The organism is Deltaproteobacteria bacterium, from assembly GCA_026388415.1.
Taxonomy (GTDB): Bacteria; Desulfobacterota; Syntrophia; order Syntrophales; family JACQWR01; genus JAPLJV01.
On the sequence record JAPLJV010000055.1, the window covers coordinates 1 to 53,966 of the forward strand.

General features: G+C 53.0%; 54 protein-coding genes, 1 other RNA gene and 1 pseudogene. 21 read left to right on the plus strand and 35 right to left on the minus strand.

The genetic code is table 11. The features are described from left to right. Window positions 1–83 precede the first annotated feature (83 nt). The 8 genes from rfbA to NT140_11300 all read right to left on the minus strand — a co-directional run bounded on the left by rfbA (window position 84) and on the right by NT140_11300 (window position 10,714). Window positions 84–947, minus strand: a complete 864-nt coding sequence (gene rfbA / locus NT140_11265; GenBank protein ID MCX5832443.1) for a glucose-1-phosphate thymidylyltransferase RfbA — start codon at window positions 945–947, stop codon at window positions 84–86. Window positions 948–993: 46 nt separating this feature from the next. Further along, entirely contained in the window at window positions 994–3,135 is a 2,142-nt protein-coding gene (locus tag NT140_11270; protein ID MCX5832444.1) for a YjbH domain-containing protein, read from the minus strand. 206 nt (window positions 3,136–3,341) lie between these two features. Next, window positions 3,342–4,364 (minus strand): GDP-mannose 4,6-dehydratase, encoded by a 1,023-nt coding sequence (gene gmd, locus NT140_11275; GenBank protein MCX5832445.1) that lies wholly within the window; start codon window positions 4,362–4,364, stop codon window positions 3,342–3,344. 156 nt (window positions 4,365–4,520) lie between these two features. After that, on the minus strand, window positions 4,521–5,003 hold the full coding sequence (locus NT140_11280; GenBank protein MCX5832446.1) for a hypothetical protein: 483 nt from the start codon (window positions 5,001–5,003) through the stop codon (window positions 4,521–4,523). Window positions 5,004–5,045: 42 nt separating this feature from the next. Then, entirely contained in the window at window positions 5,046–5,315 is a 270-nt protein-coding gene (locus NT140_11285; protein ID MCX5832447.1) for a hypothetical protein, read from the minus strand. Window positions 5,316–5,476: 161 nt separating this feature from the next. Beyond that, entirely contained in the window at window positions 5,477–8,959 is a 3,483-nt protein-coding gene (locus NT140_11290; protein MCX5832448.1) for an SLBB domain-containing protein, read from the minus strand. Then, entirely contained in the window at window positions 8,956–10,068 is a 1,113-nt protein-coding gene (locus NT140_11295; protein ID MCX5832449.1) for a Wzz/FepE/Etk N-terminal domain-containing protein, read from the minus strand. The genes NT140_11290 and NT140_11295 overlap by 4 nt, the downstream gene beginning before the upstream one ends. A gap of 142 nt (window positions 10,069–10,210) precedes the next feature. Further along, complete coding sequence (locus NT140_11300; GenBank protein ID MCX5832450.1) at window positions 10,211–10,714, minus strand: UpxY family transcription antiterminator; 504 nt, start codon at window positions 10,712–10,714, stop codon at window positions 10,211–10,213. A 252-nt stretch (window positions 10,715–10,966) separates the two neighbouring features. Between NT140_11300 and ndk the strand changes: the two genes are divergently transcribed. The 9 genes from ndk to NT140_11345 all read left to right on the plus strand — a co-directional run bounded on the left by ndk (window position 10,967) and on the right by NT140_11345 (window position 18,806). After that, window positions 10,967–11,386: a nucleoside-diphosphate kinase gene (ndk, locus tag NT140_11305; protein MCX5832451.1), complete on the plus strand. Its 420-nt coding sequence runs from the start codon at window positions 10,967–10,969 to the stop codon at window positions 11,384–11,386. A gap of 198 nt (window positions 11,387–11,584) precedes the next feature. After that, entirely contained in the window at window positions 11,585–12,409 is an 825-nt protein-coding gene (gene larE / locus NT140_11310; GenBank protein ID MCX5832452.1) for an ATP-dependent sacrificial sulfur transferase LarE, read from the plus strand. Window positions 12,410–12,547: 138 nt separating this feature from the next. Then, window positions 12,548–13,318, plus strand: a complete 771-nt coding sequence (larB, locus tag NT140_11315; protein ID MCX5832453.1) for a nickel pincer cofactor biosynthesis protein LarB — start codon at window positions 12,548–12,550, stop codon at window positions 13,316–13,318. A gap of 87 nt (window positions 13,319–13,405) precedes the next feature. Beyond that, complete coding sequence (larC, locus tag NT140_11320) at window positions 13,406–14,614, plus strand: nickel pincer cofactor biosynthesis protein LarC (protein ID MCX5832454.1); 1,209 nt, start codon at window positions 13,406–13,408, stop codon at window positions 14,612–14,614. A gap of 82 nt (window positions 14,615–14,696) precedes the next feature. After that, window positions 14,697–15,254, plus strand: coding sequence for a hypothetical protein (locus tag NT140_11325; GenBank protein MCX5832455.1), 558 nt, complete (start codon window positions 14,697–14,699; stop codon window positions 15,252–15,254). A 6-nt stretch (window positions 15,255–15,260) separates the two neighbouring features. After that, window positions 15,261–16,067 (plus strand): tRNA pseudouridine(38-40) synthase TruA, encoded by an 807-nt coding sequence (gene truA, locus NT140_11330; GenBank protein ID MCX5832456.1) that lies wholly within the window; start codon window positions 15,261–15,263, stop codon window positions 16,065–16,067. Between the two features lie 17 nt (window positions 16,068–16,084). Then, on the plus strand, window positions 16,085–16,840 hold the full coding sequence (locus NT140_11335) for a (Fe-S)-binding protein (protein MCX5832457.1): 756 nt from the start codon (window positions 16,085–16,087) through the stop codon (window positions 16,838–16,840). Continuing rightward, a complete protein-coding gene (locus tag NT140_11340; protein ID MCX5832458.1) occupies window positions 16,837–18,231 on the plus strand; it encodes a lactate utilization protein B in 1,395 nt (464 codons plus the stop codon). Before NT140_11335 ends, NT140_11340 begins: the two co-directional genes overlap by 4 nt. Further along, window positions 18,228–18,806: an LUD domain-containing protein gene (locus NT140_11345; GenBank protein ID MCX5832459.1), complete on the plus strand. Its 579-nt coding sequence runs from the start codon at window positions 18,228–18,230 to the stop codon at window positions 18,804–18,806. The genes NT140_11340 and NT140_11345 overlap by 4 nt, the downstream gene beginning before the upstream one ends. A gap of 33 nt (window positions 18,807–18,839) precedes the next feature. Here NT140_11345 and NT140_11350 read toward each other — a convergent pair whose 3' ends face one another. The 6 genes from NT140_11350 to NT140_11375 all read right to left on the minus strand — a co-directional run bounded on the left by NT140_11350 (window position 18,840) and on the right by NT140_11375 (window position 24,433). Next, complete coding sequence (locus tag NT140_11350) at window positions 18,840–20,120, minus strand: TRAP transporter large permease subunit (protein MCX5832460.1); 1,281 nt, start codon at window positions 20,118–20,120, stop codon at window positions 18,840–18,842. A 3-nt stretch (window positions 20,121–20,123) separates the two neighbouring features. Further along, on the minus strand, window positions 20,124–20,630 hold the full coding sequence (locus tag NT140_11355) for a TRAP transporter small permease (protein ID MCX5832461.1): 507 nt from the start codon (window positions 20,628–20,630) through the stop codon (window positions 20,124–20,126). Between the two features lie 6 nt (window positions 20,631–20,636). Beyond that, the gene (locus tag NT140_11360) at window positions 20,637–21,641 is read right to left on the minus strand and encodes a DctP family TRAP transporter solute-binding subunit (GenBank protein ID MCX5832462.1); all 1,005 of its coding nucleotides are present in this window, start codon (window positions 21,639–21,641) and stop codon (window positions 20,637–20,639) included. Window positions 21,642–21,725: 84 nt separating this feature from the next. Then, window positions 21,726–22,532, minus strand: coding sequence for an ABC transporter ATP-binding protein (locus NT140_11365; GenBank protein MCX5832463.1), 807 nt, complete (start codon window positions 22,530–22,532; stop codon window positions 21,726–21,728). Then, a complete protein-coding gene (locus NT140_11370; GenBank protein ID MCX5832464.1) occupies window positions 22,513–23,277 on the minus strand; it encodes an ABC transporter ATP-binding protein in 765 nt (254 codons plus the stop codon). Before NT140_11370 ends, NT140_11365 begins: the two co-directional genes overlap by 20 nt. Further along, complete coding sequence (locus NT140_11375) at window positions 23,261–24,433, minus strand: efflux RND transporter periplasmic adaptor subunit (GenBank protein MCX5832465.1); 1,173 nt, start codon at window positions 24,431–24,433, stop codon at window positions 23,261–23,263. The genes NT140_11370 and NT140_11375 overlap by 17 nt, the downstream gene beginning before the upstream one ends. Before the next feature lie 184 nt (window positions 24,434–24,617). On the opposite strand from NT140_11375, the gene NT140_11380 reads away from it, so the two are divergent. The 8 genes from NT140_11380 to NT140_11415 all read left to right on the plus strand — a co-directional run bounded on the left by NT140_11380 (window position 24,618) and on the right by NT140_11415 (window position 31,920). Then, window positions 24,618–26,837: a DNA translocase FtsK 4TM domain-containing protein gene (locus NT140_11380; protein ID MCX5832466.1), complete on the plus strand. Its 2,220-nt coding sequence runs from the start codon at window positions 24,618–24,620 to the stop codon at window positions 26,835–26,837. Between the two features lie 153 nt (window positions 26,838–26,990). Next, window positions 26,991–28,325: a 30S ribosomal protein S12 methylthiotransferase RimO gene (gene rimO / locus NT140_11385; GenBank protein MCX5832467.1), complete on the plus strand. Its 1,335-nt coding sequence runs from the start codon at window positions 26,991–26,993 to the stop codon at window positions 28,323–28,325. Beyond that, window positions 28,312–28,602, plus strand: coding sequence for a hypothetical protein (locus NT140_11390; protein MCX5832468.1), 291 nt, complete (start codon window positions 28,312–28,314; stop codon window positions 28,600–28,602). Before rimO ends, NT140_11390 begins: the two co-directional genes overlap by 14 nt. A gap of 279 nt (window positions 28,603–28,881) precedes the next feature. Next, window positions 28,882–29,796, plus strand: a complete 915-nt coding sequence (locus tag NT140_11395; protein MCX5832469.1) for a curli production assembly protein CsgG — start codon at window positions 28,882–28,884, stop codon at window positions 29,794–29,796. A 16-nt stretch (window positions 29,797–29,812) separates the two neighbouring features. Then, complete coding sequence (locus NT140_11400; GenBank protein ID MCX5832470.1) at window positions 29,813–30,103, plus strand: hypothetical protein; 291 nt, start codon at window positions 29,813–29,815, stop codon at window positions 30,101–30,103. Further along, entirely contained in the window at window positions 30,100–30,462 is a 363-nt protein-coding gene (locus tag NT140_11405; protein ID MCX5832471.1) for a DUF4810 domain-containing protein, read from the plus strand. Before NT140_11400 ends, NT140_11405 begins: the two co-directional genes overlap by 4 nt. Further along, complete coding sequence (locus NT140_11410; GenBank protein MCX5832472.1) at window positions 30,459–31,160, plus strand: DUF799 family lipoprotein; 702 nt, start codon at window positions 30,459–30,461, stop codon at window positions 31,158–31,160. Before NT140_11405 ends, NT140_11410 begins: the two co-directional genes overlap by 4 nt. Window positions 31,161–31,386: 226 nt before the next feature. Continuing rightward, a complete protein-coding gene (locus NT140_11415; GenBank protein ID MCX5832473.1) occupies window positions 31,387–31,920 on the plus strand; it encodes an NYN domain-containing protein in 534 nt (177 codons plus the stop codon). Between the two features lie 123 nt (window positions 31,921–32,043). Here the strand turns inward: NT140_11415 and NT140_11420 are convergent, their stop codons facing one another. The 9 genes from NT140_11420 to NT140_11460 form a co-directional block, all read right to left on the minus strand. Then, the gene (locus tag NT140_11420) at window positions 32,044–32,490 is read right to left on the minus strand and encodes a carbon monoxide dehydrogenase subunit G (GenBank protein ID MCX5832474.1); all 447 of its coding nucleotides are present in this window, start codon (window positions 32,488–32,490) and stop codon (window positions 32,044–32,046) included. A gap of 35 nt (window positions 32,491–32,525) precedes the next feature. Continuing rightward, the gene (locus tag NT140_11425) at window positions 32,526–32,738 is read right to left on the minus strand and encodes a hypothetical protein (protein ID MCX5832475.1); all 213 of its coding nucleotides are present in this window, start codon (window positions 32,736–32,738) and stop codon (window positions 32,526–32,528) included. Beyond that, window positions 32,735–35,020: a xanthine dehydrogenase family protein molybdopterin-binding subunit gene (locus NT140_11430; protein MCX5832476.1), complete on the minus strand. Its 2,286-nt coding sequence runs from the start codon at window positions 35,018–35,020 to the stop codon at window positions 32,735–32,737. The genes NT140_11425 and NT140_11430 overlap by 4 nt, the downstream gene beginning before the upstream one ends. Continuing rightward, window positions 35,020–35,505, minus strand: coding sequence for a (2Fe-2S)-binding protein (locus NT140_11435; GenBank protein ID MCX5832477.1), 486 nt, complete (start codon window positions 35,503–35,505; stop codon window positions 35,020–35,022). Before NT140_11435 ends, NT140_11430 begins: the two co-directional genes overlap by 1 nt. 16 nt (window positions 35,506–35,521) lie before the next feature. Beyond that, window positions 35,522–36,394 carry a xanthine dehydrogenase family protein subunit M gene (locus tag NT140_11440; protein ID MCX5832478.1) on the minus strand — a complete coding sequence of 291 codons (873 nt, stop codon included), beginning with the start codon at window positions 36,392–36,394 and terminating at the stop codon, window positions 35,522–35,524. Further along, complete coding sequence (locus NT140_11445) at window positions 36,391–36,654, minus strand: hypothetical protein (protein ID MCX5832479.1); 264 nt, start codon at window positions 36,652–36,654, stop codon at window positions 36,391–36,393. The genes NT140_11440 and NT140_11445 overlap by 4 nt, the downstream gene beginning before the upstream one ends. 303 nt (window positions 36,655–36,957) lie before the next feature. After that, on the minus strand, window positions 36,958–37,422 hold the full coding sequence (locus NT140_11450) for a ferritin family protein (GenBank protein MCX5832480.1): 465 nt from the start codon (window positions 37,420–37,422) through the stop codon (window positions 36,958–36,960). 75 nt (window positions 37,423–37,497) lie between these two features. Continuing rightward, entirely contained in the window at window positions 37,498–37,704 is a 207-nt protein-coding gene (locus NT140_11455) for a UXX-star (seleno)protein family 1 (GenBank protein ID MCX5832481.1), read from the minus strand. 173 nt (window positions 37,705–37,877) lie between these two features. Continuing rightward, on the minus strand, window positions 37,878–38,354 hold the full coding sequence (locus NT140_11460) for a GNAT family N-acetyltransferase (protein ID MCX5832482.1): 477 nt from the start codon (window positions 38,352–38,354) through the stop codon (window positions 37,878–37,880). A 170-nt stretch (window positions 38,355–38,524) separates the two neighbouring features. On the opposite strand from NT140_11460, the gene ssrA reads away from it, so the two are divergent. Beyond that, window positions 38,525–38,879, plus strand: a transfer-messenger RNA (tmRNA) gene (ssrA, locus tag NT140_11465). Between the two features lie 2 nt (window positions 38,880–38,881). On the opposite strand, the gene NT140_11470 is transcribed toward ssrA, so the two are convergent. The 6 genes from NT140_11470 to dcm all read right to left on the minus strand — a co-directional run bounded on the left by NT140_11470 (window position 38,882) and on the right by dcm (window position 43,902). Continuing rightward, the gene (locus tag NT140_11470; protein ID MCX5832483.1) at window positions 38,882–40,054 is read right to left on the minus strand and encodes a hypothetical protein; all 1,173 of its coding nucleotides are present in this window, start codon (window positions 40,052–40,054) and stop codon (window positions 38,882–38,884) included. Window positions 40,055–40,152: 98 nt separating this feature from the next. Continuing rightward, window positions 40,153–41,172 carry a hypothetical protein gene (locus NT140_11475; protein MCX5832484.1) on the minus strand — a complete coding sequence of 340 codons (1,020 nt, stop codon included), beginning with the start codon at window positions 41,170–41,172 and terminating at the stop codon, window positions 40,153–40,155. 76 nt (window positions 41,173–41,248) lie between these two features. Continuing rightward, the gene (locus NT140_11480; GenBank protein MCX5832485.1) at window positions 41,249–41,629 is read right to left on the minus strand and encodes a hypothetical protein; all 381 of its coding nucleotides are present in this window, start codon (window positions 41,627–41,629) and stop codon (window positions 41,249–41,251) included. 312 nt (window positions 41,630–41,941) lie between these two features. Continuing rightward, window positions 41,942–42,358, minus strand: a complete 417-nt coding sequence (locus NT140_11485) for a very short patch repair endonuclease (GenBank protein MCX5832486.1) — start codon at window positions 42,356–42,358, stop codon at window positions 41,942–41,944. Continuing rightward, window positions 42,355–42,927, minus strand: coding sequence for an HNH endonuclease (locus NT140_11490; protein MCX5832487.1), 573 nt, complete (start codon window positions 42,925–42,927; stop codon window positions 42,355–42,357). Before NT140_11490 ends, NT140_11485 begins: the two co-directional genes overlap by 4 nt. A 9-nt stretch (window positions 42,928–42,936) precedes the next feature. Beyond that, window positions 42,937–43,902 carry a DNA (cytosine-5-)-methyltransferase gene (gene dcm / locus NT140_11495; GenBank protein MCX5832488.1) on the minus strand — a complete coding sequence of 322 codons (966 nt, stop codon included), beginning with the start codon at window positions 43,900–43,902 and terminating at the stop codon, window positions 42,937–42,939. 401 nt (window positions 43,903–44,303) lie between these two features. On the opposite strand from dcm, the pseudogene NT140_11500 reads away from it, so the two are divergent. Continuing rightward, window positions 44,304–45,553, plus strand: a pseudogene (locus tag NT140_11500) (integrase arm-type DNA-binding domain-containing protein). A gap of 395 nt (window positions 45,554–45,948) precedes the next feature. Then, a complete protein-coding gene (locus NT140_11505; protein MCX5832489.1) occupies window positions 45,949–47,136 on the plus strand; it encodes an IS110 family transposase in 1,188 nt (395 codons plus the stop codon). Window positions 47,137–47,338: 202 nt separating this feature from the next. Here the strand turns inward: NT140_11505 and NT140_11510 are convergent, their stop codons facing one another. Genes NT140_11510 through NT140_11535 form a run of 6 tightly spaced genes read right to left on the minus strand, consistent with a single transcriptional unit; the run spans window position 47,339 to window position 53,093 of the window. Then, on the minus strand, window positions 47,339–49,189 hold the full coding sequence (locus NT140_11510; protein MCX5832490.1) for an ASKHA domain-containing protein: 1,851 nt from the start codon (window positions 49,187–49,189) through the stop codon (window positions 47,339–47,341). Further along, window positions 49,152–49,904: a hypothetical protein gene (locus tag NT140_11515; protein ID MCX5832491.1), complete on the minus strand. Its 753-nt coding sequence runs from the start codon at window positions 49,902–49,904 to the stop codon at window positions 49,152–49,154. Before NT140_11515 ends, NT140_11510 begins: the two co-directional genes overlap by 38 nt. Continuing rightward, a complete protein-coding gene (locus tag NT140_11520) occupies window positions 49,901–50,314 on the minus strand; it encodes a hypothetical protein (GenBank protein ID MCX5832492.1) in 414 nt (137 codons plus the stop codon). The genes NT140_11515 and NT140_11520 overlap by 4 nt, the downstream gene beginning before the upstream one ends. 44 nt (window positions 50,315–50,358) lie before the next feature. Next, entirely contained in the window at window positions 50,359–51,204 is an 846-nt protein-coding gene (locus NT140_11525) for a dihydropteroate synthase (GenBank protein MCX5832493.1), read from the minus strand. A 6-nt stretch (window positions 51,205–51,210) separates the two neighbouring features. Then, window positions 51,211–52,479 (minus strand): hypothetical protein, encoded by a 1,269-nt coding sequence (locus tag NT140_11530; protein MCX5832494.1) that lies wholly within the window; start codon window positions 52,477–52,479, stop codon window positions 51,211–51,213. Then, the gene (locus NT140_11535) at window positions 52,458–53,093 is read right to left on the minus strand and encodes a cobalamin-dependent protein (protein MCX5832495.1); all 636 of its coding nucleotides are present in this window, start codon (window positions 53,091–53,093) and stop codon (window positions 52,458–52,460) included. Before NT140_11535 ends, NT140_11530 begins: the two co-directional genes overlap by 22 nt. Window positions 53,094–53,310: 217 nt before the next feature. Between NT140_11535 and NT140_11540 the strand changes: the two genes are divergently transcribed. Beyond that, a partial coding sequence (locus NT140_11540; protein MCX5832496.1) for a class I adenylate-forming enzyme family protein occupies window positions 53,311–53,966 on the plus strand: 656 nt, incomplete at its 3' end.

Sequence of the window (53,966 nt, forward strand, 5' to 3'; positions counted from 1 at the left end):
CACCTCAACAGTTCCCCTCTTTAGAAAAGAGGGGTTAGGGGAGATTTGGTTAGTGTTGGGGAAGGTTTCGGGGCATGAAGAGGTCACTTCAGGAGCGAAAGGAGGTATTCCCCGTAGTGATTGTTGCTGACGGGGCTGGCCAGGGCGATTAGCTGGTCGGCCGTGATGTAGCCCTTGTTGTAGGCGATTTCTTCGAGGCAGGCGACCTTCAAACCCTGGCGATGTTCGATCGTGGCGATGAAGTTGCTGGCCTCGAGCAGGCTCTCGTGGGTGCCCGTATCGAGCCAGGCGATGCCCCGACCCAGCACTTCCACCTGGAGTTGGCCGCGCTGCAGGTATTCCCGGATGACGTCCGTGATTTCCAGCTCTCCACGGGCCGAGGGCTTCAGCTTCCCGGCAATTTCTACTACGTCATTATCGTAGAAATACAGGCCCGTGACGGCATAGTTCGATTGCGGCTGCGCTGGTTTTTCCTCAATGCTGACCGCCCGGCCCTGCCCATCGAAGGCCACGACGCCGTACCGGTTGGGGTCTTTCACCCAGTAGACGAATACCAGGGCGCCTTTAGTCATCCGGCCTGCCTTTTCGAGGATCCCCGAGAGCCCCTGGCCGAAGAAGATATTGTCTCCCAAAATCAGGCAGACATTGTCCCGCCCGATGAAAGGGGCGCCGATGGTGAAGGCCTGGGCGAGGCCGCCGGGGTGGGGTTGCTCGGCATAGGAGAGTGACAAGCCTAACCGGGAGCCGTCGCCGAAGAGCTCCCGGTACAGCGGCAGATCGCGCGGTGTCGAAATGAGGAGGATTTCCCGAATCCCGGACAGCATCAGGATCGAAAGCGGATAATAGATCATCGGCTTGTCAAAGATCGGCAGCAGTTGCTTGGAGACGGTGGTTGTCACCGGGTAGAGCCGCGTGCCGGAACCGCCGGCGAGGATGATGCCTTTCATAAAAATACCGCCTGTATCAGGTTTTTCTGCATGGCCTTATTCCAATTTAATTAAACCCCGCCTTTCGTCCATCCCTCGCCAACGCATCTTTCTTCAGATAAATTTGCGTGTTTCGGCGCATGTAGTCGAAAAGGTTGTTGAAATGGTCAATGTCCTGGGCTACATCGCGGGTCCAAGCGGAGACAGCGAAGTCGTAGGCGGTTTTTGAATCCGTGCCTTCGAAGAGGCGCATGGGAATCGTCACCGCAATCCCCTTGTCGTGGTAGCCCCTGTTAAAAGGGTCGGTAAAGACGTCCGTATTCGTTATGCTGTACCAGGCCGACAGGATCACACCGTTGAAGAATTTTGACAACGTCACCACCGTCCCCCGATCGCCCGCCAGAAACTGACCAGTCTTGAAGTCGAGCGCCGCCTCGATCTCGGGAAAATTTATGCGCGTGTTTAAGAAGGCCGTCTGATAGACATCCTTGTAATCATTCTCCTTGAAACCAAAGGCCATATCAGGGTCCCGTTTCTTCACGAGACTGCCCGCCAGCCCCACCATCACCCGCCCGCCAAAAAGGGGTGTGGCCAATTCTGCATCCAGCCCGCCGTACTGAACCTCCAGAAGCCCCACATCCAGTCGGCCATAGATCTCATAGGGGAACTTTCTGATCTGCTCGGCCATCAAAATCCCCAACACGGCCTTATTCTGCTGGTAAGGCACAATATCCGTCCGCACTGCCTCCGCCGAGGGAGTATTCAAAGAGGACACCGTATTGAAGGGATAATATTCCAGACCCGTGATCAGGGATGCCCCCGACCAGGGATAGACGCCCACCCAGGCCCGCGCGCCGAAGCGGTACTTGAAAAACCCCGAGGGATCGTTGAGGAATGTCCGAAAGGACGGCAGTATCCCGTAATCCCACCACTTCCGGTAAAGCTTCTTCCCGGGCAGACCATCGGTAATGTCCGTATTGAATACATCTGCCATACCGGACCTGATCCGGTATCCATTATTAGCACTGGATTCCGGCTTTCGCCGGAATGACGACGAGAGAAACTCCGCCGCCGTAATCTTCTCCGCCAGGAAGAGCGCCGCATCCTCGCGCAGGCAGGTAAGCGACACGATGGGAAGCCCGTTGTTCGCGATAATCAGGCGGAGCTCCCGAATCTCGATGGGCGCAAACTCCGTTACGACCCGCAGCATCACCGCGACGGCCCGCGGCGTGTAGTAATACTTGTCGTTCCGGGCCTCTACCGCCAGCTTATCTCCGTCCCGCAGCACGATAATATCGCTGAAGCCGGAAGCATCCAGCCCGCGGGCGATCCGTTGCTCCCAGGGATGCAGAAGACGGTACTCAGGTTTTTCCTTGTAGGGATGATCATAAATTGGAATCAGGGGCACGCCCATATCGAAGGCCACAGAAATATTCGCCCCGATCTGCTGCCCCCGCTGCCAGCTCAGATCTGTCTCTACCCAATCCAGAGGCCGCCAGCGGATACCGAAGTTATATTGGGAGGGGACGGGTTCGGTAAAATACTTTGCCTGCGCCGGATCGCCGGTCTGCTCGTCGTAGCGGATCGGGTTGTACTCCGCCATCAGCATCAGCCGCTCCGACAGAGCAAACTGTACTCCCCAGAAGAATTGTCCATCCTGCCGGAAGGAGGCGTTGTCGGTGAACATCTCGACTGCGATTCCTTCCCCCTGTCCGGGCAGCGGCTGTTTCCCGTAGCGCCCGTTCCCGAAACCGATCGTGAAATCGAAGGGATAGATCTGCTTGCTCGCCACCAGGTACTGGGCGGGATAAACCCGCGTCCCGTGTGGATCCATGATCCCGACGGCGATGGCCGGCCACCACTTTCCTTCGGCGAGAAACTGATACTTGAAATCTATAGCCTTGTCCCTGGTATTGCCATAGTCCGCCGTAAGTGCTCCCACACCCATGACTTCCGTCACCCGCCCACCGATCTCCAACCCCGAAAGCAGCGCAACCGCAAAATAATAGTTTCGATACGGATCAACCTGGCTCGCGCCGAAGCGATACCGCCCCGCCCGCATCACCCGCGCCGTAGGAATCTCCATGATCCCCGTCCCGCCCCAGTTCGCCGGTCCGTCAAAGGGTTCATCCGCCGCTACCGCAGTCCCAATCAACGCCGCAACCAAAAACCAGACAAAAAAAAGGGCTAACGCCCTTTGCTTCAGCATCCTGATATTCCTTTACGTTTTAAGAGACTTTGCACAACTCCCTTATTCGTCATTCCGGTGCTCTTTTCAGTCCTCGCTTGACGGGGAAAAACCGGAATCCAGGAAGTGGCTGATAATACTGGATACCGGCCTTCGCCGGTATGACATAATTGATGGTTTTCTGTAATTGTGCAAGGTTTCTTAAAGTGTTAGAGCGTAAAACATAATTACATCCTGTTGCCGCAGGTATAGCCGGCGTTGAGCAGGGTCTTTTCTTTGGCGGCGATTTCGAGGTCGGCGGCGACCATCATGTCAATAAGCTGATCGAAGCTGACTTTCGGCTGCCAGTTGAGGTCGTGGCGGGCCCGGGAGGCATCGCCCAGCAGAACGTCCACCTCGGTGGGGCGGAAATAACGGGGGTCTACGGCCACATACTGCTTATAATCAAGATCCAGCCGGGCAAATACCTTCTCCGTAAATTCACGGACCGAATAGGTCTCGCCCGTGGCGATGACATAATCTTCAGGCCGCTCCTGCTGGAGCATGAGCCACATGGCCTCGACATAATCCCCGGCATAGCCCCAGTCGCGCTTGGCCTCAAGATTGCCGAGGTAGAGCTTGTCCTGGAGACACAGTTTGATCCGCGTCGCCGCCCGGGTGATCTTGCGCGTAACGAATGTCTCGCCGCGGCGGGGCGATTCGTGATTGAAGAGGATGCCGTTGGCCGCAAATATCTTATAAGCATCCCGGTAATTGCGGACGACATAGTAGGCGTAAACCTTGGCGGCGGCGTACGGACTCCGGGGTTGGAAGGGCGTCGTCTCGCTCTGCGGGGGCAGCGCGGCGCCGAACATCTCGCTCGAAGATGCCTGATAGAAACGGGCCTTGATCCCCGTCCTCCGGATGGCCTCCAAAAGGCGAATGGTCCCGAGGCCCGTCACGTCCCCCGTGTACTCGGGCATATCGAAGCTCACGCGCACATGGCTCTGGGCGCCGAGATTATATATTTCATCCGGTCTTATTTCATTAATCAGATCGGTCAGATGACCAGAAACCGAGAGGTCGCCGTAGTGGAGATAGACCCGCGCCTGGGGGTCATGGAAATCCTTGTAAAGGTGATCAATGCGGTTTGTGTTGAAGGTGCTGGCCCGGCGGATAAGGCCATGGATCTCATAGCCCTTGTTGAGCAACAGCTCCGCCAGATAGGAACCATCCTGACCCGTGATGCCCGTGATGAGCGCTTTTTTCATAAATTATCAAACCAGACTATTGCGGGTTTCCAAATCCCCCTTTACTAAAGGGGGAGATTATAGTTCCCCTCTTGGGAAAAGAGGCAACCCTCTGCTTCCCCTCTTTAGTAAAGAGGGGTCAGGGGAGATTTGATCAACACTCCGATAATGTTTCAATTACTTGCGGGTGGAGAAGGTCTCTTCGAGGCCGACCTTCCAGGCGCCTTCTTCCCGGAACATCTTCAGAATGGCGTCGCGGTCGGATTTTCTGTAGCGAATGATAATCTCGGCGGTATCTTTTTTTATCTCGCCCATGGTCCACTTGCTTTCTTCGAGAACCAGCCTCGGCTCGAACTGCAAGACATAATTTGTCCAGTAATCACGGGCAAGATCGCCGCCGGCAGCGAAATCCGCCCCGATGCGCTCGTCCGCATAGTCGAACCCGCCCTTACCGATGGCCTTGCGCACATTTTTTATGATGCTTCGCCGCGACTGGACGGACAGACCGCGCCACAGGGCCGGATAAGCCGCCTGCGACATATTCTGGAATACTGCTTCCGCCGCGCTCAGAACACTGCCAACGTCCCGGGCGTCTCCTGCTGCCTGCGGCTTCGCAGGAAGCAACAGGCAGCAGATGAGGAACATCCCTACTAAAAACAATATGTTACTTTTATTTTTGCCCAATACACCAAGTGATGACTATCAATGGTGATGGGTTGACGTGGTCGAACCTGAACCAGCCGATACACCGGCCGCTACCGCTGCCGCTGCTACTGCTGCTCCTACGGCAATCGTTCCGGTCGTTAACCCGGCTGCCGCTCCGGCCCCTGCAGATGCCCCGGCACCGCCGGCGCCAGAACCGGCCGCCGCCGTGCCTGCCTCAGCAGCAGCCGCAAATGCCTGAAACGGAACGGCCATCACCAAAACGAATAAAATTGCCACGACACTAACAAATTTTCCGAACTTCCGCATGATCAACCTCCTCCTTGAAAAAGTAGTCTAACAATCTGTCGGAGAGATTTCTCTCCACCTCGGGACTAAAAAGCAACCAATGTTTTGCGACAATCTAAACTCTCATCCTCCCCATGTCAAGAAAAATTTCACAATTTGTGAAAAATATTTTACCTGCCGGCTTAGAAGAGAGTTATGAGCACACCGGCAGACACTGCCGTATTCATCAATATCTGCGTGATATCGCGGACGTTCCTCATCCAGGCGATCCGTTCGACCTTCTCCGGCACGACGATGGTGTCGCCCGGTTCGATTTCCTTGATCTCTTCGCCGGCGCCGGCAAGTTCCCAGCGATTCTGCGATGAGCTCCAGTTGAAGAACCCGCGGGCTATCTTCCGGGCAGAACCGTCCACCTTCAGAACAAAAACGTTGCCCGTGTCGGCGAAACCGGCATAGCCGCCGGTCTGTTCGATGTAGTCCTTATAGTCCAGCCGGTCGGCATAGACATAACTGCCCTGGATCATCACAGCGCCAACAACATTGACGACGCTGTTCTTCTGGGGAAGAAAAAGGTTATCGTGGTCCTCAAGCTCAATGTCATATTCACTGCCCTTGAGCAGGCGCAGGTGAGCCATGTAAATCGTCATCCGGCCCGTGGCCTTGAGTTTCCTTAGTGACTCGACGAACTTTTGCTTCTGCTCCATTTCGGCCTTCTTACCGGCAATCTCTTCAGCCGATATCGCCGTGGATAAACTTTGGCCGCCGGAAAGAAGTTCCCGCTCCAAACGGTCCGCCATCTCCAGGATGCTCTTCTGCTGGAGATCGCGCACCCGCTCCCGCGTGAACATGGTCCCTCGCAGATAGGCCGTTTCCTTGTAACCGCCCGCCCGTTCGATGAGCGACGAGAGCTTCTCCCCCCTGCGGATCGCGTAGGTACCGGGGAAGCGCACTTCACCCTCGATCTTGACGAATTTCTCCTGCCGCCAATCCGGGATCTGCTTCACCAACAGGCGATCGTAGGGCCGCAGAGGGGCATTCTGGCCGGTATCGCCGGCGAAAGCCTTCCGTAAGTTCAGGTTGCGATTTTCATATTTCGTATTTTGGCCGCCATCAACAATCATGGATGTCAATTCGGCTTCATCGAGGTAGGCCGATTCCTTGATGTTACCGGCTGCAAACAGCAGATCCCGAACGGTCATCCCCTCGGTTAGCGGGTACTGCCCGGTCCGGCTGACCTCCCCTTCGATGGTCACGAATTTTTCCGGTATGGACTCCTGAATATGGTGAATAACCAGACGATCCTTGTCCTGCAAGACGATATTGTCCTGGTCGCGCTCGGCCAGAGCACGGGCAATATCCACGATCATCATGGTCACGCCCCTGCTCTCCGGATTGGTTCGGAAGATGTGGGCAGAATCCAGAGAGGCGTACGCATTCGGTCCGCCGGCCATAAAGAGAGCGTCTTTGACGCGCATATTCTTCTGCAGGGGGTATTTCCCCGGGTTGCGCACCTCACCGCTGACTGTTATGTCGGGCCTGTTATGGAAATCCCACTGGCGGAAGATATAAATCTCATCGTAGGGCTGCAACGCCAGGTCCTCGCCGGGCGCTTTCTGCAGGACAGCCTCGCCTAACTTGAAAGGTACAATCGTCGGCTCCATCGTCGGTTTTTTGTAACGCTTGACAAAGGCATAGGATAGATTCGTATCGGGCTGCAGGTCCCTCTCCATAATCATCATGGAAACGGTGCTTCCCGGCTGAAACTGATACTTTCCCGGCCGCTTCACGTTGCCATACAGATAAACGACGTTCACATCCTCGTCCACCACGCGAAATATCTTAACCCGGTCGCCATCCTGCAGAGCGAAAGAATCCTTCCTGTCCTTCATGGCTGCCAGAGAAGTATCCAGGACGACTCGTTCCTGGTTGTTGGCATAACGCTGAACCTGGATCTGCCCGCCAAAAGCGGATGTCTTGAGGCCCCCCGCCAAATCCAGTATCTTAAGCAGGGACTGTTCCTGCTTAAGTTCGTACAGGGCGGGTACCTTCACATCGCCGTAGATGGCCACGGTGGCCTCCGGCTTGGGGACAAAGATGACATCCCCCTGTTGGAGCCGTAAGTCTTTCGACTTGTCGCCGTTTAAAATCAGGTCATAGAGGTCAAAGACGCTTACCACCTTATCGTTGCGTTTTAGCTGGATATTCCGCATGGAACCAAGTTGCACAGGCAGCAGTGTCTCCTTTTCCGTCAGCGCTTCCTTGTACCGCTTCTCGGGGAAGACATGCTGCTTCAGGGTGTAGTCCCGCTCCACCATGTCCCTGCTGCTATCCAGTTTCCGTAATTCATCTTCCAGGTAGCGGACGTCAAGTTTCGTGTAATCCTTCATCTTTTCTGTAAGTTCCTTGTCCGACTTTATTTTTTCAACGAGCTGCCGGAGGCTCGTGTATTTATCCCGATTCTTCTCGACCGTCTCCAAGTCCTCCAGTTCTTTCTGCAGCTGTTCCCCATCCAGTTCCCGGACGCGCTTGATCACATCCTCGGACTGGCGTTCCTCCTGGAAGATGGTCAGAAGTTTCTTGAGCACTGAACCTTGATCTTTCCCGGTAGCGCCACCGGGAAGTTGCGCCGCACTGGGAAATTGGGTAGCGCCATCGGGGAATTGGACAGTACCACCGGGGAATTGGGCAGCGCCACTGGGGAATTGGGCGGCGCTACCGGGGAATTGGGCAGCGCCACCGGGGAATTGGATAGCGCTACCGGGGAATTGGGCAGCGCTACCGGGAAGTTGGGGGCTCTTCGCTCTAATATCCGCCCCCGTGAGTTCCCGGTCAGAGATACGATCCCTTTCCTTTCTTAACCGCTCCACAAGCTGGAGGGCATCGTCATTCTCCTTTTTGATTTTTTCCCGGTACCAATCGTTGAGAAGGGATTTCGTCTCCGGCCCGCCCGCGTAAATCAGGGCGTTCAGGATCGTGTCGAAGGCGCTGACCGTGTAGGCGCCGGGCTGCTTCACCGCCCCGACAACGAACACGGTGATGCTGCGCAGCTCTCCCATTGTCACGCTGGCGCTCACGCCGAGGACGGATTCCACTTCCTTGCGGATGGCGGCCACGACCTGCTTGTAGGTCTGGCCGGCCACATTGATGCTGCCGACCTGGGGGATGTAAACGCTGCCGTTGCGCTGCACCGTCAGGGTATAGGTCTCATTCAGCCGCCCCCAGACATTCACTACTATGTCATCATCGGGTCCGACGACATAGTCGAGGGTAACGGGCATGTTTGTCGGTGGAGAGAAGGAAGTTGGACCGGCGGAAAAGAGCTGCTGCCCGAAAACCTTCAGCTCCTCGGGGGGCAGAATACCCTTTTCCTGAATAAGTGTTTCCAGCATCGGATAGGTGAGGTCGGCCTTTTCTGGTACGGCCGCCGTTGTATCTCCCGTGGAGCCGGCCGGTTTTTTCGCCTCGGTGCCAAGTCTTTTGGCTTCGCCGTTCTTCTTCGTCGCCGGAGTTTTGCCGCGCAGATCCGGGAGGCTCTGCAGGTATTTACCGAGGTCCGGCAGCGCCGCATCCAGTGCGAAAACGTTAAGGGATGTGGCCAGAAGAAGAGCCACCGACAGAATCCATATCCAATTTCTAAGAGATTTATTCATTTTTCTCACTTTCATGCTCGCCTCCGGAAGCGGAGGGCGTTCCGCAGATTTGCCAGGCGCTCCGGGTCCTCATTTCTCTTCATATTATTCAGATATTCCAGAAAAAAGGCCAGGAAGATCGCGATAAAGAAGGCCACGACCACCGACAGGAGGCAGATCTGCGCCCGCTTGGGCTTGAATTTCTTCTCCGGCACAAAGGCCGGATCAATAATATTAAAGCTGTAATATCTCTGGACCGTGGCTAAAGCCTCTTTCTCGATCTGCTTGGCAATCACCTCGTAGAGACGGTTTTTGAGCATCGGGTCCGTCGTCTTGGCTAATTGCGTGCCGAGCTGCGCCTGTTGGGCAGCGGCATCGGTGAGCGTCTGCTGCCGCAGGAATTCGCTCAGGCCCACCACGTAGTAATTGAGGATGGTTTGGGCCAGTACGGGGTCTTTATGCTCGATGCTCAGTTGCATGACGTTTTGTTTCTTGTTGGGCGTTATTTTCAACAGGCCCTGCATGGCCAGGCGTGCATCCTCCAAAGTGAAGGGATCTTTGCCACCGGGTTTTTTCTCCGGCGTTACTCCAAGCATCCCCCGTACGAACTCGATCAGATTCTGAAGGGCCGAGGGCTTCCCGACCTTCCAGCGCTTGTTTTCGGCATCCCAGGACTTCTCGAAGAGGATTGGCAACAGATCATATTTTATGACGATGCCGTTGGTGAGATCGCGGCTTTTGAGGACAACTTCGAACTGATCGAGGGAGCCGGTACCGCCGATCCCCATATCCGAGGCAATCATGGAGGCGAAACCGCCTAAGGCGGAAAGGGCGCCGCCGGTTTTTTCCTGCGTCGTGGGAGAGATGGTGATCTCCGATCGGTAGATGTTCGGCATCTGAATGCTGATGACGACCGCCATGATCCCTGCCAGCAGGACGACGGAAAAGATCATGACCTTGTGCTTGAGGAGCACGATAAAAAGGTCGAGGAGATTTATCTCGTCCTCCTCCTCGGGCAAATCGGAATAAGCCCCATGTCCGGGCGACCAGGGCGGCGACTGCCCCGGAGTCCCCTGGGCAATGACAGGCGACGGACATGCCGACGCGGTTTCTTCAGTCTTCGATCTGGTAGGCTCTTCCTTCATACAGCTCCGCCCCCTCAATTACATGAGACCGTAATTTTATTAACAAATATCCCCTCACGAATTTGAAGGGAAGGAAAATAGAATGCGACAGATAGCGTCTCCCGCCTGGATTGTCAATAATTTTCTTCAAGATATGCGTATTTTATACCTTTTCTATCTGGAAGCCTTCCAGTTTGATGGCTATGGAGCGATGGAGCAGATCAATCGTGATAACGAAAAGCTCTTTTTTGAAATCAGTAGTAACTACGGTGCCTTCCACGCCCTTGAAGGGGCCGTCGGTGATGCGCGCCCGCCCTCCTGCGTCGGGATACTGGAAGTGCTGGATTTCCACTTTGGAATTGATGATTTTCTGAATGGCGGCGATCTTGTCATCCGGGACGGCCACAGGTTCACAGCTCGAAGGATTGCCGAGGATTTTCACTACTCCAAAGGTCTTCAGTACCTCTACCCGCGTCTCCGGGTTCACGTCCATAAGTTCGATAAAGAGATACCCGGAAAACATCGGCAGCAGGATCTTCTTTTTTCTGTCCTGTCTCTTGCTCCATACTTCGATCTTCGGCAGAAAGGCATTGAATTCCTTAACGATCAGACCGGCATAGGCCTTGTCTTCATGTCGGCTGCGGGTGTGTACAGCATACCAGGGCATACGAACTCCTCTTAAACAGGGACAGAGCCCTATTTATGAATCACTTCTCTGCTTTTCCTATCATTCCAGCCCCCTGTCAAGCATTTTTTCGGGACATCCTTCTATTAATTCCTCCTTTAGAAAAGGGGGATTCAGAGGGATTTGCCAAAGAGGAGAGAATGAGATTGGAACGGTGGTTGACTTGCGTCCGTCCTTTTGGTAAGGCAGGAGACCACAAATAAACAGCAGCTCAGAAAGGACGGGGAGTAATTTATGGAAAAGACATTATCCATCATCAAGCCGGACGGCGTGGCGCGGGGACATATAGGCGACGTGATCAAACGGTTGGAGCAGAACAACCTGAAAATTGTCGCCCTGAAGATGATCCACATGACGAAGGCCCAGGCCGAAGGTTTTTATGCCGTACACAGGGAAAGGCCCTTTTTCGCCAGTTTGACGGAATTCATGTCCTCCGGACCGGCCGTGGTCATGGTACTGGCAGGAGACAACGTGATTGCCCGCTACCGCGAACTTATGGGGGCAACCGACTGCCGGCTGGCCGCCGCGGGCACCATCAGAAAAGATTTTGCCACAGACATCGAGAGAAATGTCGTCCACGGTTCCGATGCACCCGAGACGGCGGCCTTTGAGATTGGCTATTTCTTCAACAGTTTTGAGATGATAGCAGGATGATTTAATAATACCCCATGACGGCACACATCGTCACGGGAGATAATCCAAATCTCCCCTAACCCCTCTTTACTAAAGAGGGGAAGTAGGGGTTTTCCTCTTTGGTAAAGAGGGGAACAATAAACGTCCCCCTTTAGTAAAGGGGGATTCAGGGGGATTTGAATCGTATTTTCAGTTAAATAACGGCTATTTAGGAACAGCATGACACCTGGCAGAGAAGAAAAATTGAGCAGGCTGAGAGAAATCCTCGGGGAGATGGAAAGCGTAGTTGTGGCCTTTTCCGGGGGGGTGGACAGCACCTTTCTTTTGAAGATGGCCCTGGAGGCGCTGGGGACGGCCAAGGTACTGGCCGTCACGGGTCAGTCGCCCACCTATCCCGCCTGGGAGTTTAAGGAAGCCCGGGAGCTGGCCCACACCCTGGGGGTCAGGCAGTTGATCATCGCCACCGAGGAACTGGCAAAGGACAATTTCGCCGCCAACCCGCCCGAGCGCTGCTATTTCTGCAAGCAGGAATTGTTCACCCGCCTCGGGCAGATTGCGGCGCAGGAAAAGGCAAATTATATCCTCGATGGGACCAATCTTGATGATCTGGGCGACTTCCGTCCCGGCCGGAGGGCGGCACAGGAATTGGGCGTCCGGAGTCCGCTGCTGGAGGCGGGCCTGACCAAGGATGATATCCGCTTCTTTTCCCGGCAACTGGGGCTGACCACCTGGGACAAGCAAGCCTGCGCCTGCCTGAGCTCCCGTTTCCCCTACGGGACCAGAATCACTAAAGACAAGCTCAGCCAGGTGGAGCGCGGCGAGGATTACCTGCGCTCCCTGGGTTTCCGGCAATTCCGCCTGCGTCACCACGGCGATGTGGTCCGCATCGAGATCGGCAGCGAAGAATTCCCCCGGCTGCTGGCCCAGGCGCCAGAGGTGGCAAAGGAACTCAAGGCGGCCGGCTTCACCTACGTAGCGCTGGATCTGGAAGGGTACCGAACCGGCAGCATGAATGAGGTGCTGAAAACCGGGACACGATCCTAAATTCTTTCGAATTTAGGTCATGTCCCTTCAGCCGGCTTCACCTACGTAGCGCTGGATCTGGAAGGCTATCGGACCGGCAGCATGAATGAAACCCTGGCAGGCCGGGAGAAGGTGATATAGCATCATGGCGAGGTTTTTATGAACGAAGAGAGATTACGGGAGCTCCTCCTGGGTGTCCGGGACCGGAGGCTGGATGTGGAGCAAGCGGTGCAGGAATTGAAGCAGTTGCCCTTTGACGATCTGGGCTTTGCCAAGATTGATTCCCATCGCGAGCTGAGGCGCGGTTTCCCGGAGGTGGTCTATTGCGCGGGCAAAACAACGGAGCAAGTCGTGGCCATCGTGGCGCGGCTGGCCCGGCAGGCCGATAACAACATCCTGGCTACGCGGGCGGATCGCGATGTTTATCTGGCCATCGCGGCGGAGGTTGAGGGCGCCGAATATCACGATCTGGCCCGGCTGATTATTATCCGGCGCGGCAGGCAGGAAAAAAAGGGCTGCATAGCGGTATTGAGCGCTGGCACCTCGGATATGCCCGTGGCGGAAGAGGCGGCCCTGACGGCCGAGGCGATGGGCAACCGCGTGGAGCGCATCTATGATGTCGGCGTGACGGGCATCCATCGGCTCCTTAATTACCGCGACCAACTGCTGGCGGCGCGGGTCCTCATCGTGGTAGCTGGAATGGAAGGCGCCCTGCCCAGTGTGGTCGGCGGTCTCGTGGATAAACCCGTGATTGCCGTGCCGACGAGCGTCGGTTACAGCGCCAGCTTCGGCGGCCTGGCGGCCTTGCTGGCCATGCTGAACAGTTGCGCGAGCGGCATCTCCGTAGTCAATATAGATAACGGCTTCGGGGCAGGTTATCAGGCCGGATTGATCAATCGGCTGGGGGCGGCTGAGAGAATGTGCAACTGAAACGTAAGTTCCCTCCCCCTCCCCTTAATCCCCTCCCGCCGGGGGAGGGGAAATTTTCTTTTGCGAGACCGTCAAGGATGCAACCTTATGAAAACCGCCTACTTTAACTGCTTTGCCGGCGCGGCCGGCGATATGATCCTGGGGGCGCTGCTCGATGCGGGTCTGCCTTTGGATGAACTTAAGGCAGATTTAGCCAAGCTTCCCCTTGAGGGTTTCCGTCTCGACGTGAGCAGGGTCCTCAAGCACGGGATCGTGGCAACAAAGGTGGATGTCTGCGTTGACGATACCAAGACCCATCGCCGCTTGAAGGATATAAGGGCTCTCATTGGTCAAAGCGGTTTGCCGGCAGTTGTGCAGGAACAAAGCAGCAAGATCTTTACCCGTCTGGCCGAGGCGGAGGCTAAGGTACACGGCGTAAAGATCGCCGCGGTTGTCTTCCACGAGGTGGGGGCGCTCGATGCCATTGTGGATGTGGTGGGCGCTGTCAGCGGGCTGTGGCGTCTCGGCATCGAAGCGGTTTACGCCTCACCGATCAATGTGGGCGGTGGATTCGCCCGCTCCGCTCACGGGGTGATACCTGTCCCCGCTCCTGCCACTCTGGAACTGCTCAAGGGCGTGCCGATCTACTCGCGCGGCGCGGAAAAGGAACTCCTTACTCCTACGGGAGCGGCGATCCTTACCGCCTGCTGCCGCTCCTTTGGGGAGATGCCTCTTTTGCGGGTCGAAAAAAGTGGTTACGGCGCCGGCCACCATGACCTCGACATCCCCAACCTGCTTGGCATCACCATCGGCGAGTCAGTGGCGACAATGGACGAAAGCAGAACCGACGACGTCGCCCGCAGCTATCATCAAGCGCCGGCCTTGATGATGGAGGCCAATATTGATGACATGAACCCGGAGTTTTATGATTATCTCATGACGGGTCTTCTGGAAGCGGGGGCGATGGACGTCTTCCTCCAGACCATCCAGATGAAGAAAGGCCGCCCCGCCTTAACATTATGCGTCCTCATGCGTCCCGAAGACGAGGACAAGTTCCGCCGGCGGATATTTGCCGAAACTACCACCCTGGGACTCCGGGTCTATCCCGTCACGAAGCACATGCTGCCCCGTGAAGTAATCACCATCGCAACCCGTTTGGGCAATGCACGCGTGAAGATCGCCCGCCAGGAGGGGAAAATTAGCAACGTGGCCCCGGAATACGAGGATTGCCGCCGTCTGGCCCAGGAAAACAAGTTGCCTCTGAAGGCAGTTTACGATATTGTCAAAGCGGTGGCGGGGAGAAAGTGCTTTCAATAATCAACTTGACATGTTAGAGTATACCGCGGTTTGCTTTAGAGGGGGCAGCAACAAGAATAACGGAAAAATGAGGGGAATAATCATGAAAAAGAAAAATTTCATTCTTTTTAGCGGCGGGGCGAAGGGGGCGGAAGCGGAATTTGGCGCGAATGCGGAGCGCATGGGCATTGAGGAAGTGAACTTCACCTTTGAGGGCCACTGCATCGTTCGGCAGCGGGGCTTGCGCATCCTGAATCACGAAGAGCTGAAAAATGGCGACGTGAGTCTGGAATACGTCTCGAAATTGATGAATCGCCGCTACACGGAGAGTCCGACCCTGCGCAAGGTCTTGCAGAGCATCTGGTATCAGATCAACAGCGCCCAGGGAATTTTCGTGGTCGGAGAGATTATGCCGGACAATACTGTCAAGGGGGGGACGGGATGGGCCGCCGAGTTTACGAAGATATGCAACAAATCGTTGTACGTGTTCGATCAGAAGCGCGACGCGTGGTTCCGCTGGAATCAGGTAGAGTGGGAGGAACGTGAGAAGGGAGAGGAACCCGTCATTACGAACAATCATTTCGCCGGGACGGGGACGCGCTTTCTCGAAGAAAACGGCCGGAAAGCGATCGCCGACCTGTTCGAGCGGACTTTTGCATAATTAATAATGCTGCACAAATATAAAATCACGCTCGAATACGACGGCACGGGTTATCGGGGCTGGCAAACCCAGAAAAATGCCCGCAGCGTCCAGGGAACGCTGATCGAGGCGGCAGCCAAAATCATCGGCAACAATATCGAGCTGCAAGGCGCCGGGCGCACCGATGCGGGCGTCCATGCCCTGGCCCAGGTTGCTCATCTTGCTTCCGACCGTAAAATAAATCCCGGACGTCTCCTCGCAGAATTAAACGATCTGCTCCCCGCGAGCATCAATGTGCGGAACGTCGAGACGGCGCCGCGTGACTTCCACGCCCGCCACCACGCAAAAATGAGGAGTTATCTTTATATCGTGGCGAAGCGGCGGACTGCTTTCGGCAAGCGGTATGTCTGGTGGGTAAAGGAAAAACTCGATATGAAGCGGATGCTGACCGTCATCGGGCTGTTCCGCGGTTTCCATGATTTTGCCTCTTTCGCCGACATAAGGCGGGAGAAGGATGTGTCAACCATGGTGAATCTTTACTCTACGGAACTGCATGAATGCGGTGATCTGCTGGTCTTCCGGATCGTGGGCTCACATTTTTTATGGAAGATGGTGCGCCGCCTGGTGGGGATAACGGTGGAAGCGGGCAAGGGCAACCTCGCCGCCGCCGAGGTGAAACAGATGTTAACCAGTTTTTCCGAGCTGCCGGCCCAATTGACGGCGCCGGGTTCGGGCCTCTTTCTCGAACGGGTCATGTATGAGGGAGATCCACAGCCTCCCGAGGGACTGCTCACCCTGCCACTGTTTTTCTCGGCCCGAATCCCATCATCTTAAGGCAACAGGTCATAAAAATGCCGACAACACGCCGAATCTCTCTTTTCCTTACTTGCAGCGCCGACGCCCTCTACCCCAGTGTGGGCCGGACCACGGTGCGCCTGCTTTCAAGTTATGGCGTGGACGTCGCTTTTCCGGCCGAACAGACCTGTTGCGGCCAGCCCTGGCTGAATACCGGCGACACCAAAAGCGCTAAAAGTATGGCGCTTAATTTCCTGAAAGTTTTCGAGCGGGCGGAGGCCATTGTCGCTCCCAGTTCTTCCTGCGTGGACACGGTCCGGAACCGTTATTGGCCTCTGTTCCAGGGGGAGCCCGGGCTGCAGGACCGTTTCCGCGAGCTGGCCGCCAAAACCTACGAACTTTGCGAATATCTGCACGGCGTACTGGCTATTCCGGCACTCCCGCCCCATCCGGAGCCCACCCGCACCACCTATCATTCCAGTTGCCGCACCCTGCGCGGTATTGGACTCACCGGCGTGGCCGAGAACTACCTGCAGCAGATGCTGGGCGATAATTTCGTCCCGCTGCCCGCTGCGGATACCTGTTGCGGGTTCGGCGGCAGTTTCAGCGTCAAATTTCCCGAAGTTTCGGGTAAAATGATGGCCGACAAACTGGGGAATATTGTTCTTACGGGCGCTTCCACAGTTGCCGCCTTAGATATGAGCTGCCTCACCCATCTGGCGGCGGGCGCGAAGAGGCAAAATCTGGGCCGGCTGCGCTTTGTCCACCTTGCCGAACTGATACTGGAAGCACGGGAGGGCAAGACGCGATGAGTCATGTTGCCCCCAATTTCCGCCAGGCATCGCGCGAGGCAGTGCTGAACGCCCAAGTCATCGCCGCCGTGCGAAAAACCGCCGATCTCCTTATCGAAAAGAGGGCGCTGGCTGTCGCTGACACACCTGATTTTGAAGCGCTGCGCGACTATGGCCGCGTCCACAAGCTCGAAATCTCGGGCAATCTGGAGAAATACGCGCAATTGTTTACCGCCCATGCCAAGGCCGCCGGTGCGTTCGTCCATCGGGCCAAAGACGCCGCCGCAGTGGCCCGCCTCGCCATCAAGATAGCCGCCGACAACAGCGCCAAAACCGCCGTCAAAGGCAAATCCATGACCGCCGAGGAAGTGGAATTAAACGAGGCGCTGGCGGCAGCCGGCATCACCATCACCGAAACCGATTTGGGCGAGTTCATCATCCAACTGGCTAATGAGAAGCCCTCGCACATCATGGCCCCGGCCATTCACCGGAGCCGTGCCCAGGTAGCGGAACTGTTCAGCGAAAAGCTCGGCACGCCGCCGGACCTGGGCACGGAGGCGCTGGTCGCCGCCGCACGAAAATACCTGCGCACCAAGTTTTTGACCGCTGATATGGGGATCACGGGGGGCAATTTCGTTATCGCCGATACGGGCTCCTTAGTGCTGGTGAGCAACGAGGGCAACATCCGCATGGCCGCCAACCTGCCGCGCATTATGCTGGCGGTGGTGGGTATTGATAAGATCATCCCGGCAATGGCCGACCTGCCCAACTTTCTGGCTCTGCTGACCCGTTCCGCCGCCGGCCAGACGATTTCCTCCTATGTATCAATCATTACAGGCCCGCACCGCCCCGGTGAGGACGAGGGGCCGGAACAATTACACATCATCCTTCTGGACAACGGCCGCTCCCGCATCGCCTCCGGCCCTTACCGCGAGATATTGCACTGTCTGCACTGCGGAGCCTGCATCTCCCACTGTCCCGTCTATCGTGCCGTGGGGGGCCATGCCTATGAGGCCACCTATCCCGGCCCGATGGGTTCGGTTCTTTCACCGCTCATCTCGGGATTGACAGTTTACGCCGATCTGCCCAATGCTTGCACATTGTGCGGCCGCTGCGCCGAGGTGTGTCCCATACGCGTGCCGCTGCCCGATTATCTGCGGGGACTGCGCTCCGACGTCAATAAACCGCCTTTGACGATGAAGGTGGCTGCCTGGGGTGCGGGTAACCCTCTGCTCTACCGGCTCGGGATGACCGTTCTGCGCCGGCTGCTGAAAAAGGGCTCTTCGGGCTTGATGCGGCCGCTGCTGAAAGAATGGCTGGTGTGCCGCGAGGCGCCCGAACCGCAAGCGGGAGAGAGTTTCCGCCACTGGTGGATAGCAAGGAGTAAGAAAACAGGGGGCACCGACCAATGATCCTCGATCAATACCTGGCCAGGGCCCGGGGCGTAGGCGTCACCGTTGAATTGTTGATTGTTTCCGATCTCGAGTTGCGCCTCGCGGCGTTGATCGACGAACTTCAGGCCACATCCATCGCGCTGCCGCTGAACGGCTGGCCCGAGCCGCTGCTTTGCACCGTGCAGGCCGCAGTTGAGAAGTGCGGTTCTGCTGCGGTCTCGCCCCGGCGAAGAACTGACGGCGGCTACGAGTGGAACCGCCCGGCCCTTGCTTCTGCCAACCTCGGCATCACCTTTTGCGGCGCCTTTATCGCGGCAACGGGCAGCCTCGCCTTCCCCTCCGGCCCCGGCTTCGGAACCCTGGCCTCCCTTTTGCCGGAAACACAACTGGCGCTCAGCTACGCCAAAGATTGCCGACCCGATCTGGCCAGCTATCTGGCGGAATTCGGCGCTGCCCTTCCCTCGCGCCTCACCTTCGTAACCGGCCCCAGCCGCACCGGAGACATTGAAGCCTCGATGACCACCTGCGTCCATGGACCCGGCAGAGTGCTGCACTGGATTATTGGGGAGGGGTCTGCCACTAATAATAAGTAATCAGTGGCAGCCTCCTCCCCAATAACAATAACGCTACCTCAAGAGAAGTTCGGGCAGCAGGGTAGAGAGCTTCGGCACATAGGTTATCACGAGCAAACAGAAAATAAAGAGCAGGATAAAGGGCAAGACCGCCTTGCCGATCTCGACGAGCGATCTCCGCATGATGGCCATGGAGACAAAGAGATTGAGCCCGAAAGGGGGCGTCAGGAAGCCGCACTCGATGTTTACGATCATGATGATTCCGTAATGGATATAGTCAATGTTGTACCTGCTCAGCGTCTCCGCCAGGATGGGCGAGATGACGATGATGGCGGTCACGATGTCCATGAGGGCGCCGACCAGCAGGAGCACTCCGTTGATGGCGAGCAGGAAGAGCCATTTGCTGTGGATATTGGCCACGATTACCTCGGCCAGCTTGACCGGGATCTGCTCCACCGTCAGGAGCCAGATAAAGCTCATGGCGCAGGACATGATGAAGAGGAGACAGCCCGAGAGGACCGCCGAGTCCCGGCAGATAGTAAAGAGTTTGTCATATTTCAGCTCTTTGTAGATGCAAAGCTCGACAAAAAGCGCATAGACGACCGATACGGCCGCCGCCTCCGTGGGCGTAAAGATGCCGCCGTATATCCCGCCCAGGACCAGTACCGGCAGGAACAGCGCCCATATCCCGTCTTTGATGATTTTCAGTCCGTCTTTAACGCTGTAACGAACTTCGGAACGCCAGCCGTGTTTGCTGGACATGAAGTAGGAGTAGCCCATGAGGCAGCAGCCGATGAAGATGCCCGGCAGGAAACCGGCCATAAAGATCTCCGCGACCGAGACATTCATCACCAGGGCATAGAGGATCATGGGAATGCTGGGCGGAATCAGGATCCCAAGCGAACCGGCGGAGGTCAGCAGGCCGATGGAAAACCTTTCGCCGTAGCCTTCCTTGATCAGCGCCGGCATCATGATGCTTCCGATCGCGATCACTGTGGCCGGGGAAGATCCCGATATGGCGGCAAAGAACATGCAGGCCATGATGGAGGCCATGGCGAGCCCGCCCGTGAACCGGCCCACAAAAAGCTTCATCACCCCTACCAGCCGGTCCGATATGGCGCCCTCGGCCATGATGTTCCCTGCCAGGATGAAAAAAGGCACCCCCAGGAGAACGAAATTGTCGAGCCCGTTAAAGAGCTGCTGGATAAGGGATGTTACGGGCGTATTGGCGATAAAGATCAGGTAAACAGCGGTAGTAGCGGCCAGGAGCAGGGAGATGGGCATACTGAGCGTAAGGAGGGCAAAAAAACAGATAAGGACGATGGTCAGAGTCATCGGTTATTTGCTCCTGATTCTCTCGAAGGGCTCACCCTTCCGGAAGCTGTTGAAATGCCGGTACGACAGGGCAAAAAATCTAAAGGCGATGGAAATGGAAAATAGCGGTATCGGTATGTAGGGGATGTACATGGGGATCTGCATGGCGGAGCTCTTAACGCCGAAGGATTTTAAACTGAAGAGATGTTTGGTGCCGTAATAAATAAACAGGACGGCCATGACTCCGGAGAGAAAATAGGCCAAGGTTTTCAGGAGATGGCTGACCTTGTCGGGACAGTATTCGGTCAGGGCCTCCATGGAAAAATGCGTGCCATATTTGACGCCGACTGATGCCCCGAGATAGGTGCAAAAGATGATCGTATAATTGGCGACTTCGTTAAACCAGGTAAAGGTATAGGAGATGCTGTAGCGCAGCACGGTTTCAACGAAGGTAAAGACGGCAATGCCGAGGAGGGAGTAAGCGAGCACGCCCTCCTCGAATTTATTGAGCTTTGTTAACAGATCATTCATGCGCGGTTATTTGGAGTATGAGTCCACCTTCTTCAGGAAGTAATCGTACCACTCGGCGCCGAAGACTCCCCGGTATTTATCGTAAACGGGTTTAACCGCTGCCTTGAAGACCGCCCGGTCCTGGGCCGTCAACACATATACTTCCACCTTCAGCGCCCTGGCCTTTTCCACGGCATCAGCGCTGCCCTTGGCATTGCCTTCGCGGTTCACTTTAATCTGAACGTCCGCAGCTTCCCGGAAAATCTGCTGCTGTTCCGGGGTCAGGGTACTCCAGAATTTCTTGTTCACCACAACGGGGCATTCCGTGAGGATATGGTTGGTGACGGTGGCGAATTTGTTTACTTCCAAGAATTTCATGAGGTTTGAGGTATAGAGGGGATTATCCTGCCCGTCTATCACCTTCTGCTGCAGGGCATTGTAGATTTCCGGGAACGGCAGGGGGGTAGGGTTGGCGCCAAGCGTTTTAAAGGTATCAATGAAGATGGGGCTTTCCACGACCCGGAGCTTCAATCCTTTTAAATCATCGGGTTTTTTGATCGGTCGTTTGGAGTTCGTCATGTCCCGGAATTCATTCTCCGTGTAGCCGATGAACACAAACCCTTTGGGATCGCAAAATTTGGCAAACCGCTCCTTGACGTCTTTGTCGTCGAGAACTTTATAGGCCGTTTCCCGGTTAGGATAGACAAAAGGCAATTCAATGATCCCCATCTCGGGAACGAAATTGGCAAGCACGCCTGATGTGACAGCCGTCATATGCAGGGTTCCGGCCTGAACCTGTTCCGTCATGGACCGCTCACCACCGAGCTGACCCAGCGGGAAGACCTGCACCTCGATCTCGCCTTTTGTCTTCTCCGTAACATATTTGGCAAATGCCACTGCGCCAAGGTGCTGCGGGTGAATCGGCGGCCCTACATGACCATATTTAACAACCGTTTTTGCCTCGACAACGGCCAAGGACGAAAAAGCAAAGACAACCGACACAAAGATGATAAAAAGCGATTTTTTTAACATAACTCCTCCTTTTATGGTGCTGTTTTCACGCCGGTCGAAGTATAGGGGGGCTGCTTTTGCTTGTCAAGGGATATTTCCAAACTATTATCGCTCCGTGGTGCCGGTCATCAAGGCTACGAAGGCGTCATTCAGGTTCGCCTGGGGGCGCCCCGGGCAGGTCTGGGCGATAATCTCACCGGGGCTGCCCACCGCCACGATGCGTCCTTCATTGATCATCACGATTCGCCCGCAATGGCGCGCTTCATCCATGTAGTGGGTCGTGACAAAAACCGTTATCCCCTCCCCGGCCAGCCGGCCGATAAAATCCCAAAAGTGCTGTCTTGTGATGGGATCCACGCCGGCAGTCGGTTCATCCAGAAAAAGGATGCGCGGCCGGTGCAGCAGCGCACAGCCGAGGGCCAGGCGCTGCCGCCAGCCCGGCGGCAATTCGCGGGCCAGGCGATGGCGGACTTCCTGCAACCTGGTCGTATCGAGCACCCACTCCAGGCGCTCCCGCCATTGCTCCTCGGGCACATTGTAAATGCCGAGATAGAAACGCAGATTTTCAAACGGCGTCAGGTCTTCATAGAGGGAAAATTTCTGAGACATGTAGCCGATGGCGCGCTTTATCTCTTCCGCCCCCGTGATGATGTCATGCCCCGCCACCTGACCGTAACCAGACGTAGGCGTGATGATCCCGCAAAGCATGCGGATTGTGGTGGATTTTCCCGAACCGTTGGGGCCGAGAAAGCCGAAAATCTCCCCCTGGCGCACGGAAAAAGTTATTTTATTGACCGCGATAAAGGCGCCGTAACGCTTTTCCAGATTTTTTACGGCCACGGCCTCAGGTTTTTCCACGACTACCGCGGCAGATATTTCTACGGCTACCGCCTCAGGCAGAGAATTTATCATCAACAAGCCCCCGGTCCACTTCCCCGATACGCTGGATTATGGCCTCTTCCAGACTGGCAAAAGACGACTTTATCTCCGCCGGGGGCGCCCAGGCCAGCAGCCGGGAACGGTGCAGCAAGCCCAACTGATCGCATTTTTCCCCTTCGTCAATATAGGCCGTGGCAATAATAATCGTCATCCCCCCGCCCTTCATCCGGGTCAGAATATCCCAGAACTCCTGCCGCGAGACGGGATCAACGCCGTTGGTCGGTTCATCAAGGAGGAGCACCTGCGGCTCGTGCACGAGGACACAGGCCAGCCCCAGCTTTTGCTTCATCCCCCCGGAGAGGTTGCCGGCCAGACGATCAATAAACGGAGTAAGGTTGGAAAAACCGAGGTAGCGTTGTCGGCGCTGCACCCTTTCCGCCCCCGTAATACCGAAGATGTCCATGAAAAAATCCAGATTCTCCCCTACGGTCAGATCCTGATAAAGGCCGAAGCGCTGCGGCATATAACCCATCAGGTGCTTCATGCGCGTTTTTTCGGCCAACACATCCAGCCCGGCGACGGCAATGCTGCCAGCCGCGGGCCTGATCATGGTCGCCATCATCCTGAGCAGGGTGGATTTGCCCGCCCCGTCGGAGCCCACAAGACCGGCAATCATCCCGCGGCCCACAGTGAAACTCACCCCCTGCACCGCCGCCAGGGAAGCGAAGTGGAACGACACATTATCCACCCGGATAAAGGCATCATCGCAACCAGGCATCGGCCGGCATCCCCGTTTTCAGTTCGAGATTGGGATTGGGAAGGGAAATCTTGACCAAGTAGACGAGCTTGACGCGCTCTTTGTGGGTCTGGATGATCTTGGGCGTAAACTCACCCACGGGGGAAATAAAGGCCACCACCCCCGGATAGATTTTAGCGGGGAAGCTGTCCACCGAGACATCCACACGCTGTCCCGGTTTTACCCGGCCGATTTCCGTCTCGCCCACAAAGATTTTCAGCTCCACGCGGGAAAGATCGGCCAGGGTTAAAACTTCCCGGCTCGGCGTCACCACCTCGCCCGGTTCCACATTGCGGCTCGTGATGATGCCCGGGGCCGGGGCCGGCAATTGCGTATAATCCAATTGTATCCTGGCCTGGGCCTGGGCGGCGGCGGCCGCTTTAACCTGCGCACGGGCCGCGGCGAGATCGCTTTTTGCGGCCTCGATCCGCGGCAGATTTTGGCGGGTATTCTTGAGGGCGGCTTCACCTTCCGCCAGCCTGGCCCGCGCCGTGGCTACTGTTTCCGGACGGGGGCCTTCCTTAGCCAGATCGTAGGCTTCCCGACCCCTTTCATAATCCCGGAGCGCCGTTTCATACTTGAGCTTTACGGCATCCCTTTCCTTTTCCGAAACGACGCCGCCCTGGAAGAGCCGATCATATCTTTCCCAGTTTTTGCGCGCCTCTTCCCACACGTCCTGCGCCGCCAGCAATGTCTGGCGCGCCCTTTCCACATCCTGGACACGGTTGCCCGCCTTGAGTTCATCAAGCTGAGAACTCAGTGCGCTCACGCCTGCTTCGGCCCGGACAACTTCCGTGGGGAGGGATTTTTCATAAACCGCCAGGATCGCCTCCAGTTGCTTCTGCTGCTGTTGCGCCCGGTCGGCATTGGCCCGGGCCTGTTCCCAGCGGGCTTCATATTCGGCACGCTCCAACTCGGCCAGTATCTGCCCTGCCGTCACGGCCTGGCCTTCCCGAACCAACACGCGCTCTACCCGACCGCCGGCCTGAAAGGCCAGATTGACCTGCGTCGCCTCGATAGTCCCCGAGTAAAACAGCTCACCCTGCCTTACCCCCCTCTGTCCCAGGTAAACCAGTAGGCCGACACTGAACAGCAGCAATAAAAAAATAGCTATAATAATTCGTTTTTTCAGGGGCAACCTCCTGTTTTTAAATAATCCTGGTGCCGAAATTCTTAGAGCCCACTTTAACAGGAATATGTCCATTGTCAATAAGGTTCATCTGAGCCGGAAAAAAATGCTTGACAAGGGGGATGAAATGATAAGAAAAGCAGAGAACTAACTCGGTTGCTGCGGCGCCGGGGGAAACGCGGCAGGAATAAGGATGGATGGAAATAACTTCAAACGGGCGCGAGAAATCTATGCCTTGCTTTTCCTGGCGTTGGCCGTTTTGCTGCTGTTGTCGTTAATCTCTTACCACCCCGGTGATTCTTCCTTTAACCGCTTTCTGACCGAGGCACGTGCGCCCCACAATCTGATCGGCGTCTGCGGATCATACACCGCCGACGCGCTTTTCCGGCTGCTGGGCCTGACCGCTTTTTTGCTGCCCCTGTTTTTTTTTCTGCTCGCCCTGACATATTTTCGGCCGGACCCTTTCCCCAATTACCCGACCCGGATCATTAGTTTCTTTGCCTTCATGGCATCCGTAGCAGGACTGCTCGCCCACCTGCAAAGCGACATCAGCATATTCAATACCCCGTTGCAAACCGGCGGGCTGCTCGGCGACCTGCTGACGCATTTGCTCTCCCGCTATTTCAACCCTATAGGCGCCGGTCTGCTTTTTATCCTTGCGATCACCATAACGCTGATGATCATGATTGATTTCTCTCTCCTTGCCTTTACCAAGAGACTGGCAGCCTGGCTCTTTTCCGCAGGGCGCGGCTTAAAAGGGTATGGCGCCAACCAGGGTGAAGATGACGTAAACACTGAAGGAATAGAGCAGCCGCATAAAAAATCCGCACCGGTAATTGAGGATTTTTCCTGGGAAACCCGGAAAAAAGTCAAGGACGCCGAGCAATCACACTTTGACTTCCTGGAGACAGGCGGCGACTTCCAGTTGCCGCCGCTGACGCTGCTCGATCAGGTGGAACACAAAGATACGAAGGTCAAGCGGGAGACCTTGCTCGCTAATGCCCGACTCCTGGAAAGCAAGCTCGCCGACTTCGGCGTCGAGGGAAAAGTGGTGGAAATCAAACCGGGGCCCGTGATCACCATGTACGAGCTGGAGCCGGCGCCGGGCGTCAAGATCAACCGGATCACGAACCTCTCCGACGACCTGGCTTTGGCACTGAAGGCACCCAGCGTCCGGATCATCGCCCCCATCCCGGGGAAGGCGGCGGTGGGCATTGAGGTTCCTCAGCAGGAACGCGATTCCGTGCAGCTCAAGGACGTGCTCGATAACGATACCTTCCTGAGTTCCTCCCTGCGCCTGCCTATCGCCCTGGGGGTGGACATTGCCGGAATGCCTATGGTCACCGACCTGATCCGGATGCCCCACCTCCTGATTGCGGGCACTACAGGTTCGGGAAAAAGCGTGGCCCTGAATGCCCTGATTTGCAGCATCCTCTTCAAGGCGCCGCCGGACGAGGTAAAATTCCTTATGATTGACCCCAAGCGGCTGGAATTTTCGTCCTATGAAGGCATACCGCACCTCCTCCACCCCGTGGTGCTGGATCCAAAAATGGCGGCCCAGGTGCTGAAATGGGCGGTGGAGGAGATGGAACGCCGTTATCAGATCATCAGTCTCACGGGTGTAAAAAACATCGAGTCCTACAACCGGCTGCTGGAAAAGAAGGTTCCGAAAGAGGATAAAAAAAGCATGTTGGCGCGCCTGCGCAAAGGTGGAGCCGAACATGGTCCTTTGACGGACAATGAAGATATCGCCTTGCCTCAAAAGCTGCCCTATATTGTGATCCTCATTGATGAACTAGCCGATCTGATGCTCGTCGCCCAGCGCAACGTGGAAGAATCCCTGGCGCGTCTGGCCCAGATGGCGAGAGCGGCGGGCATCCACCTGATCCTCGCCACCCAGCGCCCCTCGGTGGACGTCATTACGGGCGTCATCAAGGCCAATTTCCCCACGCGCATCTCTTTTCAGGTATCGTCGAAGGTGGATTCCCGCACCATCCTTGATCAGCACGGGGCGGAAAAACTCCTGGGCGCGGGCGATATGCTTTTCCTCCCTCCTGGCACCTCCAAACTGACGCGCATCCACGGCGCCTATGTCTCGGACAAGGAGATAGGGCGCATCGTGGACTTTATCAAAAAACAGGCCCAGCCGGCCTATGATGAATCTATTGCCCAGTTCGAGGCGGAGACGGCGGAGGAAGGCAGGAAAGAGGGCGACTTTGATGAAAAATATGACGAGGCCGTGGAATTAGTCACCGAGCTGGGGCACGCCTCGGTATCGCTCGTCCAGCGCTATATGAAAATTGGTTATAACCGGGCGGCGCGCATTATTGAGCGCATGGAAGTGGAGGGCGTCGTCGGCCCGTCGGACGGCGTCAAAACGCGAAAAGTGCTGGCCAGGAGAATCCCCAAGTGAAACCCACATGACGGCACGCCGTCGTATAAAATCTCCCCTAACCCCTCTTTGACAAAGAGGGGGAGTAGAGGGTTTCCTCTTTGACAAAGAGGGGAATAATAAACTCCCCCTTCAGAAAAGGGGGATCGAGGGGGATTTGAGGTGAATTTTCAGATGAAAGACGCCGTTCACATCATCAGTCTCGGCTGTCCTAAAAACCTCGTAGATTCGGAGGTCATGGCCGCCGCGCTGACCAAGGGCGGTTACCGGATTGCACCTGATCCCCGGGCAGCAGCAATCATTCTGGTCAACACCTGCGCCTTCATCCTGCCGGCCAAAGAAGAGTCAATTGACGAGATCCTGCGCGCAGCCAACTGGAAGAAATCCGGCCGGTGCCGCCACCTCGTGGTAACGGGTTGCCTCCCGCAGCGGTACGGAAGGAGCCTCGCGGCCGAGTTGCCGGAGGTGGATGCCTTTCTCGACACCAACGAGGCGCCTCATATCGCCGGACATTTGGACAGGCTCCGGGACAGGCAAAACGCCGCCCCCCTGACCATCATCGCCAATCCCACTTTTCTCATGAATTCAGGTCATGCCCGCCTGCTCTCCACCCCCGCTTATAGCGCCTACCTCAAGATCGCCGAAGGCTGCTCCAACTACTGCTCCTACTGCATCATCCCGGCCATCCGGGGGAAAGCGCGCAGCCGGCCCATAGACGATCTAGTGCGGGAGGCGGAGATTCTGGCAGCGCAGGGAGTCCGGGAAATAATCATCACCGCCCAGGATACCACCGCCTATGGCCGCGATCTGAAAGGACATCCCCACCTGAGCGAACTATTGCAGAGTCTCGCCGCCATTGACCAACTGCGGTGGATCAGGCTACTCTACACCTATCCGGGCAAATTGGACAAAAAAACGCTTACGGTTATGGCCGCGGCAGAAAAAATCTGCCCCTACCTGGACATTCCGATCCAGCATATTGATGACGACATCCTGAATGCCATGCACCGTCAGGGCGGCAGCGCCCAGATCACGGCCGGTATCGCGCTCGCCAGAGAGGCGATTCCCGGTGTGGCCTTGCGGACTTCGCTGATCGTGGGTTTCCCGGGAGAAACGCCGTCCCGCTTCAAAAGACTCCTGAATTTTATTGTCGCCACCCGGTTCGATCACCTGGGCGTCTTCAAGTATTCACGGGAAGAAGAAACGGCGGCGGCCATCATTCCGGGTCATATCTCGGAAAGGACCAGGGAAAACCGCCGCAGCCAGTTGATGGAAGAACAAGCCACCGTTTCCAGCTCCATCAACCAAACCCTGATCGGCTCCCGGCAGGAGGTGCTGATCGAAGGCGGCAGTGACATCCCTGATTATCCTTTTATCGGCCGTTGCCGACGGCAGGCGCCGGAAATTGACGGGATTACCTATGTCAAGGGTAAGGGGCTTACAGCCGGGGACTTTGTCGCCTGCACAATCACCGGCGCCGACACCTATGATCTTTATGCGGAAAGTTGAGCTGATCAATTACGATCAGGCCGTATTTACCAAGACCCTGCAGGAGTGTATTGATCTTATCGTGTACCGGGACATCATCGAGCGGTTCGGCGTTTCCAACACCTTTCTGCTCAAGCGTCTGGTGAAATTCTGCTTTACCAATATCTCGACGCTCGTGAGCCTGAACAAACTCTATAATGATTTCAAGTCCGAGGGGCTGAAGATATCGCGGAATACCGTCTATAAATATATTCCCCATATCGAAGACGCCTTGACCCTGTTTACGGTTCCCGCGTAAGCACAATCAATGCGGGAACAGTGGCGGAATCCGAGGAAGATTTACGCCGGCGACGTGGGTTTTAAGACGGCGATGCCATGAAAATAATGTTTGACATCGAACAGGAATAAATTATAATCGCGTGCAATCTTTCGCGTAATGCAGACATTTCGTTCCGGGTAGTTTGTGGCTGGTGGTTAGAATGCTTCCACTGTTTCGAACGTTTATGGGGATGTGTAAATGCGAATCTTCTCTTTTCCACTCATCATAATTATTATTTGTTTTGTACAATCATGCGCAATGCCTGATAAGGCGAAGGTTAAGGTTGTTGGTACGCAACAGGTGCAAGTCAGTAGAGTGTTAACGGATGAAGCTTCTTCAAAGTATCTAAAGAGAAAAGTTGCTATAGCGCGATTTACTAACGAAACTAAATATGGGCGAAGTTTTTTCTCTGATGGAAAAGATGAAAATGTTGGCAAACAGGCTACGGATATTCTCTCAGCAAAGTTAGCAGCAACAAACAAATTTTTACTCCTCGAACGCTCCGATATTGAAAAGACATTTAGTGAAATGAAACTGAAGATAGCTCGGGATGAACTCTCAGAGCTTCATCTATCGGCTGATTACCTTATCATAGGTTCAATATCTGAATTGGGCAGAAGGGAAGTTGGCGAAGTAGGTGTTTTCAGCCGCTCCAAAAAACAGACCGCATATTGCAAAGTAAACGTGAGGTTGATTGATGTACATACGGGGGAAATCGTTTATTCCGAGGAAGGTTCTGGCGAAGCATTCTCTGAAGTAGGGTCTGTCATGGGGCTCGGTGGACGAGCAGGGTATGACTATACCCTAAATGACAAGGTAATTTCCGCTGCCATATCAAAGCTTGTCAACAATATCATCGAAAATCTTCTGGATAAACCGTGGCGATCATACATTCTTTCATATGATGGAAGTTTCTACTTTACAGCTGGCGGAAAATCACAAGGAATTGCCAAGGGCGATATTTTTGAGGTTTTTCAGAGAGGTAATAAAGTCAAAAATCCCCAAACCGGAATAATGATAGAATTACCTGGGCGGTTGATTGGAAAAATCAAAGTGGAGAACATGATGGGCAACACCTCGGCCGATGAAGTATCGATGTGTTCCCGAGTATCAGGCAATCTTCCCAATGAAAGATTAGATCAGCTCTATGTTCAGGAAATGGGCAGGAAATAAACTTAAGGAAATAGGAATGAGGTTCGTAGCTTTATTTTTCATAGTGCTTTCCATGACAAGTTGTGCAGCACATCAGGAAGGCATCATCCAGCAAGCGGACAGAAGCTATATTATGTTTACTGGCAATGTAAAGGGAGTCACAGTTCAAATTGATGACGAACAGCCTTTTCCGTTAGCAGTGGAGAAGGCTATATATCAGGTGAAACCTGGAAAACATACGGTAAAAGCTTTTCGAGGGGATGTACTCATTGTAAAAAGGCTCTTGTTCCTTGATAATCAGGTGACTATGGAGCTACTAATTCAATGAAAGTATTTTTATCTTGCTCACTTATCGTTCTTTTCTTCTTAAACGGGTGTGCACCTGTGGTAGCGAATACCCCCAAGTATTATTGGGGTAATTATTCCCAGGCACTATATAAGAATAAGAAGGATCATACACCTGAAAGCTATCAGAACTACAAAAACGCTCTTGCTAAAATCGTGGAAATATCTAAGGCAGGTGTTTTTTTAGTGCCACCTGGCATTTATTCTGAGTACGGATTCATCCTTGCTCAGGAAGGAAAACTTGACGAAGCTAAAGTTTATTTCGCCTTGGAAAAGGAAAAATACCCTGAGTCAACAATTTTCGTTGACAGACTTATGAAAGCGACAGGAGGCTCATTATGAAGACCTTTAAACTTTCTCCTCTCGTTCTGTGTATATTACTCTTAGCGGGCTGTGGGCCTAAACTGATCACTAAAGGTGATGCTTACCCTGGTCATTACAGGGAAGCCCCCCTTTCAATTCTCGTTTTACCCGCAATCAATGAGTCAACGGCGGCGGATGCGAAGGATTTTTACTCCACAACGGTTGCGGAACCTCTCGCCTTTGCAGGCTATTATGTTTTTCCTCTAGAAGTAGTCACAGAGATATTGAAAAAAGAGGGTCTCGCAGATACGGAAACACTAATGAATGTTCCCCAAAAAAAATTTAAGGAGTATTTCGGAGCCGATGCAGTTCTGTATGTCAAGATTCTAAAATGGGACACGTTCTACTTTGTTATAGGAGGTAATGTGACTGTTGGCATCGAATGTGAGCTGAAATCAACTACCACGGGGGACCTGATTTGGAGGTATAATGGCAGCTTAACATTGGATACTACAGCGGAAGATCGAAATGTTGGATCTCCCATTGCGAGCTTAATTGTAAAATTGGTTGAAACAGCCGTCAAGACAGCTGTAACAGATTATGTTCCTATTGCAAAGAGGGTAAATTATATGGTGACGTCATCAATGCCCTTCGGCAAATACCATAAGCTGCACGGTAAGGATCAAGGATTAAACGTTTTGGAAGATAAAGTTAAACCAAAAGAGCAGAAAAAGTAGCAAACATGCTTGTATTGTAAGCATACATAAAAGCCCCCTTCTTTCCGCTCATGAAATGAAAGGGGCCTCTTTTTTTTCGAGGGAATTAAGGAATTTCCTGCGCTGGAATTGACTGGACGCCATGTACTCGCATACCCCGAACAGTGTGAGAGCAATTGGTGCGTTATCCGAGCTACGCCACCAGCGCGTCAGGTATGCCAAGTGCGGATGGTTTTAGATAAACCCCATGGCCAATATCCTCGTTGACGGCTACAATTTGATCGGCATTGCGCACCGGGATTTTGAGAAGGCGCGCCAGGACCTTATTTTGCAGCTTGACCGGTATGCCGGTCTGAAGAGGCACAGCATTACCGTTGTCTTTGACGGCTGGAAGAATGGACAAGCGGCCGAGACAAAAATGAGGCGGGGCGATGTAACAGTTATCTATTCTAGTCTCGGTGAAAGGGCCGACAGCGTTATTAAAAATATGTTGTCTTCCGCAACAAAACCCTGGATCGTCGTCAGTTCCGACCGGGAAATTTATGAATTTGCCCGGAAGAAATATCTCGTCGCCCTCAAGTCGGATGAATTTGCCGGTAAGCTTGCTTCGGCGTTAGCCGCCGGTGGAAAAGGTAAAGAAGAAAATTTGTATGATGGCTATGAAGACGAGTATGAAGATGAAGACGAAGGTGATGATCTGCAACGGGGCGGTAAAAAAGGGAATCCGAATAAGCTCTCTAAAGAGGACAAGCGCAAAACAGAGGCGCTGAAAAAACTGTAGTGAAGGGTTCGTTAGCCCGGGTCGGCGCAAATCAGGCAGGAATTATTAAAACCCTTGTCTGAAAAAAGCACCTGGACCAAGGATGACGACCTCGTTAAAGGTCGTCACACCGGTCCCTTACGCCTATCCCTTCAGCTTCGCCAGCAGGTTCTGCGTAAACTCCTTTTCCACGTCCTTGGCCTTGCTCTTCATGACGCGGTCGCCGAACATGGCCAGCTTGCCGACGATTGCCACATCGGACTTGTATGACACCTCCACATTGCCGTCGCCGGTTTCCTTGAGTTCAACGGTGGTCTTCTGTTTCATGTGGCCGAGCTTGGTTATATCTTCTCCCTCGCCTTCCAGGACGAGGCGGTGCGGCGGCTGCACTTCCGTGAGGACATTCCTGAATTTGAGCGTGACCTTGATGGGGCCTACCTTCTGCTTGACCACGGCATCGTATGTCTTTTCATCAATCTTTTCGATCTTTTCAGCGCCGGGGAGGCACGAGCCGAGCGTGGCGGGATCGAGCAGCATGTCCCACAGTCCCTGAATCGGCGCCTTGACCGTAAACTTTCCCTCGATAATCATTGTATTCTCCTCATCATGAAAAAAGGTACTGAAGACTATTTCTGCTTCGCCTTGACGATCAGCTCACCCACCTCAATGTATGCCTTGTTGCCGGGCTCGGTGGCCTGCGAAAGGAGCAGGTCTATGTAAGACAATCCCTGGGCTGAGAACCACGCCTTGTGTGGTTTGTCGCCCGTGCCAAACATGTGCCTGGCACAGTCAACAGGGTCTTTTTTTAGTTTTCCGCAAACGGGACATGTTAAGCTCATGGTTTTCCTCCCTCTTTTGTCTTTTCCTTAAAGGCATTAACGATCATTTCGGGCATAATGGGGGCCTGTTTCATCTGCAGGCCCGTGGCGTGGAAGATCGCATTGCCAAGGGCGGCCGCAGTCGGATTGGTCAAACCTTCCCCGGCCTCCTTCGCCCCGTAGGGACCCTCCGGTTCATAGGTGTCAATCTCGATGATCTCGCACGCGGGCATTTCCGGCGCGCGAATGATCTTGTAATCAACCAGATTCGGGTTCATGACCTTGCCATCCTCAACGGGCATATTCTCCAGGTAGCCGTAACCGGCGGCCATGGAGGCAGCACCCTCGAGTTGACCGATCAGGCCGAGCGTGTTGATCGGCTGGCCACAATCATGGGCCGTGGTGCAATTAATGATTGCCAGTTTTCCCGTTTCCACATCAATTTCCGCCTCCACCGCCTGCACCATATAGCTGTAAGCGGGAGAGATCATGCCCTTGCGGTGAGGGGTGTAGTGGCCCCGGCCGATAATCCGCTGGCCGTCTTTGCCCCGGAGCGCTTCCTTTACCAGATCAGTGTAGTGCATGCCTCTCTCGGGACGGGCGACGTTATACACCCAGCCGTCCTTGATATCGAGGTCGTAAATGATATTGTAGCCAAATTTTGCGCTCGCGAATTCGAGGAGCTGCTTCTTGGCGTCTTCCGCGGCCATCTTGGTGGCATTGCCCGCCATCAGCGTCTGTCGTGATCCCCAGGCTCCGAGGTCTGCCGGACAGTGGTCCGTGTCGCCGGAATGCACCTTGATGTTCTCCACCTTGACTCCCAGCGCCTCGGCACAGATAATGGCCATGGTGGTATTGGAACCCTGACCGATATCCTGGGCGCCCACATGGAGCTCTACAACGCCATCGTAGTTTATGGTCACGACGGCCGAGGAGAAGGAATAGGGCGAGTCGAACCAGTTGAAAATGCCGCCCGACATAAAGCCTGCTGCGGAGATGCCGATCGCCCGGTTCTTCGGGAGCTTGCCCCTGTCCTTGATCCACTGTTCGATCTTGTCGAGGCACTGGGTGAGGCCGCAACTGGCGATGGTGGCCTGACCCGGGACTTCATATCCCGATGTATGGGCATTCTTCCGTCTGATTTCGATAATATCCAACCCCAGGTCAGCGGCGATCCAGTCTATCTGCTGCTCGGAACAAAACATGGCCTGCGGAGCGCCAAAACCGCGCATGGACGTGGAGGGCAGGCTGTTGGTGTAAACCCGGTAGCCGTCGTAGCGGTAGGCCTTCCACTTGTACGGGAAGGAGTGAAAGAAGCCGGTCAGGTAGAGGGCCGTTGCCCCCATCCCCGTGTAAGCCCCGCCGTTGGTAAACACCCGGGCTTCCCGCGCACAGAAGGTGCCATCCTTCTTTACGCCGGTACGCACATAGTAGTACATGGGGGTCCGCCGTTTGGTGGCGATAAAATCTTCTTCACGGGTAAAGACAATCTTCACCGGTTTGGACAATTTCATGGAAAGAACGCAGGCACAGAACTGCGAGGCGTCCAGTTCAAACTTGCCGCCGAAACCGCCGCCCACATAGTGAGCGATGACCCGGATATCGCTTTCCCGCAGTCCCAGCACGCCGGCCAGCAGTGCCTGGTGGTAATACGGCGACTGGGTGGAGGTATAGACGGTCAGCTTCTTATCGGGGGTGTAACTGGCCACGGTGGCGCGCGTCTCCATGCACATGTGCGCCTGGCCGCCCAACTTGAACCAGTCTTCCCGGACATAGTCCGCTTCCTCGAATGCCTCTTCCACATCACCCCACTCGATGTGGCGCGTGATATTCACATTCCGCTCCACCCCGTCGTGGATCATGGGGGCTTCCTTCTTGATTGCTTCCATGGGATCATCCACGAAGGGCAGCACCTCGTACTGCACATCTATCAAGTCGAGCGCCTGTTCGGCGATTTCTTCAGAGATGGCCGCCACTGCCGCCACCGGCTCCCCGATGTAACGAACCTTCTCGATAGTCAGGATCTGCTCGTCGCACAGCTCGGGATAGCGCCTCCAGATCCCCTGCTTAACCCCCAGGGTATCCTTGCCGGTCACCACTGCCTTTACCCCGGGAAGTTTCAACGCTTCGGTCGGATCAATAGAGATGATCATGGCGTGGGGGTGCGGGCTTCTCAGGATCTTTCCATAAAGCATGCCGGGCAGTTTCACATCAAAGGTATAGGTTGCCCGGCCCGTCACCTTGGCATAGCCGTCAACATTATGAACTCGTGTATTCAAGACGGAATATTTATTTGTTGTCATTACACGCCCTCCCTGTACTTGCCTTGGGCCACGGAATCAATTGCCCGGACAATGCTGTTGTATCCCGTGCAGCGGCAGAGGTTGCCCTCGATGCCGCGGCGGATCTCCATGCCATCTTTCGGCGCCGGGGTCTCGTTCAGAAACGCCCTTGCCGACATGAGCATCCCCGAGGTGCAGAAACCGCACTGGTATGCTCCCTCGTCCAGAAAGGCAGCCTGGACCGGATCGAGCTTCCCGTCCTTTTCCAGACCCTCGACGGTGGTGATATGCATCCCGCTCACCTGCACCGCGAGCACTGAACAGCCCTTTACCGCCATGCCGTTGACCATGACCGTGCAGACACCGCATGATGCCGTGTCGCAACCCCGCTTCGTTCCCGCGAAGCCCAGATGATCCCGAAGCGCCTCGACCAAGAGGGTCTTGGGATTGATGAAAAGTTCATATTCCTGATCGTTTACATAAAAGCGAAGCAGTTGTTTTTCCATGGTATGATACCCCTTTCTACGCTTGACAGGCCTGCTTCCAGGCCTCCTTGGTCATCCGCCTGGTCAATACCGAAATCAGGTGGCGCCGGTAGTCTTCCGAGGCGTGGATGTCGGCAACCGGATCCGCCTCCTCACCGGCAGTCTCGCCGGCTTTAGTAAAGATCTTCTCGTTCAGTTTCTTCCCGATCAATAATTTTTCCGTATTCCTGGCCCTGATCGGGACAGGTGCAGCGTTGCCGAGCACAATCCGCGCGTCCTGGCAGATGCCGGCGTTGTTGACGCTCAGCGAGACAGCCACGGCAACGATGCCCTGATCGCTCTCCAGCAGGTTGAATTTATGATAGGCAGTTGCACTTTTTGCGGGCGGCGGTGGAACGAGCACCTCTAATATCATTTCGTCCGGCGTCAGGACCGTCTCAAAGAGTCCCGGATAAAAGTCCTCCAGGGGTACGAACCGTTCACCGGCGCTTGATCCGACCTTTACCGTCGCATTGAGGGCGATAAGCACAGGCGCCGGATCACCAGCCGCATCGGCGTGCGCCAGATTGCCGCCCATTGTCCCCCAGTTGCGCACCTGGATGGAAGCAAGCTTCTCTTCCATGGCGACCAGAACGGGGTATTTTTCCTTGATGAGGAGCGATTTTTCGATGGTGCGGTGGGTGGTTGTGGCGCCGATCTTCAGACCGGCCCGGGGATCATAGCTGAGGTAGTTCAGTTCTTCGAGCCCCTTGATGTCAATGAGATGCTCCGTTATGACGAGGCCCTGCCGCATGATGATCAACAATGACTGCCCTCCGCAGATGATCTTGGCGCTGTCATGGTACTCGGCCAGCATCGCGAGAGCCTCTTTCACATTTCCGGGTCTCAGGTAGGTAAAGTCGTGTATCATCCATCTCTCCTTTCCGTACAGTCTTCAATGTTTGCCAGCCAGGTAGGTTTCTCGGGAAGCTCGGGAAACTCGGACCACATGCTGCCATTGGTGGTTATTGGTTTCTTAACCGTCTGCCTGCCTGCGATCAAGTCATCCCTGTTCCACCGGTGTTCCTGATATTGGGGGTAATGGCAGAGACTGACGTGTCTGCCGCGGAAGATACCGCACTCCTTGCAGGCTTTTTTTGAAAAGGGACAGACTGGTTGAAGCTTGGGCATGGGCGATTCCTTATATCTATCTATCAATACACAATACAGAGCGTCGGGACAGTGAGCGATAAAAGATTTCTTTCTCTTTCTATTACTCGCCTGGAGCGCAAAGGACCCGCTTTCGGCAGCGGGTATGTAACAGAAAGGAATCTCCTTGTAAAGAAAAATTTATCCTTCAATTGCGTTGATGTTGACACTATCGGCAATTAACGGTAATATTTAGTAGCTTAGCGTAATAATAAGTAATAAAGGATACTAAAACTGGGGACAGCGTCCCCCGGAACATGCCATAATAAAGATGCAATAATTCGATCAACCGCCCTCCGTCTGCGGGAAGGCCGTGTTCGTGTACAGGTACTCAAACTTTTCCTTATGTTTTAATTCTTCATTTGCCATTTTTGTCAAGAGGTCCTTCACTTCACCGGCGGGATAGCTGCCTGCCAGGCTATTATAAAAATTGTACGCGTTTAGCTCTCTGTTTGCGGCAACCAGGTAAACTTCCGAGCTTTTCATATTCTTTTTGATATCGGGCTTCTCGATGTTTTCAATAATCTTGTAATCAATGGCTGCATCCATTTTCAGAACATTTGCACAGACAAGACCCTTCTGGCAGTTTATAAGGAATTCCTTGTGCTTGGCTTCTTCCTGAGCCATGAACTTCAGGTTGTCTTTCGCGTCTTTGTCTTCCACGATTTTGTAGAGGTCCATGTAGAAATCATATGCCTCTTTTTCTTTTACAATCGCCATTTTAATCACATCAGCTAGTGTATTTCCCATTTTCCAATTTCCTCCCTGAATTATTTTATTCTAATCATTCTATATCCGATCAACGATCGAATCCGTTCACACCCCTCAGGCGCCGCCGTAACCGATCGTAATTTTGGCGCCTTCCACAATAACCGGCACTTTCCGAATATCGCCGGACAGCTTGAGCATCTCCTTCAGTTTTGCTCCGTCCGATTCTACGTCAATATACCTTGCCTTCTTCCCGTAGGCCGACAGCGCCTGATCGGTGAAAGGGCAACCTGATTTGCCGTATATAAGAATTTCTTCCGCCATCACCTCACCTCCACAATCAATAGCCGCTTATATTGACAGTATCTGCTCACCAGTCGCCCCGATTTCACATACCAATCTTTTCTTGTTTATGCCACAGAAAAAATTTCTTAAGGTGAAAATAAAGGGACATAACACTTGATTATTTTGATATAGATGTCATGTCCTCCGAATGCTCAGAGCCTTAATTCATAGCGCTGTTCAATCACCAGGGCGCCCCATATAGCAGCGGGCGGTTTCTCCTGCGTTAATTGAAACCCGGCTGACTGGTATATATGAGCGGCCGCCGGCAGTGAACTGACTGTCCAGAGGAAAACGGACGAGTAGCCATGAAGCTTACAGAAGGCGATTGCTTTCGCAACGAGGATCTTCCCCACGCCCTGCCCGCGCAGGCTCGGATGCAGCAGCAGCCAGCGTAACTGTGCTGCCTCGCGGGATGCCTCTACGATGGCAATTGCCCCGGCCAGCATGGCCTCTTTTTCAACGATCCATATCTGCTCGCGCTCGGTATGTGATTGGGCAAAGCTGGACAGAGGAATTGCCACATATGGCTCCAGGGTGTAATCCCAGCCAAACTCTTTAGCATATAAGACTCCATGCAGGTAAGTCAAATAGCCGATATCGCCCGGCTTCAGATTGTGTCTGATGCTCACATTGCGCGGTAGCATCAGGATTGTATTGTTATTGTTAAGGGATTGCTTTTTCACGGTGTGAGTATATGAAGTATGTATTTGTGTGTCAATCGAATTTTGAGACCTTAATCCTTGACTTCAGTAAATATTTATCCTATAACCCACTCGACGCGTAGAAATTCTTTTAATATGGGGGCGTCACGGTTTCGACGGGGATAGTTGAAGCTGTAGCAGCGTACCGAGGTTCCTACAGGCCTCGTTAAACAGGTAGGACAATATAATCGCAGACAACTACGATTACGCTTTAGCCGCTTAGTCGGCTAACGGTCTCCTGGACCCGCCTGTCGGTTCAGATGAGGGCGTCATAAAGGCAGTATAGCCACTTCCCTCTTTTCCCGGAGAGGGCGGGGCGAATCAAAACGGGATAGCGCCTAATCAATCCTGACTCTGGGAGTTTTCGGGGGCGAAATCAAATCAGAGTCTATGTACGTAGAAACTGCAGTGGAATATTTTCGGACGCGGGTTCGACTCCCGCCGCCTCCACCAATTTAGTTATTAAATATCAATATGTTAGCTGCATCAGCCTGCTCCTTTTCCTGGTGCAGTTTTGGTGCAGTTGTTTTCCTGTAAACCATTCTCAAATCTTCCGCCTCTATCCTGAAATATCTTTCAAATGCTTTATTCGTGGAATGCATTGTTGCCCGTTTTATTTCCTCGGGAGTGCAATATTGCCTTAACGCCCTTGCCGAACTATGTCTTGTGCCGCCATAGAGGTCAACACCGGTAATCCCTATATTTTCGCATGCTCTGCACCACCATTTATAAAAGTATTTTTCCCCGAATGGCTCACCTTCACACACACCGCTAACGCCTTTATTATGACGGAAAAAGTGTAAAGATGGGATTGCCGCTGGGAAGGTCTTTAATATTTCAACGTCCTCTTCCAATATGGGCACAAGCTTCGGTTTTTTCTCTTTAGGGTGCGGGAACAATAAATAACCATTCCCCTTGTCGATATCGCCTTCCTTAAGGCTTATCATTTCGCCAGGGCGGATTGATATGTACATGCATAAGAATTTAATGCCCAAGTATATCTTAGGATTGATATGGTAGCTAATTCTATGCACCTCTTGAAGGATTGCTTCTTGTTCCTCTTTTGAAATAACTTTCCTATAGCCCAACTCAAAAGATATTTCCGGGAACTCCGGTATTTGCTGAATGGTTATAACTTTTCTTTTTCGCAACCACGACCAAAAGTCTGTGAGGCATGATTTCATGTTAGATTTCGTCTTGTCAGAAACCTTTTGTGACAAGAAAAAATCTTCCAGGTCAGCATAGCCAATTTCCTTGATATTCTTTTGACCGAAACGGTCAATGGCCCGTGAGATGTAATTATTTAAGTTGTTATAGGTCTTAGGGCGGACATTTTGCTTTTTGATTCCAAGCCACTGCGTAGCAAGGGTAACAAACCCTAGAGGATTGTCCTCTTTATAGTCCCTCGCATCAAAGCTGCCTTCATCTATTTTATATCTTAACCCTGTTAAAAACCTGTGAGCTTCGTCATAGTTCTTGAATCTACGCCATACGCCCTTAATTTTAACAAAGAGCCTTGTTGCTTTCTGTTGGGGGTGTTCAGGGCACTGCACTCCGCTTTTTCCATTGTCTTTGAGAGGTTTTCCGCAGATAGGGCATTTTTGATTAGTGTAAATTCCGCCAAGCATACACAGTTCTCCCCCTTTATGGTTACAGAGAGAAATATCATGTCCGGCAGAAAAACTCAATTTCAATACTCCAGAAAGTTTCTTGTAATTTAATATCGTTAAAACGGCACCCCTTCAACGCCCTGGGCCATGTCAATATATTTAATAATCTTGTCGATTGTCCGTTTTTCAATAAAGATAAAGAATTTATTATACTGAGTCTTCAGCATTGTTCCGAAATGCTTACGTCTTTTCTTGACTAGTTTTCTCAGGCATCGCTTTAATAAAACCATGTCTTTCGTCGTCATTTCTATTTGCAGGCCTTCACCTTCACGGGGATCACCGACTTTCCCCCAATTTCGTCCTATGCTCTCATCAGTCACAAAGCCGTCATGCTTGACGATGTACTTACTCATATAAATCTGCATTTGTTTTCTTGATTGGATGAGCCGAGAGCTTTTATGATGAAGGGCGACCGCGAGAGCCTTATCTTGCAATTGAGTCCCAGTTATTTTCACCCACCGCACTGCCAGTTTCTTAATGATCAAATTATACATATCTTGATCTGCATTCGGCACAGAATAGACCATATGATAATGGGGAACGTAATGTCCCTTTAACGCCCCTGATTTTCTTTTTTGCCATTCCTTTTTCCAGACACCATTTATCTCCAGGCCGTATCTCACAGACCAGTGTTTAAGCTTCCAGAGGCAATAAGAAGCGAGCTTAGCCTTTTCCTTGATCGTCTTTCCCTCCATAATGTCATCGGCAAAAGTGAAGTCCTGCCAGACCTCAAAAGGATCGTCCATTTTAGCCATAGTCACCATCATATTACGCCTAGACTTGTTAGAAAAATCAGTTACCGGCCCGCGCTTACCAACATTAAGATTTCCGCCCTCTACAAAATCACCATATCTTGTCTTAGCCCTATTTCGTACTAGAGTAACGCCTCCATAAACTATTAAATGCTCATCTAACTCACTGTTAATATTATCATGTATTAATATGTCACTTATACAAGCATGACCGTTGCCATCTGGTTCTAATTCGTTATCGTAATCTTTAACTGCTTTTCTCTCAAACGTCAGTGGTCCGTTTGAGGGAAAAGCAGAAACACGCCCCCTGTAAACTGTCTCCATCAAAATAAAAAACCTCCTTTCTTTTCATATCGTCCTATCGCTGTTTTAACAGCTTAATTTTCTTAAATATCTAAGATTATTTCTTGTTTTCTTCATCTTTCCGCCTATACATCATGAAATTGTGGATTAAATTTTCTTCTAATATTTCCAGCTCCTTATCTGATTTATCGCTATATAACTTGTAAAAAACTGTATTAATGGCATCCGTTAACAAATCGGTTGCTATGCTTGTCCTGCTAATTTTCCATCTATCGGACAGGTGATCTAGAATAGCCATGTTCAATACACTCATTCTAAGGGTCATCGAAACAAGGGTAAGGTCTATAAACTTTTTCAAAACATCCGATGCTCTTTCCTTTTGCCTAATGTATTCGTCAATTGAATCTCTGCCTTTATGATCATCGACAATGAGTTTTTTAGGCGTGTACTTCCTTGGTTTCTTTTCTGTTTGCTTCATCGTCATTTCATCTCCTCACAATTACAAAATGTAATCTTTTAAATTACAATAATAAACTTGTTTCTTTATTGCAAGCTTTTTTTGCAACGGTAGAAACTCCCTCTCCTTGCCATGTTACAATAGCACGAGCGCTGCATCTGTAAAGGTTTCCCTTCGGCTCGCTTCGCTCGACCTTGACAGAAGCGGCTTTACTCGTGCTTAATGGAAATCAGGCGACGGTGGGAGGGTAGGCAACAACACAGCTCCGATAAAAGGGTATTTATGTGTCTTTTGCCTTAGAGCGTTACTTTGTTGTGAGGTTTTCGAGAAGATTTAAGTGGCTAGGAATGACAGGATTATTTGTTCAAGGGCGAGCTTGTCCCGGGTCTGGCATTCCCAAATAACTAGGATGCTCCAGCCCTCTGCTTTTAACGCAGCTTCATTTTCTGCATCTCGTACTTGATTTCGCACGAGTTTGGGCTGCCAATAATCTGCATTTGATTTCGGTTTCCGTGCGTCTTTACAGAACGGATCAGGGTGTTGATGCCAGAAGCAGCCATTAACAAAGATTACAGAATGTCTACTATGGAAAACCATATCCGGTGTGCCTGGAAGGGATTTACTATGGAGACGGTAGCGGTAGCCCAAACGATGAACCATTCGGCGTACGGCCAATTCTGGTTTCATATCCTTACTACGAATGGCACTCATGTTTTTACTGCGGCGTTCCGGTGACAGCTTGTCGGTCAACTCTTACCACCGAATTTCTTACATAGCCAATCATAAACGGCTCGTTGCTCATCCATACCTGCACGTCTAATCTGCGTCAGTAGCCATATTGTGCTTGGTTTTTCTGTCGTGATATTCTTTGCACCTTGATTACAGTTTGAGCATAGAGCACGAAGGTTCGATAATTCGTCTTTGCCGCCATGACTGCGATCAACGATATGCCCTATATGAAGGCGCACTTTACGGCCTGTAGAAGGATCAACATCCCCAGGCGTAAGGCCGCACATCTGACATGTGAATCCATTACGGTCGAGGACTGCGGCCCGAAGACGCGCGGAAATTGAGGTTGAAAACGAAACATTGTACCTTTCCGGCGGTTGCTCTTGCAATTGATATTGTCCAGGCTTTAAATTGGTGCTGTCAAGATGTGAAAAAATCGGCCAGCCTTCTTGCTCGCGAAGTTCTCTCAAGCGGCGGCTATATTGAACTGCGCCGTCTGCTGCTGTTTGCAATTCATGGGATTCGATTACTCGCCCAATATTTGCAAGAAGGAATTGGCGTATTTTCTCTTTTGAGCCTTTACGAACCATTGAAACCTCCTAACCGGTTGCCCTAAATATCTGACGGCTTGTAAGGGCAGAAGCGATACATTTTGCAACAGAATGAGCGACCGGAGGCGGAAAAGCATTGCCTACTTGTCGGTAAGCTGGTGTTTTCTTACCTGTGAAAATCCAATCGTCAGGGAAACCTTGAATTCTCGCGACCATTGGCACCGTGAGGCGGGGCATGCCAATAAAGTCGTGATCGGGCGGATCATTAGAAATAACAAGCCCGTCAACACCTAAAGCAGCCCAGGCTTTACGTGCTCTGGTCGGGCCGAGGTCTGGGCCACCGTGTTTCTTAGAACCTCCGACGATTGTCGGCGCTATATCATTCGCCCTTTCTCGCCACGCCGCTGCACCATGCCAACCGCGAGACGCCATAAGATCAAAAAGGATTTCCCCAACGGTCAACGGCTTGTGTTTATTCGAGGCAGGCCATTCGAAATGATGTGAAAACTGTTTACGGATAGCGACGAACACAACACGGGGGCGCAGTTGAGACACTCCATAATCAGAGGCATTCAGCAATTGCCAATCGGTTATGTAGCCAAGTTTTGCTATCTGGCCAGACACATATGTCCGGTAGTCGTCAAAAATTGCATCAAAGATGCCACGAACATTTTCAATCATGACGGCACGGGGACGGATTTGGTCAATTAGCTTGATGGCTGCCGGAAACATATTGCGCTCATCAGCTTTACCAAGTTGTTTTCCAGCTCTGGAAAAGGGTGGGCAGGGTAAACCGCCTGCTAAAAGATCAATTCCTTTAAATGGCGCTCCATCAAATATTTCAAGATCTTGTTCAAAAACTTTCCAATTCGGGCGATTGAAGCGCAACGTCTCACAGCAATGATGATCAATTTCTACAAGGCCTTGATGATTGAAGCCAGCCTGCTCTAATCCTAGCGCCTGTCCACCTCCACCAGCGCAAAGCTCTAAGGAAGTAAGACCGTTTGTTCTCATTTCGTGCCCTTCGTTATGTGGTTGACTCTGATTGTTCATCATTTTCCACATTGAAATATATGTAGACGGAGCTTAATATGGATTGATATCTACACTTCCGTATCGGCTATGTCAAATATGAAGTTCAGAAGAAATGCTTTTGGTGCACTTTTGGTGCATGATGATCATAACTATTTGATTTTACTTGCTGGGGATCGGGTTCGACTCCCGCCGCCTCCACCAGAAGACAATCCAAGGAAGTCCAAAGAAGTACAGAACCCGTTAGAAATAGCGGGTTTTTTCTTGATTTTTATCCAGAAACGTGCTATGTAATTCATCAACGTCCCGTTGTTTTGGGGGCCTTTTGAACAGTAGAAAGCCCCCAAGGAAAATTGGAAGCCCCCAAAAGGGAGGAAATCGAGATGCCAAAAAGGATTGCGCCGTTATCTGAGGTCAAGGTTCGTAACACTAAATCGCAGGAAAACGAGTACAAGCTTTTTGATGGCGGTGGCTTATTTCTTTTGGTCACACCCTCGGGGGGAAAACTGTGGAATTTAAAATACCGCTTTGAAGGCAAGGAGAAAAAACTTGCCCTTGGAACATATCCTGAAATCAGCCTTGCCGATGCCAGAGAGAGAAGAGATAAAGCGAGAAGACAGCTTGCAAATGGCATTGATCCTCGGGCTGTTAGAAAAGCCCAGAAACAGGCAGACACCGCCGAAACGGAAACCTTTGAAGTGATAGCCCGTGAATGGCATACGAGATTTAGACCTACATGGTCGCCAGGGCATAGTGTTACAATCATGAGCCGTCTGGAACGTGATTTATTCCCTTGGATAGGCGCGCGCCCAATTGCTGCAATAAAAGCACCTGAATTGCTGGCGGTATTACGCCGTGTGGAAAGCCGGGGGGCGTGGAATCAGCTCACCGCATAAGGACTACTGCCGGTCAGGTTTTTCAATATGCCGTTGCCACAGGGAGGGCGGAGCGAGACCCGGCAACTGATCTGCGTGGAGCATTGCCGCAGCCGATGGAAAAACACCAAGCAGCGCTAACGGACCCGAAAGACGTTGCTTCACTTCTTCGGGCAATAGACGCATACAAGGGCACATTTGTCGTCAAGTGCGCTCTTCAACTGGCGGCGCTGTCATTTGTTCGGCCCGGTGAACTTAGGGGAGGGGAATGGTCATAAATAAACCTTGAAACAGCAGAATGGAATATACCCATTGAGCGCATGAAATTACAACTGAAGATAAAACAGGAACGGAAAGGGCAGACTCATTTAGTCCCTCTCTCAAATCAGGCCATAGCGATCCTGAAAGATTTACAACCATTGACCGGCCATAGCCGGTATATTTTCCCCTCACATCGAACACCGTTACGCCCTATGAGTGAGAACGCTATCCTTGCTGCTCTAGGGGCTATGGGTTACGCCAAGGATGAAATGTCCGGGCATGGCTTCAGGGCTATGGCAAGAACCATCCTTGATGAAGTCTTGCGGGTAAGACCAGATTTCATAGAACACCAACTTGCTCATGCTGTGAGGGATGTAAACGGGAGGGCGTATAATCGTACGTCCCACCTGGCGGAGCGCCGGAAAATGATGGAGCTTTGGGGAAATTACCTGGATGACCTGAAGCAAGGAGCCAAGGTATTACATTTCAAAATATGATAGTACGGATATAATTGTCATGACCAATACTTGACTTGACACTAACTGTCAAAATATATCCTCTCCCGACAGCCATCCTTAATTTATTGAAGTAAACGAGAGGAGCTTTAAATTTTATAGCAGATTTCAACCAGTAATTCTTAGCCAAAAAGTCTGTATTGGTTATCAATTTCACCTCCTACTAATCATTTATGTTAATAGTAGAGAATGGTAGGGTTTATAGGGAAAAAGGCAGGAGAACGGGCTTTCACCTGGGTCCGAGAATCCTTTTTGTAGTGTGTTCCCTGTCTCCCTGAACCCTCATAGGTTGGTTGGGTCATAGAACCCTTGTCACGCTGGAGGATTGGTCGGGAGGCACCCCTGCCTTTTTCTACTTATACCATGGAGGTGTAACGATGGAAAGTCTCTTTGTGGGGATTGATGTTTCGAAGGATTATTTCTGTGTGTCCGGGCTGGATGTTCAGGGGAATGTGCTGTTCTCGCTTACTGCAGCGGCCGACAAAACCGGTTTTACCGAGATGATGAGTACAATTTCCTCTCATTGTGCCCGCTTGGAGGAAGTGATCGTCGCCATGGAGTCGACTGGATGCTATCACCTCAATCTCTTCTCGTTTCTGACATCCCATAATATCAGTACGGTCGTGATCAATCCGTTGCTCATTGCCAATTACGGGAAGCTATCCCTGAGGAAGACCAAGACAGACAAGAAGGATGCCCTGGTGATAGCCCAATATGTCCTGGCAAACCGGCAAACGATTTCACAGTTTTCTGTTTCAAGTGGTTATCAGGATCTGAGAGACTTGGCCAGGGAAAGGGAATTTACGGGAAAGATGATTGCGGCGGTCAAAAATGACATCAAGCGGATGCTTCAAGCAACTTTTCCTGAGCTGGAGCAAATGGTCAACGTCTTCAGCGACACCATGCTTCATTTTCTTAAAACGTACCCTTCGGCACGACTGGTTGTCAATGCCGGCGAGCAAGATCTGAGACAGGCATTCATACATCCCGACAAGAGGATGAGGCTTATGGTCAAACCAGAGAAGATTAGAGATGCAGCTCTGAACTCTGTGGCTTCTATCAGTCCGGCAAAGGAGATGATACTCCCGGGAAAAATTGAAACCCTTGTCCATCTGCAGCATCGTCTCGATGATCTTACTACCATGATGGTGAACCTCTGCAAGGCTACGGCTGAGGAAGATTTGAATATCATCACCTCGATTAGCGGGATCAGTACAAAAACAGCGGCACCATTCCTTGCCGAGTTGGGGGAGCTATCCAATTACAAATCTTACAAGAAGGTTATCGCCTTTGCGGGCGTTGATCCTTCGATTCATGATTCGGGTAATTTTCATGGAAACAGCAAGTTATCCAAAAGAGGAAATCGACACTTGAGGAGGGTGATCTATCTGATGACCTTTTGTGCCGTGCGTATGGAGGGCCCCTTTAAACGGTACTTCCTTAAAAGAAAAAGCGAAGGATTGCCCTTCAAAAAGGCCTTGTTTGCTACTGCTCACAAGCTTATCAGGGTCATTTTTACCATGCTACAAAGGAGGACTTATTTTATCGCAAATCAAAGTGCATAATAGTTGACTACAAATAAACAGAACCGCGGCGTTATAAAATTGTTTATTACGAATCGAACAGTGTAACAGCTTCTTGATAAGGAATCGGGTATGGCAGATTCTGTAAAAGCAACAACGGGATGTGGAGAAGTATAAAGACCTGATCAGACAGGAATTCGCCAAGTGAAGGGCGGCTGAGTACTGGATCGGCGTGATGAAACCGTCAAGATATTTTTTCTCTTTTGCCGTTTTTCAGGTGATAGCGTCCCAGGAAACAGGCTTGGGTAAAAGTAGGCATGAAACCCGGTGCGGTGGCGAGTTCAATATAACGGGAGCGGCGGGCGATTTGCTTCGCCTTCTCACGCTTGCGTGTCGAAATCAGGGTGAGCTTGGCCCCCATCCCGGCGGCGTTTCCGACCTGGGTGATGCAATCTCTGGGCAACGGCGGTAACATCCCGACCGTTATCGCGCTTTCGACATTAAGGTACGTGCCGAATGAGCCGGCAATAATCACCCGGTCAATATCATTATCCGTCAAACCACCTGCTTCCAGCAATATCTGGATGCCGCTTCGGATGGCCGCTCTGGAAAGCTGGAGTTCCCGGACGTCCCCCTGCGTAATCGAAATGTGCCGTTCGTGATCACAGATGATGAATTCACGTTGCCCGCTTCCAGCATGTATGCCAAGCTCTTTTGACATCCGTCCGCCCTTGTCCAGCAGACCGGCGCGATACAGGGCAGCCAGGCCGTCCAGGACGCCCGAGCCGCAGATACCGCAGGGCGGCACGTTGTCAATGGTCTGATATTCGACCCGACCGTTTTCGATGCGCATCCGTTCTATGCCGCCGGCGGCGGCTCTCATGCCGCAGCTCAGATGCCCCCCCTCAAAGGCCGGGCCGGAGGCGCAGGAGGCGCTCGTTATTTCGCCTCTGTGGATGAGGGAAATTTCGGTATTGGTGCCGATATCGATGAGAACCGCCGTATCCGTTATTGCCGGGGCGTCCACGGCCAGGAGGGCGGCAGTATGGTCGGCGCCGATAAATCCGGCGATGTTGGCCGGAATATGCACGTACGCGCCGGGGGCGAGCCGGAGATTCAGGTCGCGCATCTTGATGTCCAAGGCATCGCTGATCGTGGCAATATAGGGAGCCGTTGCGAGCTGCCCCACGGGCAGGCCCAGCAGCAGGTGATGCATGGCCGTATTCCCGACGATAACGGCATCCACAATATCGCTGTTTTTAACGTTGACACTCTGGCAGAGATCGTCAGTCAGTGCGTTGACACTGTTCACGGCAAGTGACTGAAGCCTTTCTGCTTCTGCCACGGAACCAACTGCCCGCGCCATGCGGCTGATAATATCCCCTCCATAGCTTATCTGAGGGTTCATGACGATTTTACGGGCTAATGTCACCCCGGTGGCCAGGTCAACAAGGTAGCCGGCGATCTTCGTTGTCCCCAAGTCGATGGCCAGTCCAAGGGAACGGGTGCCCGAAGGGGCGATATGGATCACCTCGCTATTGCGAACAAACGCCCGACATTCCCAATTAAATTCGCGGAGCAACTGCGAGATTCCCTGCAGGACGCGCAGGTCGATAGTATCGCAGTGAAGGCCATATTCCCGGTTTAGAGTCCCGCATAGCCGTTCTCCATCGGCGGCAAGGTCGGAAAGGGTGTGAAGCGCAAGTTTGACAGGGTAATGCCTGACTGCCGGATTGAGGGCAACGGCGATTTCAGTTTCCTCTACCTGCGACCGCAGCGGGGCGGTCAGCGATTCCGGGGGAAGATAGATGGTGCAATCGCTTTCTGGAAAGGCCTGGCAGGCAAGACGCCAACCCTCAGCCATCTCTTTTGCGGAGAAGAGTTTGACTTCGGTAGGCGTCACCGGCGAGGCACTGCCCGCGATAATCTGCACGCGGCAGGAATGGCAGATTCCCCGCCCATCGCAAATGCCGGACATACCGACTCCAAGCAACCGGGCAGTATCAAGGAGGGATTTCCCTCCCTCTACTGTCCCGCATTGGCCGAGCGGTTTAAATTCAATGACAAGCTGCTTCATGGGTATCAGGATTTTCACATTTCAGTTCAGGATGGTAACGGTAAAGGCAGTTACTGCCGTTTGAGCAGTGGTCACAGCGCTCGGCAGCCGACCAGGTGGGCATATTCTCGCCCAGTCCCACTACCAGTGAAATAGATTTACGGGGCATCATCATGGCGGTTTCGGTAAGATGCACACCAATTCCATCCGCCGGTGCGAGCTGGAAAAGTTTGAATTGCTCGGTAATGGACCAGTTCACTCCCCCGGGGCTGACGGGAGAACTTGCCGTATAGCCGCGGCTTCCCGCTTCTCTATTGATAATATCGTGGATGGCAAAGATCATATTCTCAGCCGTGGAAGTTCCAATTGCATCCAGGATAAGTCCGTAAAGGCGTTTCCCCTGCTGGAAATATTCCCCGACGGCAGTCTCAATCTCCGGCCCGATGGTAGCGAAGGCAACAACGATGGCTTCCGCCCGGGCAAACACCCGGGGAATGATTTCACCGTGCAGTACTGTCCCCCCTTCAAGGTAGCAATCGTCCGACTCCATCTGATTAATGGCGTGGACGGCATAGGCAAATGCCGGGCGTATCAGTTGCAACACTCCTTCATCTTGCAACGTCTTATCGATCAACCGGTCTATCTCAGGGTGGACGGAAGAGCTCGAACCCATGCCGAGCCCCCGGAGGACATCTTTCTTATCCAGCCGGAAGGGGATATTGCGAACAATCTTCACCTTGGTCGAGAGAATCATTGGCAAATGCCGTATTGGTGCGTAAGGTCGGCCCACAACTTCACGAGTGCCGGGTTCGCATCATCCAGGGCGGTTCGCGACGACGTGATAAATCCGCCGCCCTTCCCGACGATGCAGATGAGCTTCTTTGTGTACTCCGTAACTTGTTCCGCCGTACCGGCAGAGAGAAGAGACGGCGGCATGTTCCCCGCCAGACACATCGTGTTGCCGAGGATCTCTTTGGCCCTGAAGATATCCGTCGAATCCAGGAGTGCCAGTACTTTTCCTTTCGGGAATTCCGTGAAGCACTCCAACCGGGAACCGCAATCCCCCTCTACAAAGAGGCAGGGCGTCAGGCCCTTCTCGATCAACGCCAGTGTCAACTTTTTCAGTCCCGGCCAGTACAAGGTTTCGAACTGCTTCAGCGACATAAACCCGTCCGCACCCCGGTGCAGGGGTATGCACCCTTACCCGATTACCTTTTCAACTGCCGACAATATCCCATATACCTTCTTGCCCGTAAATCATGCTCCATGAGGAGGTCGCTGGCAAGGATATAGGGGCGCACGACTCCTGCGTTCACGATAGCGGCAGTTAATCCGGAGGCGATTGCCAGGGTCAGGAAAGGAATATTGATAAAAGTGCGGTTAGGCAATCCGAAGGAGATATTGCTCGCACCTAATACCATATTGACCCCCAGCTCTTTTTTCACCATCTCGATAGACTGAAGGGTGATGCGGGCGGCATGATTATGGACGCCGATTGATTCGGCAAGACAATCAATGATAATATTCCCCCTGCTGACACCCATATTTTCCGCATAGGCAATGATTTTCCGGGCGACCTCCAGGCGCTGCCCCGGCTCGGGTGAGATGCCTGCCCCGTCTGAAGCCATAGCGATAACCGGGGTATCATACTTTTTTATGAGCGGCATAATCTGTTCCAGTATTGCCGTTTCACCGGTCACCGAGCTGATTATTGGTCTGCCGCACCCGGCTTCAAGCACCTTTTCCAAGGCAAGAGGGTCTCTGCTCTCCAGGCAGAAGGGTATGTCAACAGTACGCATAATTGCCTGTACTGCCTGAGGAAGGAGGACTGTTTCGTCAACCCCGAAGGCATTGACATTTACAATCAATATGTCGGCCCCGGCTTCTACCTGAGTCACGGCTTCATTGCAAACAGGCTTCATATCCCCCGCCAGCAGCGCCTCCTTAATAGGCCCCTTCCCGAAGGGATTGATCCGCTCGCCGATGAGGATTGTAGGCAGGCCGTGGCCTATTACCACTTCTTTTCCCTGCGGGCTCGTGACAATCGTTTGCATAGGTTCTTAGTATGTCCCGTATTCCTTGGTAAATTCAAACATGGCTTTCACGTTCTCTGGCTTTGCATCTTCCAGCCCGGTCGACGCATCCATAATATAGCCGCCGCCCTTTCCGCACACGTCGATCAATCGCTTGCAGTATGCCCGGACATCATCCGGTGTGCCGGTGGCCAGAATGGAGAGTGGAACGTTGCCCCGTATGCACACCGTGCCTTGCAGTATCTCTTTGGCCTTGGCCATGTCGGTCGCCTCAAAGGCATAGCAGGCTTTTCCCGCCGGGATGTCCTTGATGACATCGAGGCGGGTTGTGCAGTCACCCTCCCACAGCGGGCACGGATTGAGGCCCTCATTGATCAGGGTTACCATGAGCTCGCGCAACGTGGGCCAAAAGAACTTCTTGAACTGCTCTTGAGACATAAAGCCATCCAGACCCTTGTGAATGGGAATGAAAACGCGGGGGTTTCCGGACGTCTTTGACGCATTCACCGCCAGCTCGAGCATGAAGGGCAGAAGCTTCTCACATGCCTTGATCACGGTATCGGGCCGCCGGTACATATCCAGCATAAGACCCTTTGTTCCGCGGAAGAAATCGCCCAGCGTGTCGAAGGGAGCCTGGGTGAACGCACCAAATTGCAGAGGGAAGCCTTCTTCCTTCGCCTTTTCGCCGTACAGGCGCGAATAGGAGACAATGCGCATCGATTCCCGCCCGGCCTTCTTGATTGCCTCCATAGCTTGCTCCACCTCGGGCAGACTGAAGGGGGCCAGTCCAAAAGGTATGCCCATGTAGTAGGTGACGATACTGTGTATCGGTGCGAGCTTCTCGAACCCCGCCAGCGCACCGCATGCCCGGGGCCAGTATTTCCTTATCATGAAGTCGGACGGGTCAAGGAGAAAGTGGTCGTATTCCTCCGCCTTCATGTATTCGCCCTCGACAAACTGATAGGTCAGGTCAGCCGCCACCCCGTGGCCTGGCCATCTCAACTGCTTGAAATCGAGGGCTTCCAGTATGGGGCCCAGAAAACGCAAGCCAAAGGGGTTCTGGTCCATATCGGGCTTGAAATCCAGCAGGGTCTTGAGCTGTGATTTGAGCAGCTTTTCCGGGTCGTACATCACCTCTTCGACGGTCACGCCCGAATACTTAGCCGGGAAAAACGCGAACATGACCTCGATCGGAACCCGGTCAGGAATCCGCAGTGCAATGGCGTCGTTGACCCTCTTTTCCCGCTGCTTGAAGAGCTCTTCGGCGGTTTCGTTCATAAGTTCCCTCCGATCCACTGCTTGCAGAGGTTGACGGCCGCAATCGCGTCCTTGCCGAACGCATCGGCGCCTGCGTACTTCCTGACCTTATCGTCCATCTGGCCGCCGCCGATCATGATTTTAACGGAATCACGGAGCCCCGCCTCCTCTAACGCCTCGACGGTTTTCTTCATGGAGTCAAAGGCCAGGGTGAGGAAGCCGCTGAGGCCTATAACTTGAGGTTTAAATTCTTTGACTTTGTCCACGAATACCTGCACCGGTACATCAATGCCGATATCAAGGACGTCATAGCCGCTCACATCGAGCATGAAGGTAACTATATCTTTGCCGATGTCGTGGATATCGCCGGCTACGGTGCCGATTAGAACCTTGCCTTTCTTGGCCGCAGCATTGCCCTGTTCAATAAGTGGCTTGACGACATCGGAGATGCCTTTTAATATCTCCCCCGCCATCATGAGATCGGGGATAAAGTATTCACCCGCTTCAAACCGCTTTCCTACGAGTTCCATAGCGGATCTGGCATCATCGAGGATCTCCATGGGGTTAGCGCCTTCTTTTAACAGTTCATTGACCAGCGCCAGTGTTTCTTCCTCTTTCATGTCGGCCATAAAGTTAATTAGCTTAATGTTCATCAAATACCTCTCATAATTGATTTATTCATACCCTGCAATAAGGTCGGTTGTCAAGAGTGGACGCCAATGATTTTATCATGAATCCTCTTTTGTTCCTTGTATACCATCAAAAAGTTATTGACATCTAATATTAATATGGCCTAACGTCAATCCATATCAGCATTGGTTACAGACGATGCATCGTCAAGCTATAAACCATTCTTTCAAGAGTGAGCTTATGAATCTTGCCTGCAACCTGGAAACGTCAGCCTCCTTTTTCCCCGATCGTCCGGCGATCCGGGAAGGTGGTGTCGTCATGACCTACGGGAAGCTGAACGATCAGGGAAACCGCATTGCCACCGGGCTGATCAAAATGGGGATCAAGCCGGGTCAGCACGTTGGCCTCTGTGCCCCGAACTCGGCGGAATGGGTTGCCTTCTATTTCGGGGTGCTCAAGGCAGGCGCTGTTGCCGTAACCCTCTCATCCGTGCTGAGCAGAGAGGAATTGGCGCTCTTTATCGAACATGCCAAGCCACGATTATTGTACATCACCGCAGCCAGGCGGCACGATTTGAAGCCACTTCAAGACTCCGGTTTCCTTGGACAAACGATCTGTCCGGGAGGCGACCTTGACCTGCCGCAGCTCGTCGGCATGGGTTCCGGTATCTTTAAAGCCATTGACCGGAGGCGCAAAAACACCGCGGCAATTCTCTATACCGGGGGCACAACCGGGACCCCGAAAGGGGTTATGCTGACCCATGAAGGCATCAGTTTTTCCAGCTGTATGATTGCCTACTTCGAGCGGTCCGTGGAGACGGATGTTGCGCTGTGCTTTATGCCCTTTAACCATGTCTTCGGCCAGATACACATCATGAACTCGACTATTTTCAGCGC

Bases quoted from the DNA above. Each gene is read 5' to 3' on its own strand.
- NT140_11455 (MCX5832481.1), bottom strand. From the start codon at position 37,704: ATGGCGGAAGAAATTCTTATATACGGCAAATCAGGTTGCCCTTTCACC.
- NT140_11415 (MCX5832473.1), top strand. From the start codon at position 31,387: ATGGCCAATATCCTCGTTGACGGCTACAATTTGATCGGCATTGCGCAC.
- NT140_11345 (MCX5832459.1), top strand. From the start codon at position 18,228: ATGATCCTCGATCAATACCTGGCCAGGGCCCGGGGCGTAGGCGTCACC.
- larC (MCX5832454.1), top strand. From the start codon at position 13,406: ATGAAAACCGCCTACTTTAACTGCTTTGCCGGCGCGGCCGGCGATATG.
- NT140_11520 (MCX5832492.1), bottom strand. From the start codon at position 50,314: ATGTCGCTGAAGCAGTTCGAAACCTTGTACTGGCCGGGACTGAAAAAG.
- ndk (MCX5832451.1), top strand. From the start codon at position 10,967: ATGGAAAAGACATTATCCATCATCAAGCCGGACGGCGTGGCGCGGGGA.
- NT140_11355 (MCX5832461.1), bottom strand. From the start codon at position 20,630: ATGAATGATCTGTTAACAAAGCTCAATAAATTCGAGGAGGGCGTGCTC.
- NT140_11410 (MCX5832472.1), top strand. From the start codon at position 30,459: ATGAAGACCTTTAAACTTTCTCCTCTCGTTCTGTGTATATTACTCTTA.
- NT140_11380 (MCX5832466.1), top strand. From the start codon at position 24,618: ATGGATGGAAATAACTTCAAACGGGCGCGAGAAATCTATGCCTTGCTT.
- NT140_11515 (MCX5832491.1), bottom strand. From the start codon at position 49,904: ATGATTCTCTCGACCAAGGTGAAGATTGTTCGCAATATCCCCTTCCGG.
- larB (MCX5832453.1), top strand. From the start codon at position 12,548: ATGAACGAAGAGAGATTACGGGAGCTCCTCCTGGGTGTCCGGGACCGG.
- NT140_11350 (MCX5832460.1), bottom strand. From the start codon at position 20,120: ATGACTCTGACCATCGTCCTTATCTGTTTTTTTGCCCTCCTTACGCTC.
- rimO (MCX5832467.1), top strand. From the start codon at position 26,991: ATGAAAGACGCCGTTCACATCATCAGTCTCGGCTGTCCTAAAAACCTC.
- NT140_11335 (MCX5832457.1), top strand. From the start codon at position 16,085: ATGCCGACAACACGCCGAATCTCTCTTTTCCTTACTTGCAGCGCCGAC.
- NT140_11525 (MCX5832493.1), bottom strand. From the start codon at position 51,204: ATGCAAACGATTGTCACGAGCCCGCAGGGAAAAGAAGTGGTAATAGGC.
- NT140_11425 (MCX5832475.1), bottom strand. From the start codon at position 32,738: ATGAGCTTAACATGTCCCGTTTGCGGAAAACTAAAAAAAGACCCTGTT.
- NT140_11270 (MCX5832444.1), bottom strand. From the start codon at position 3,135: ATGCTGAAGCAAAGGGCGTTAGCCCTTTTTTTTGTCTGGTTTTTGGTT.
- NT140_11505 (MCX5832489.1), top strand. From the start codon at position 45,949: ATGGAAAGTCTCTTTGTGGGGATTGATGTTTCGAAGGATTATTTCTGT.
- truA (MCX5832456.1), top strand. From the start codon at position 15,261: ATGCTGCACAAATATAAAATCACGCTCGAATACGACGGCACGGGTTAT.
- gmd (MCX5832445.1), bottom strand. From the start codon at position 4,364: ATGAAAAAAGCGCTCATCACGGGCATCACGGGTCAGGATGGTTCCTAT.
- NT140_11535 (MCX5832495.1), bottom strand. From the start codon at position 53,093: ATGAACATTAAGCTAATTAACTTTATGGCCGACATGAAAGAGGAAGAA.
- NT140_11360 (MCX5832462.1), bottom strand. From the start codon at position 21,641: ATGTTAAAAAAATCGCTTTTTATCATCTTTGTGTCGGTTGTCTTTGCT.
- NT140_11490 (MCX5832487.1), bottom strand. From the start codon at position 42,927: ATGGTTCGTAAAGGCTCAAAAGAGAAAATACGCCAATTCCTTCTTGCA.
- NT140_11370 (MCX5832464.1), bottom strand. From the start codon at position 23,277: ATGCCTGGTTGCGATGATGCCTTTATCCGGGTGGATAATGTGTCGTTC.
- NT140_11440 (MCX5832478.1), bottom strand. From the start codon at position 36,394: ATGATACACGACTTTACCTACCTGAGACCCGGAAATGTGAAAGAGGCT.
- NT140_11430 (MCX5832476.1), bottom strand. From the start codon at position 35,020: ATGACAACAAATAAATATTCCGTCTTGAATACACGAGTTCATAATGTT.
- NT140_11450 (MCX5832480.1), bottom strand. From the start codon at position 37,422: ATGGGAAATACACTAGCTGATGTGATTAAAATGGCGATTGTAAAAGAA.
- NT140_11325 (MCX5832455.1), top strand. From the start codon at position 14,697: ATGAAAAAGAAAAATTTCATTCTTTTTAGCGGCGGGGCGAAGGGGGCG.
- NT140_11365 (MCX5832463.1), bottom strand. From the start codon at position 22,532: ATGATAAATTCTCTGCCTGAGGCGGTAGCCGTAGAAATATCTGCCGCG.
- NT140_11295 (MCX5832449.1), bottom strand. From the start codon at position 10,068: ATGAAGGAAGAGCCTACCAGATCGAAGACTGAAGAAACCGCGTCGGCA.
- NT140_11480 (MCX5832485.1), bottom strand. From the start codon at position 41,629: ATGAAGCAAACAGAAAAGAAACCAAGGAAGTACACGCCTAAAAAACTC.
- NT140_11435 (MCX5832477.1), bottom strand. From the start codon at position 35,505: ATGGAAAAACAACTGCTTCGCTTTTATGTAAACGATCAGGAATATGAA.
- NT140_11420 (MCX5832474.1), bottom strand. From the start codon at position 32,490: ATGATTATCGAGGGAAAGTTTACGGTCAAGGCGCCGATTCAGGGACTG.
- NT140_11405 (MCX5832471.1), top strand. From the start codon at position 30,100: ATGAAAGTATTTTTATCTTGCTCACTTATCGTTCTTTTCTTCTTAAAC.
- larE (MCX5832452.1), top strand. From the start codon at position 11,585: ATGACACCTGGCAGAGAAGAAAAATTGAGCAGGCTGAGAGAAATCCTC.
- NT140_11285 (MCX5832447.1), bottom strand. From the start codon at position 5,315: ATGCGGAAGTTCGGAAAATTTGTTAGTGTCGTGGCAATTTTATTCGTT.
- rfbA (MCX5832443.1), bottom strand. From the start codon at position 947: ATGAAAGGCATCATCCTCGCCGGCGGTTCCGGCACGCGGCTCTACCCG.
- NT140_11445 (MCX5832479.1), bottom strand. From the start codon at position 36,654: ATGCCCAAGCTTCAACCAGTCTGTCCCTTTTCAAAAAAAGCCTGCAAG.
- NT140_11290 (MCX5832448.1), bottom strand. From the start codon at position 8,959: ATGAAAGTGAGAAAAATGAATAAATCTCTTAGAAATTGGATATGGATT.
- NT140_11300 (MCX5832450.1), bottom strand. From the start codon at position 10,714: ATGCCCTGGTATGCTGTACACACCCGCAGCCGACATGAAGACAAGGCC.
- dcm (MCX5832488.1), bottom strand. From the start codon at position 43,902: ATGAGAACAAACGGTCTTACTTCCTTAGAGCTTTGCGCTGGTGGAGGT.
- NT140_11470 (MCX5832483.1), bottom strand. From the start codon at position 40,054: ATGCTTGGCGGAATTTACACTAATCAAAAATGCCCTATCTGCGGAAAA.
- NT140_11340 (MCX5832458.1), top strand. From the start codon at position 16,837: ATGAGTCATGTTGCCCCCAATTTCCGCCAGGCATCGCGCGAGGCAGTG.
- NT140_11400 (MCX5832470.1), top strand. From the start codon at position 29,813: ATGAGGTTCGTAGCTTTATTTTTCATAGTGCTTTCCATGACAAGTTGT.
- NT140_11395 (MCX5832469.1), top strand. From the start codon at position 28,882: ATGCCTGATAAGGCGAAGGTTAAGGTTGTTGGTACGCAACAGGTGCAA.
- NT140_11475 (MCX5832484.1), bottom strand. From the start codon at position 41,172: ATGGAGACAGTTTACAGGGGGCGTGTTTCTGCTTTTCCCTCAAACGGA.
- NT140_11390 (MCX5832468.1), top strand. From the start codon at position 28,312: ATGCGGAAAGTTGAGCTGATCAATTACGATCAGGCCGTATTTACCAAG.